Source organism: Paenibacillus sp. FSL P2-0089, assembly GCF_038595095.1.
GTDB classification, from domain to species: domain Bacteria; phylum Bacillota; class Bacilli; order Paenibacillales; family Paenibacillaceae; genus Paenibacillus_AQ; species Paenibacillus_AQ silagei.
Genome location: NZ_CP152006.1, coordinates 980417 through 1036810 on the forward strand (window position 1 = coordinate 980417; position 56394 = coordinate 1036810).

The 56394-nt window shown below is 53.8% G+C and carries 61 protein-coding genes (2 of these 61 only partly in view); 46 read left to right on the forward strand and 15 right to left on the reverse strand.

Features of this window, described 5'->3' with window-relative positions; all coding sequences use genetic code 11:
* Positions 1-83, forward strand: the end of a protein-coding gene (locus tag NST69_RS03925; RefSeq protein ID WP_209878805.1) for a GGDEF domain-containing protein. 769 nt of this gene lie to the left of the window's left edge; the window shows 83 of its 852 coding nt (coding positions 770-852); its start codon lies off the left edge, out of view; its stop codon occupies positions 81-83.
* An 87-nt stretch (positions 84-170) separates the two neighbouring features.
* On the opposite strand, the gene NST69_RS03930 is transcribed toward NST69_RS03925, so the two are convergent.
* On the reverse strand, positions 171-905 hold the full coding sequence (locus tag NST69_RS03930) for a glycerophosphodiester phosphodiesterase (protein WP_339254033.1): 735 nt from the start codon (positions 903-905) through the stop codon (positions 171-173).
* 236 nt (positions 906-1141) lie between these two features.
* Between NST69_RS03930 and NST69_RS03935 the strand changes: the two genes are divergently transcribed.
* Positions 1142-1633, forward strand: coding sequence for an NUDIX domain-containing protein (locus NST69_RS03935; protein ID WP_063830883.1), 492 nt, complete (start codon positions 1142-1144; stop codon positions 1631-1633).
* A gap of 28 nt (positions 1634-1661) precedes the next feature.
* On the opposite strand, the gene NST69_RS03940 is transcribed toward NST69_RS03935, so the two are convergent.
* Together NST69_RS03940 and NST69_RS03945 are read right to left on the reverse strand one after the other, a co-directional pair.
* A complete protein-coding gene (locus tag NST69_RS03940; protein ID WP_342548543.1) occupies positions 1662-2264 on the reverse strand; it encodes a hypothetical protein in 603 nt (200 codons plus the stop codon).
* Positions 2265-2375: 111 nt separating this feature from the next.
* The gene (locus tag NST69_RS03945; protein ID WP_342548544.1) at positions 2376-3047 is read right to left on the reverse strand and encodes a sensor domain-containing protein; all 672 of its coding nucleotides are present in this window, start codon (positions 3045-3047) and stop codon (positions 2376-2378) included.
* Between the two features lie 213 nt (positions 3048-3260).
* On the opposite strand from NST69_RS03945, the gene NST69_RS03950 reads away from it, so the two are divergent.
* Positions 3261-3956: a copper homeostasis protein CutC gene (locus NST69_RS03950; protein WP_342548545.1), complete on the forward strand. Its 696-nt coding sequence runs from the start codon at positions 3261-3263 to the stop codon at positions 3954-3956.
* Here NST69_RS03950 and NST69_RS03955 read toward each other — a convergent pair.
* On the reverse strand, positions 3953-5626 hold the full coding sequence (locus NST69_RS03955; RefSeq protein ID WP_342548546.1) for a helix-turn-helix domain-containing protein: 1674 nt from the start codon (positions 5624-5626) through the stop codon (positions 3953-3955). The two genes, NST69_RS03950 and NST69_RS03955, sit on opposite strands and share 4 nt — an antisense overlap.
* Positions 5627-5760: 134 nt before the next feature.
* Positions 5761-6744: an ABC transporter substrate-binding protein gene (locus tag NST69_RS03960; RefSeq protein ID WP_342548547.1), complete on the reverse strand. Its 984-nt coding sequence runs from the start codon at positions 6742-6744 to the stop codon at positions 5761-5763.
* A gap of 283 nt (positions 6745-7027) precedes the next feature.
* On the opposite strand from NST69_RS03960, the gene NST69_RS03965 reads away from it, so the two are divergent.
* Positions 7028-8083 carry an SPFH domain-containing protein gene (locus NST69_RS03965; protein WP_209878793.1) on the forward strand — a complete coding sequence of 352 codons (1056 nt, stop codon included), beginning with the start codon at positions 7028-7030 and terminating at the stop codon, positions 8081-8083.
* Positions 8080-9063, forward strand: a complete 984-nt coding sequence (locus NST69_RS03970) for a sugar kinase (protein ID WP_342548549.1) — start codon at positions 8080-8082, stop codon at positions 9061-9063. The genes NST69_RS03965 and NST69_RS03970 overlap by 4 nt, the downstream gene beginning before the upstream one ends.
* A gap of 136 nt (positions 9064-9199) precedes the next feature.
* On the opposite strand, the gene NST69_RS03975 is transcribed toward NST69_RS03970, so the two are convergent.
* Positions 9200-9757: a hypothetical protein gene (locus NST69_RS03975; protein WP_342548551.1), complete on the reverse strand. Its 558-nt coding sequence runs from the start codon at positions 9755-9757 to the stop codon at positions 9200-9202.
* A 257-nt stretch (positions 9758-10014) separates the two neighbouring features.
* Here NST69_RS03975 and NST69_RS03980 point away from each other — a divergent pair, with 257 nt between their 5' ends.
* The 9 genes from NST69_RS03980 to NST69_RS04020 all read left to right on the forward strand — a co-directional run bounded on the left by NST69_RS03980 (position 10015) and on the right by NST69_RS04020 (position 17154).
* Positions 10015-10920, forward strand: coding sequence for a L,D-transpeptidase family protein (locus tag NST69_RS03980; protein ID WP_342548552.1), 906 nt, complete (start codon positions 10015-10017; stop codon positions 10918-10920).
* Positions 10921-11068: 148 nt separating this feature from the next.
* Positions 11069-11647, forward strand: coding sequence for a hypothetical protein (locus NST69_RS03985; protein WP_342548553.1), 579 nt, complete (start codon positions 11069-11071; stop codon positions 11645-11647).
* A gap of 22 nt (positions 11648-11669) precedes the next feature.
* Positions 11670-11975 (forward strand): hypothetical protein, encoded by a 306-nt coding sequence (locus tag NST69_RS03990; protein ID WP_342548554.1) that lies wholly within the window; start codon positions 11670-11672, stop codon positions 11973-11975.
* A 33-nt stretch (positions 11976-12008) separates the two neighbouring features.
* Positions 12009-12578, forward strand: coding sequence for an RDD family protein (locus tag NST69_RS03995; protein WP_342548555.1), 570 nt, complete (start codon positions 12009-12011; stop codon positions 12576-12578).
* A gap of 120 nt (positions 12579-12698) precedes the next feature.
* Positions 12699-13451: a DUF4309 domain-containing protein gene (locus NST69_RS04000; protein ID WP_342548556.1), complete on the forward strand. Its 753-nt coding sequence runs from the start codon at positions 12699-12701 to the stop codon at positions 13449-13451.
* A gap of 219 nt (positions 13452-13670) precedes the next feature.
* Complete coding sequence (locus NST69_RS04005) at positions 13671-14825, forward strand: winged helix-turn-helix domain-containing protein (RefSeq protein ID WP_342548557.1); 1155 nt, start codon at positions 13671-13673, stop codon at positions 14823-14825.
* A gap of 82 nt (positions 14826-14907) precedes the next feature.
* Positions 14908-16191, forward strand: coding sequence for an MFS transporter (locus NST69_RS04010; RefSeq protein WP_342548559.1), 1284 nt, complete (start codon positions 14908-14910; stop codon positions 16189-16191).
* A gap of 48 nt (positions 16192-16239) precedes the next feature.
* Positions 16240-16806, forward strand: a complete 567-nt coding sequence (locus NST69_RS04015) for a histidine phosphatase family protein (protein ID WP_342548560.1) — start codon at positions 16240-16242, stop codon at positions 16804-16806.
* Positions 16807-16878: 72 nt separating this feature from the next.
* Positions 16879-17154 (forward strand): hypothetical protein, encoded by a 276-nt coding sequence (locus NST69_RS04020; RefSeq protein ID WP_342548561.1) that lies wholly within the window; start codon positions 16879-16881, stop codon positions 17152-17154.
* An 88-nt stretch (positions 17155-17242) separates the two neighbouring features.
* Here NST69_RS04020 and NST69_RS04025 read toward each other — a convergent pair whose 3' ends face one another.
* A complete protein-coding gene (locus NST69_RS04025) occupies positions 17243-17551 on the reverse strand; it encodes a Dabb family protein (protein ID WP_342548562.1) in 309 nt (102 codons plus the stop codon).
* A gap of 165 nt (positions 17552-17716) precedes the next feature.
* On the opposite strand from NST69_RS04025, the gene NST69_RS04030 reads away from it, so the two are divergent.
* Positions 17717-18574 carry a helix-turn-helix transcriptional regulator gene (locus NST69_RS04030; RefSeq protein ID WP_340955626.1) on the forward strand — a complete coding sequence of 286 codons (858 nt, stop codon included), beginning with the start codon at positions 17717-17719 and terminating at the stop codon, positions 18572-18574.
* A gap of 293 nt (positions 18575-18867) precedes the next feature.
* Here the strand turns inward: NST69_RS04030 and NST69_RS04035 are convergent, their stop codons facing one another.
* From NST69_RS04035 to NST69_RS04045, 3 genes are all read right to left on the reverse strand, one after another.
* Positions 18868-19647, reverse strand: a complete 780-nt coding sequence (locus NST69_RS04035) for a TatD family hydrolase (RefSeq protein WP_340955623.1) — start codon at positions 19645-19647, stop codon at positions 18868-18870.
* 27 nt (positions 19648-19674) lie between these two features.
* A complete protein-coding gene (locus tag NST69_RS04040) occupies positions 19675-20799 on the reverse strand; it encodes a stalk domain-containing protein (RefSeq protein ID WP_340955622.1) in 1125 nt (374 codons plus the stop codon).
* 185 nt (positions 20800-20984) lie between these two features.
* Complete coding sequence (locus NST69_RS04045) at positions 20985-21560, reverse strand: TetR/AcrR family transcriptional regulator (RefSeq protein WP_342548566.1); 576 nt, start codon at positions 21558-21560, stop codon at positions 20985-20987.
* Between the two features lie 152 nt (positions 21561-21712).
* Between NST69_RS04045 and NST69_RS04050 the strand changes: the two genes are divergently transcribed.
* The 10 genes from NST69_RS04050 to NST69_RS04095 all read left to right on the forward strand — a co-directional run bounded on the left by NST69_RS04050 (position 21713) and on the right by NST69_RS04095 (position 32650).
* Positions 21713-22933: an MFS transporter gene (locus tag NST69_RS04050; protein WP_342548567.1), complete on the forward strand. Its 1221-nt coding sequence runs from the start codon at positions 21713-21715 to the stop codon at positions 22931-22933.
* Between the two features lie 190 nt (positions 22934-23123).
* Positions 23124-23687 (forward strand): sigma-70 family RNA polymerase sigma factor, encoded by a 564-nt coding sequence (locus NST69_RS04055; protein WP_342548568.1) that lies wholly within the window; start codon positions 23124-23126, stop codon positions 23685-23687.
* Positions 23684-24592, forward strand: coding sequence for a DUF4367 domain-containing protein (locus tag NST69_RS04060; protein WP_340978732.1), 909 nt, complete (start codon positions 23684-23686; stop codon positions 24590-24592). Before NST69_RS04055 ends, NST69_RS04060 begins: the two co-directional genes overlap by 4 nt.
* A gap of 300 nt (positions 24593-24892) precedes the next feature.
* Positions 24893-25975: an outer membrane lipoprotein carrier protein LolA gene (locus NST69_RS04065; RefSeq protein WP_076079571.1), complete on the forward strand. Its 1083-nt coding sequence runs from the start codon at positions 24893-24895 to the stop codon at positions 25973-25975.
* Positions 25976-26155: 180 nt separating this feature from the next.
* Entirely contained in the window at positions 26156-27337 is a 1182-nt protein-coding gene (gene alr, locus NST69_RS04070) for an alanine racemase (protein ID WP_340978733.1), read from the forward strand.
* Between the two features lie 211 nt (positions 27338-27548).
* A complete protein-coding gene (locus tag NST69_RS04075) occupies positions 27549-27830 on the forward strand; it encodes a ribbon-helix-helix protein, CopG family (RefSeq protein WP_036697455.1) in 282 nt (93 codons plus the stop codon).
* A 3-nt stretch (positions 27831-27833) separates the two neighbouring features.
* Positions 27834-28184 carry a type II toxin-antitoxin system PemK/MazF family toxin gene (locus NST69_RS04080; RefSeq protein ID WP_036697332.1) on the forward strand — a complete coding sequence of 117 codons (351 nt, stop codon included), beginning with the start codon at positions 27834-27836 and terminating at the stop codon, positions 28182-28184.
* Positions 28185-28407: 223 nt separating this feature from the next.
* Positions 28408-28977 carry a TetR/AcrR family transcriptional regulator gene (locus tag NST69_RS04085; RefSeq protein ID WP_268748437.1) on the forward strand — a complete coding sequence of 190 codons (570 nt, stop codon included), beginning with the start codon at positions 28408-28410 and terminating at the stop codon, positions 28975-28977.
* Positions 28978-29044: 67 nt separating this feature from the next.
* On the forward strand, positions 29045-30256 hold the full coding sequence (locus NST69_RS04090) for an MFS transporter (RefSeq protein ID WP_342548570.1): 1212 nt from the start codon (positions 29045-29047) through the stop codon (positions 30254-30256).
* A 195-nt stretch (positions 30257-30451) separates the two neighbouring features.
* Positions 30452-32650 (forward strand): Tex family protein, encoded by a 2199-nt coding sequence (locus tag NST69_RS04095; protein ID WP_342550077.1) that lies wholly within the window; start codon positions 30452-30454, stop codon positions 32648-32650.
* Between the two features lie 541 nt (positions 32651-33191).
* Here the strand turns inward: NST69_RS04095 and NST69_RS04100 are convergent.
* Both NST69_RS04100 and NST69_RS04105 read right to left on the reverse strand, forming a co-directional pair.
* Positions 33192-34124, reverse strand: coding sequence for an IS3 family transposase (locus tag NST69_RS04100; protein WP_340957263.1), 933 nt, complete (start codon positions 34122-34124; stop codon positions 33192-33194).
* Between the two features lie 5 nt (positions 34125-34129).
* Positions 34130-34444, reverse strand: coding sequence for a helix-turn-helix domain-containing protein (locus NST69_RS04105; protein WP_339313306.1), 315 nt, complete (start codon positions 34442-34444; stop codon positions 34130-34132).
* Positions 34445-34804: 360 nt separating this feature from the next.
* On the opposite strand from NST69_RS04105, the gene NST69_RS04110 reads away from it, so the two are divergent.
* Positions 34805-35719, forward strand: a complete 915-nt coding sequence (locus tag NST69_RS04110) for a GNAT family N-acetyltransferase (RefSeq protein WP_342548571.1) — start codon at positions 34805-34807, stop codon at positions 35717-35719.
* Positions 35720-35896: 177 nt separating this feature from the next.
* Here NST69_RS04110 and NST69_RS04115 read toward each other — a convergent pair whose 3' ends face one another.
* Complete coding sequence (locus NST69_RS04115) at positions 35897-36868, reverse strand: S-layer homology domain-containing protein (RefSeq protein WP_209878753.1); 972 nt, start codon at positions 36866-36868, stop codon at positions 35897-35899.
* Between the two features lie 407 nt (positions 36869-37275).
* Between NST69_RS04115 and NST69_RS04120 the strand changes: the two genes are divergently transcribed.
* The 4 genes from NST69_RS04120 to NST69_RS04135 are packed head-to-tail and all read left to right on the forward strand — an operon-like array spanning position 37276 to position 41824.
* The gene (locus NST69_RS04120) at positions 37276-38910 is read left to right on the forward strand and encodes an extracellular solute-binding protein (protein WP_209878751.1); all 1635 of its coding nucleotides are present in this window, start codon (positions 37276-37278) and stop codon (positions 38908-38910) included.
* A gap of 28 nt (positions 38911-38938) precedes the next feature.
* Positions 38939-39892 (forward strand): ABC transporter permease subunit, encoded by a 954-nt coding sequence (locus tag NST69_RS04125; RefSeq protein WP_339254090.1) that lies wholly within the window; start codon positions 38939-38941, stop codon positions 39890-39892.
* Positions 39893-39904: 12 nt separating this feature from the next.
* A complete protein-coding gene (locus tag NST69_RS04130; RefSeq protein WP_340955605.1) occupies positions 39905-40834 on the forward strand; it encodes a carbohydrate ABC transporter permease in 930 nt (309 codons plus the stop codon).
* Between the two features lie 54 nt (positions 40835-40888).
* Positions 40889-41824: an AraC family transcriptional regulator gene (locus tag NST69_RS04135; RefSeq protein ID WP_340978738.1), complete on the forward strand. Its 936-nt coding sequence runs from the start codon at positions 40889-40891 to the stop codon at positions 41822-41824.
* A gap of 66 nt (positions 41825-41890) precedes the next feature.
* On the opposite strand, the gene NST69_RS04140 is transcribed toward NST69_RS04135, so the two are convergent.
* Entirely contained in the window at positions 41891-42886 is a 996-nt protein-coding gene (locus NST69_RS04140; RefSeq protein ID WP_342548572.1) for an S-layer homology domain-containing protein, read from the reverse strand.
* A gap of 77 nt (positions 42887-42963) precedes the next feature.
* Positions 42964-43803: an aldo/keto reductase gene (locus tag NST69_RS04145; protein ID WP_342548573.1), complete on the reverse strand. Its 840-nt coding sequence runs from the start codon at positions 43801-43803 to the stop codon at positions 42964-42966.
* 270 nt (positions 43804-44073) lie between these two features.
* Between NST69_RS04145 and NST69_RS04150 the strand changes: the two genes are divergently transcribed.
* From NST69_RS04150 to hemW (NST69_RS04225), 16 genes are all read left to right on the forward strand, one after another.
* Positions 44074-44661: a TetR/AcrR family transcriptional regulator gene (locus NST69_RS04150; protein WP_342548574.1), complete on the forward strand. Its 588-nt coding sequence runs from the start codon at positions 44074-44076 to the stop codon at positions 44659-44661.
* A gap of 109 nt (positions 44662-44770) precedes the next feature.
* Positions 44771-46000 (forward strand): MFS transporter, encoded by a 1230-nt coding sequence (locus NST69_RS04155; protein WP_036723276.1) that lies wholly within the window; start codon positions 44771-44773, stop codon positions 45998-46000.
* A gap of 140 nt (positions 46001-46140) precedes the next feature.
* Positions 46141-46890, forward strand: coding sequence for a winged helix-turn-helix domain-containing protein (locus tag NST69_RS04160; protein ID WP_342548575.1), 750 nt, complete (start codon positions 46141-46143; stop codon positions 46888-46890).
* Positions 46891-47063: 173 nt separating this feature from the next.
* Complete coding sequence (locus NST69_RS04165) at positions 47064-47519, forward strand: SRPBCC family protein (protein ID WP_342548576.1); 456 nt, start codon at positions 47064-47066, stop codon at positions 47517-47519.
* 8 nt (positions 47520-47527) lie between these two features.
* Positions 47528-48850 (forward strand): beta-ketoacyl-[acyl-carrier-protein] synthase family protein, encoded by a 1323-nt coding sequence (locus NST69_RS04170; RefSeq protein ID WP_342548577.1) that lies wholly within the window; start codon positions 47528-47530, stop codon positions 48848-48850.
* Complete coding sequence (locus NST69_RS04175; RefSeq protein WP_342548578.1) at positions 48847-50094, forward strand: beta-ketoacyl synthase N-terminal-like domain-containing protein; 1248 nt, start codon at positions 48847-48849, stop codon at positions 50092-50094. Before NST69_RS04170 ends, NST69_RS04175 begins: the two co-directional genes overlap by 4 nt.
* A gap of 74 nt (positions 50095-50168) precedes the next feature.
* The gene (locus tag NST69_RS04180) at positions 50169-50387 is read left to right on the forward strand and encodes a phosphopantetheine-binding protein (protein ID WP_036723283.1); all 219 of its coding nucleotides are present in this window, start codon (positions 50169-50171) and stop codon (positions 50385-50387) included.
* Complete coding sequence (acpS, locus tag NST69_RS04185; RefSeq protein ID WP_342548579.1) at positions 50384-50764, forward strand: holo-ACP synthase; 381 nt, start codon at positions 50384-50386, stop codon at positions 50762-50764. The genes NST69_RS04180 and acpS overlap by 4 nt, the downstream gene beginning before the upstream one ends.
* A gap of 20 nt (positions 50765-50784) precedes the next feature.
* Positions 50785-51984, forward strand: a complete 1200-nt coding sequence (locus NST69_RS04190; protein ID WP_342548580.1) for an MFS transporter — start codon at positions 50785-50787, stop codon at positions 51982-51984.
* A gap of 10 nt (positions 51985-51994) precedes the next feature.
* Positions 51995-52375: a cupin domain-containing protein gene (locus NST69_RS04195; RefSeq protein ID WP_036723287.1), complete on the forward strand. Its 381-nt coding sequence runs from the start codon at positions 51995-51997 to the stop codon at positions 52373-52375.
* Between the two features lie 50 nt (positions 52376-52425).
* A complete protein-coding gene (locus NST69_RS04200; protein ID WP_076079592.1) occupies positions 52426-53391 on the forward strand; it encodes an amidohydrolase family protein in 966 nt (321 codons plus the stop codon).
* A gap of 8 nt (positions 53392-53399) precedes the next feature.
* A complete protein-coding gene (locus NST69_RS04205; RefSeq protein WP_342548581.1) occupies positions 53400-54161 on the forward strand; it encodes a cyclase family protein in 762 nt (253 codons plus the stop codon).
* 53 nt (positions 54162-54214) lie between these two features.
* Entirely contained in the window at positions 54215-54523 is a 309-nt protein-coding gene (locus NST69_RS04210) for a TIGR04076 family protein (RefSeq protein ID WP_036723289.1), read from the forward strand.
* Positions 54524-54539: 16 nt separating this feature from the next.
* Positions 54540-55907, forward strand: a complete 1368-nt coding sequence (gene hemW, locus NST69_RS04215; RefSeq protein ID WP_342548582.1) for a radical SAM family heme chaperone HemW — start codon at positions 54540-54542, stop codon at positions 55905-55907.
* A gap of 14 nt (positions 55908-55921) precedes the next feature.
* Positions 55922-56239, forward strand: coding sequence for a carboxymuconolactone decarboxylase family protein (locus NST69_RS04220; RefSeq protein WP_209878720.1), 318 nt, complete (start codon positions 55922-55924; stop codon positions 56237-56239).
* Positions 56229-56394, forward strand: the 5' end (the start) of a protein-coding gene (gene hemW / locus NST69_RS04225; RefSeq protein WP_342548583.1) for a radical SAM family heme chaperone HemW. It continues 1217 nt past the right edge of the window; 166 of the gene's 1383 nt are visible here — the first part of the coding sequence; the start codon lies at positions 56229-56231; its stop codon lies off the right edge, out of view. Before NST69_RS04220 ends, hemW (NST69_RS04225) begins: the two co-directional genes overlap by 11 nt.

Consider the following 56394-nt stretch of genomic DNA (forward strand, 5'->3'; position numbering starts at 1 on the left):
TGGGAAGCGGGCGTTATGCCGTATACAAGCAGGAGAGCCGTATTCCTTCCGTGAAGCTGGTCAGCAGCTCAAGGGCACAATAAATATTTCGTCTAAAGCCCCACTTTGTGGGGCTTTTTTGACAATAGCGGCTGCGCCATCCTATGGACAGCGCAGCCGTGTTATATCAGTCAGACGCCTCTGGCAGCCAGCAGCCCGGCCAGAACATCCGGATGATCGGTAATGATTCCCGCCACCTCAGCATCGATTAGAGCCTGCATCCGCTCGGGATCATTAACCGTCCACGGATGATAGACAATGCCTTTCTCCGCAGCAGCATTCACGAACTCCGGCAGGACCGAGGAATGATGGGCGTGCAGCGCATCTGCCTGCAATGTAGCTGCGTAATTCCAAGGACGGTACAGCCCCTCTCCGTAGAGAATACCCGTACGGATCTCCGGTGCCAGCGACTTGCAGTACGCCAGGGAGTAATGGTTGAAGCTGGAGATTACCACCCGCTCACTCATACCCTGCTCCCGGACAGCGGCGATGACCTTCTCTTCCATGCCGGGATAGAGGAAGGTCCCGTTCTTCAGCTCTATATTCAGAATCGTTTCCCGCCCCTGCAGCAGATCCAGCAGCTCGTCCAGTGTCGGAATCCGTTCTCCTGCGAACTCAGGGCTGAACCATGAGCCTGCGTCCACCTCCAGCACCTCACGAAGCGTCTTATCCTTCACATAACCGCTGCCTGAAGTGGTGCGGTTAAGACTCTCATCATGGATCACTACTACTGCTCCGTCACTGGTCATTTGTACGTCGGTCTCAATGCCGGTTGCACCAAGCTCCAGACCCTTGCGGAAGGCCGCCATTGTGTTCTCCGGGGCGGCTGCGGATGCGCCGCGATGTGCGAAATTAATGATGTTCATGTCGAGTAGTTCCCTCCATCTCTATGATGTAATGCAGCCCGTAGTGTCCGGGCCCCTTATAGTATATTCCACATCACGTCAAGAAACCCTGTCCCCTGTTCTATAAAGGACGGGTTTCTTGAATTTTACCGTGGTACGTTCGGAAGCAATCGCTTAGAATAGACAACAACTATACTACCTACAGAAAGAAGCGATAAAGCTTGAAGTTTTGTCTGGAATGCGGAAGCCGCTTGGTAATGAAGGAATGCAATGGAGAAGGTGAGGTACCCTACTGTGATTCATGCGCCGTCTTCAGATTCCCTGTGTTCAGCACAGCGATGAGTACAGCCGTACTGAACCGGGGACTCGATAGAATCCTGCTCATCCAGCAGTATAAGCGCAAGGATTACATTCTGCTCGCCGGGTATGTGAATAAGGGAGAGAACGCCGAAGCGGCCCTGATCCGTGAAGTGAAGGAAGAAGCGGGGCTTGAGGTGATTGCTTATGAATATATGCGCAGCCAGTATTTCGCCCCGTCTAATACATTAATGCTCAATTACATTAGTGTGGCTGACACGGAGGACCTGAGTGCCATGAGCGACGAGCTGGACCACGCAGCCTGGTTCACACTGGATGAAGCTGCGGACGCCATATTACCAGGCAGCCTCGCGGAGAGCTTCCTGCTTACAATTATTGATAAGCTGAGACAAGGGAGGGCTCTGGAGGATTTTACAGCGGTTGTCCGGTAATTGTGAGTTCTGAAGGCTAAGGCTTCCCTTATGCAGAGACGATGTCGCGAATTCTCTCATGTACCTGCTGCGCCTCCAGGAAGGCTGCGGAATATTGAAGATCTGTTTTGCGGGCCGGCAGGCGCGCCGGGAGAAAAGGAATGGATACCACAGGCGTATCTGCGCTGCTAAAATAGATTCTGAGCGTCAGCTCGCGGATCTCTTCGGCAGGACTGCCGTCCGGGACAGGCGCTGTGAATTCATAGCTTGCGGCGGCACCTGCCCGTATTCTCGGTACACTGGTGGTAATCCGGCTGGTCTTGCTTACCTTGCTGAGAGTCAGAGCATTCTCGACAATCTCTGCTCCAAGGATGGCATCGAACGTATACAGGGTGGCTGTCGCCGGCTCCGGCTTCCCCGGATGCAGCAGCCCGATGGCGAGCGCCTGGCCTTCTTCGTCCAGGGCAATCAGATGGGATTCGTCTGGAGTTATGAACCGCTGGGGGAATTTCAGGCTGAAGGCGGACAGGGCATGGGTAGCCCCGCTATGGCCCGCAGCCCTGGGACGGGAGAGTCTGTACTGAAGAACCGCAGCCAACAGCAGGAGAGACACGCCAAGCACAGCAAACAGATACACCAGGATCATGAGCACTGAACCGCCTCCTCACAAGGTTGTGCGGGCTGCCCTTCCTGCAATCACTTCGGGCACAACCCGCTTCGTAAGCTTTGGCAAGTGAACTATTAATAGATATGCGGGAAGAGATCAGGTATGTATGGCTTCAAGCGGGGTACTGGTGGAATTCACAGGTGTTCCTGAAACTGCGTTGATCCAGGCCGCATACAGACGTCCAAGACCCACAAGCAGCAGCGGCAGAATCAGCAGCAGTACAAATCCGGTTCCGCATAGAATCCACGAGCGTTCATCTGAGGTTGTGCCGGACAGGAAGAAGAAGAACTCCGGGTCCAGCATATTCAGATCATAGGAGAATACCGATGAACTGATTCGCTGGGCCACAGGTGACACAAGAGCACTGAAGGCCACCGCAGGCAGAACCAGTGCTAGTGTGAACCCCAGAATACCTGCGGGCAGCTGGAGGAGACTGTACAGGATTCCCCGGTACGACTCCCTTTCGCGGAGCTGGTGTCCTAATGTCCGCAGCCCCTCCCAGCGGAAGGCGGGAGCATGATCTGCGGCAGCAGGCAGCCCTGTTCCACGTCGGCTGTTGCCGCTGGACCAGGCTTCAACTGTTTTGTGTTCACTGGACATCATGCTGCGGCACCATGCCAAGGTCAGGGCCAGCAGCGGCAGCCCCACCCATACAATAATCAAGGGCAGGCTTGCACATAGACCTGTAACAGCAATTACGAAGGCGATGATTCCTTTAGGCAGAGAGAGGATCAGCATTTTCCACGCGTGAAGACTTTGTCTTATCATTCAGGGCGCTCCATTCCGGATTTCTAAATTTCAACTTCTTCAGTATAGAGGCTTCATCCAGAGAACACACTCTCCCAAAGGCGGGAAAAATCCTGGTCGCAGGTCTAGTACTGACATAGTCAGGAATCTTCCTGCTATTTACAATGTTTATCTTTATACTAAGGGTAGAGCGGTTTATAAGGATTACGACTAAGAAGGGGAGTGTAGCAATTTATGCTGTTAGAGGTTATAGCAACTACAGTAAATGATGCGGTCATAGCGGAGCGTTATGGTGCTGACCGGATTGAACTGGTCACGGGGATACGGGAGGGCGGATTAACGCCCAGTCTGGGACTGATCGAAGCGGTCCGGGAGAAGGTCAGTATTCCTGTGAGAGTGATGGTCAGACCGCATGCACGCTCCTTCGTGTATGATACATCCGATGTGGAGACCATGCTGCGCGATATCCGCCATATAGCCGGGGTAGGCGGGCTGTCTTTGGTTATGGGCATGCTCCGCCAGGACCGGACAATAGATGAAGAACTGCTGAATCGGATGCTGGAGCGGGCAGGGGGGATGGAGGTTACCTTCCACCGTGCGTTCGACGAGGTGCAGGACCAGCTTGAAGCCCTTGAGGTCTTGAAGCGGTATCCGCAGATTACCGAGATCCTGACCTCCGGCGGGACTGCTGCGGCCAATACGCCTGGCGGTATGGTGAGACTAGCTGTACTGGAACGGCTGTCTGCCGGTTCTTCGCTCTCCATCCTGGCAGGCAGCGGCTTGAATGCTGCTGACCTGAAGGATTTCGTTACACGGACCGGTGTCCGCCGGGTACACTTTGGTTCGGCAGTCCGGGAAGACGGCGATCCGCTGAAGCCCATTGACCCGGAGCGGCTCCAAGCCATCCGTGCGCTTCTCAAGCCCTATTAGAGGCCCAGCAGTCTGGGCAGCAGCGTCAGCAGCCGCTCCCGGGTCAGCGCATCGCCGGAATTCCATTTGGCTCCATCCAGCATATAGGCATGGCCCTGCTCCACGGCAGGCAGACTGCTCCAGAGCTCCGTCTGGAGCAGCTGCTCCATGGCCTCCCGGGAGTCCTCCCGCTCTGGAATCAGCATGAAGACACGGTCCCCTGCGTAGCTGTGCAGCATCGCCGGGTCCACTTCGCGGAACCCCAGATCCTTGTCCAGAATGTCCTTGATCTCCGCTGTCGGCTGCAGGCCGCCAGGGGCATACAAGGCCGTGGACAAGCCGGTCATTCCCATGGCGTATAGATGGTTGCCATGGTCATAGAACAGCGCCGAAGCTGTTTCACCCTTCAAGAGTCCCCCGGCGTACAGATGCTGCCACATGGCTGCGTTCTTGGCATGATAGGCTTGCAGCCAGACCTCAGCTTCGCGCTGCTTCCCGAGCCACTCTCCAAGAATCCGCAGCCGCTGCTCCAGCGGTGCGAAGGAGTCGAAGGTGAGTGTTGGGGCGATGCCGGATACACCCCGGTAGATCTGTTCATCCGGGCTTGCGAGGATAATCAGGTCAGGCCGGATGGACCGGGTCAGCTGCGGGTCCAGCGGAAATCCGACATTGGCTAAGCGCTTGACCCGGTGGCTATAGACGCTGCCCCGGGCAAACGCCTCGTCACCGCCGACAGGCTTCACCCCCAGCGCCAGCACATCGCCCAGTGTCTCCCCGTGGTAGACAACACGCTTCGGACGCTCCGGGATGTCCACCGAATGTCCGGTCCAGTCCGTGACCGTAATCCGGCGCTGCTGCGACCGGGCATATTGCCCGGGAGTCATTCCCGTCTTCTGCCGGAAGCGGCGGCTGAAGTAGTATTCGTCGGAGAAGCCTACCCGCAGGGCAATCTCGCGCAGCGGCTCGGCGGCTTCAAGCAGATAAGTCTTCGAGTGCCCAATGCGCAGATCCGTCAGATAATCGAGTGGGCGCTGGCCGGTCAGTTTCTGGAAGATCGGAGTGTATTGCCAGGGGGAGACACCGGCCAGCTCCGCGAGCTGCTTCACCGTGATACTCTCCCTATAATGCTGCTGCATGAAGTGTATCGTACTCTCCACCGATTGCGCCGGACTTGGCAGCTGGCGGGTGGAGTAGTTCTGTTCAAGCAGCAGGAGCAGCAGCTCTTGGAATTGGAGCTGTTGTCTGACATGCTGGAGCTCATCCCTGCCGTTATGATCCGCAAGCAGCTCTTCCGCCAGCCGGATCACTCTGGTGAAGGGGTGGACAATCAGCTCTTTTTGCCCCGGGAGCAGTTCATCTACGTAGAACGCAGGGGAATCCCCTGTAGTCAAAGCGGCAAAAGTCAACACATAAAAATAAAGCGTCAGCTCCCGGTTATCCAGACTGTATGAGGTTCCGGGAGGCAGCAGACAGCACTTGTCCGCATGTACAGAGAGTGAGGTCTGCTCAGTGATTCCGAGTTCGCCGCGCCCGCCCGTAAACAGCAGGAGCGTATGCTGCTCCGCTGTCTGCACAGCCGATATAGTGTCAGCGCTCTGCATCACCAGTTCAATGCTCCTGAATTGAAACAGCAGGGAACGGAGAGGGGCGAACGGGAGTGCAGGCAGGTGGTCGTGGTCAGGCTCGCGCAAGGCAGGCACTCCTTTCAGACAGCTTAGAATTGAACTATATTGAGAACGATTATCAATAAACAATATTGTATATAAAATAAAGCAGCTTATCAACAGGCGTTGATAAGCTGCTTTTCAGTCTGTCTGCCCCGGAATTATTGCTTGCCCAGCATGGTAGGAATCTCGCCGAGCAGCCACTCTCTGGTGGTAGCATCACTGGAGGTCTTCATGATGTCCTGCGTGTAGACGTAGCCGTTCTTAACGGCAGGCAGGCTGTTCCACACTGCGCTCTTCAGCAGATTGCCGGTCGATTGCTTGGCTTCGTCTGCCACCGGAGTCAGCAGGAAGATACGATCTCCGGCGTATTCCCGGAGCACTTCCAGTGAGATTTCCTGGAAGCCCATATCGGCATCCAGCACCTTTTGAATAGCCGGGGTAGGCTTGAAGCCTTGCTCTCCGTACAGTACCTGCGAGAGGCCCGTTGTTGCCATTACGAACAGCCGGTCCCCCGGATAATAAGTGAAGACCGAAGCGGTCTCACCGTCCTTCATCCCCGAAGCCTTAAGCTGGGCCCACATCGCATCCTCCTTCGCCTGATACTGGGCCAGCCAAGCCTCCGCTTCCTGCTTCTTGCCTAAAATATCTCCAATATCCAGCATCCGCTCCTTCAGGGGGGCGAAGGTATCGAAGATAATCGTTGGAGCGATTTTGGAGAGAGCGTCGTAATCAGCTTCATCAATACCGGCGTAGATAATCAGATCGGGCTGAAGCTCCAGCGTCTTCTCCAGATTGATCGGGAACCCGACATCTGCAATTCCGGTCAGCTTGTCCTCGAAGACCTGGCCCTCCCCCATGGAGAGCGGATAGCCGATGGCTTGTACACCAAGTGCCAGCAGATCGCCATACGTTTCTCCGGAATAGATAATCCGTTGCGGATTCACTGGAATCTCTGCCGTATGGCCTTTGTAATCCGTGTGTGAACGGGTGGTAGCTGCAGCTTCAGCAGTGGCTTGCGCGTCAGGTGCGGTGGTTGCTGCACTACTCCCCTGATTATTCTTATTGCTGCTGCAGGCGAGCAGTAAAGTGCCCATCAGGAAGAGCATGCCCAGGATAGCGAAGGGTTGTCGAGTCTTGTTCATTGTATGTATGCCTCCCAAAGGTATTGTGATTACCAATAATGATAATCATTATCGTTTAGATCATCATAAATTATAGCCAGTTGTTACTCAATGGACAAAACACGAGGCAGCATTTGAATTTGTACAATATTTTTTTGCTCGTTTTGTTAATAACATATTGATAATATCAAAAAGGTCTGCTATGATGTTGTTAATAACAATTTAATAATAACAATTAATTAATAACTGAGTTTACCTTTGCTCAACAGATGACTCAGAATACAACCCCTAGGAGGTAATGATCATGTTTGGATTCCGGTTCGTGAAATTTCAGCCCAGTGATTATGTGCTCAAGGTGAAGAATGGCAAGGTAGTGCGTGAAGGGGTCGGGCTTTCTTTTCATTATTATGCGCCGACAACTTCGGTGGTTGTCGTGCCTGTCTCTTCGATCGATGTTCCATTCATGTTCGAGGAAATTACGGCGGACTATCAGACGGTAACCGTCCAGGGGCAGCTGACCTACCGGATTGTCGATTACCGCAAGACCACCCAGATCCTCAACTACACCTATAATCTCAAAAAGAACACCTATCTCTCCGACGATCCGCACAAGCTGGCCCAGCGGGTGATTAATATCGCCAAGGTCCTGACCAAGAAGCAGCTCGGGCAGCTCCCGCTGAAGGAGGCTATCCAGTCGAGTGAACGTCTTGCCAAGATGATTACCCATGAAATCGGCCAGAGTGCGGAGATTGAGAAGCTGGGTATTGAGCTGATGGGCTTGTCCATTCTGGCGATTGTACCGAATAAGGAGACGCTGCGGGCCCTGGAAGCGCAGGCCAGGGAGGAGATGCTCCGCAGCGCGGATAACGCGCTCTATGAGCGGCGTAACGCTTCGATTGAGCAGGAGCGGCGGGTGAAGGAGAATGAGCTGAATACGGAGATCGCCGTTCAGACGAAGAAGAGACAGATGCGTGAGGCGCTGCTTGATTCTGACCGGTCAGCGAAGCAGAAGCAGAATGAGATGAAGGAAGAGCAGCTGATTTTTGATACGGAGCTGGAGGAGAAGAAGCAGGCGCTGATTGAGCTGGCCATAGCGAATAAGAGAGCCGAAGCGGATGCCAAGGCTTACGAGCTGACGGCGGTAATGAATTCGCTGCAAAATGTATCGCCTAACGTCCTGCAGGCGCTGACAAATGTCGGCATGAACCCGGATAAGCTGATCGCCATCGCCTTCCAGGAGCTAGCGGTGAATGCCGGGAAGATCGGCCAGCTTAACATTACACCGGATCTGCTGCAAGGAATCATGGCCGGCTCGGCAGGAGGTGGAGCCGGAGCAGAAAGAGGAGGTAACGGACGATGAGCAGCCGGGGATCGGAGAACAGAATCATACTGATCAAGCGCAAGACACGCCTGGAGGAGCTGGTGGTCCGCTACAATACGATCCAGCAGGCCCAGTTCTATATTGAACGGCTGGGAGCCGATTTCAGCGACTACTTAAGCGAGGATTTTCAATACCGCAAGGCGGTGGAGACCACAGTGACCGAGCTCAGCGCCATCGGCCGGCTCCAGGTGCTGGAGCGGCAGCATGTGCCGAATTTCATCTTCGGGGCTGAGGATACCGTAGTGGTCCTGGGCCAGGACGGTCTGGTTGCCAATACGCTGAAATACCTTCAGGAGCAGCCGCTGATCGGAGTGAATCCTGATCCACTGCGCTGGGATGGCGTGCTGCTGCCCTTTAGAGTCAAGGAAGTTCGGCAAGTGGTGAGTGAGGTCCTACGCGCCCAGCGCCAGGTCCGTGAGGTTACTCTGGCCAAGGTGGAGCTGAATGACGGCCAGAGCCTGTACGGGGTGAACGATCTGTTCATCGGCCGCCGGACCCATGTCTCGGCCCGGTATCAGCTGGAGCTGAACGGGCAGCTGGAGCAGCAGTCCTCCAGCGGCATCATTGTCTCGACCGGCCTGGGCTCCACGGGCTGGCTCAAGAGTGTGCTCGCCGGAGCCGCAGGTATCGTCAGCCGTGCCGCACAAATGCAGCATGCAGCTGCTGAACAGACAGCCCAGGTGTCTGCGGAGATTGCCGCAGTCAGCGCGGGCAGCGGGCTAGCCTGGAATCATCCGGAGCTGTATTTCACTGTGCGGGAGCCTTTTCCAAGCCGGACGACTTCAGCAGAGCTGGTATTCGGGAGAATCAGCAGCAGTCTGCCGCTGCGCATCACTTCGCAGATGCCCGAGGACGGCGTGATCTTCAGCGATGGAGTGGAGAGCGATTATCTGGAGTTCAATTCCGGGGTGGAAGCGACGGTTGGGCTCGCGGAGAAGACCGGCAGGCTGGTAGTCTAGACGAGGCGCGGACCGTTCATGGCGTGGCGGGTACGCCAAAAGGGTTCTCTCAGCTTCCGCTGCTGCGGTCTGAGAGAACCCTTTTTAGCATACAAAACAGCCGTTCAAGCGAAGCTGCCTATGCTCCCCGCTCTTCCTACTGGAAGCTTCGTCCCTGGTTCATTGGAGCGTTATAGGAGGAGCCTGCGGACATCGGTGTCTGCATTGGCGTATGCATCGGCTGATGGTTAATCCCCGCGTTGATCGGGCTATGCAGTGAGTTCACCGGCTGGCTGTTTGAAGTGAAGGACGGGCTGAAGGAGGAGTTATACCCTCCCATTCCTGTATTGTGGCTCTGGGCCATTGGCTGGTTCTGTCCCATAGAATGCATTAGTCCCATCTGGTTCCCGGAATTGAAGCTTGGAATGCTTGTATGGGTATTGAAGCCGGAAGTCTGCGTGAACTGCTCCATCGATCTGACCGACTGCGAGATCTGCTGCAGCTGCTGCATCGCGGTCTGATGGCCCTGCAGCGCCTGCTGGATCATCTGAATGGACTTGCTGTTATGCTGGCTAAGCTCCTGGAGCTTGGCGGCATCCTGCTGCTCCTGCTGAAGAAGCTGCTGATAATTCTGCGTTCCCTGCTGGGTCTGTGCCATCAGCTGTTGAACGATTTGCTCGCATTCCCGGATCTGTGCAGATGAGTTGGTATTCAAAATAGTTGGCCTCCTTGAGATGGGTGTTTTGGTCATGCGGGCTTATTATCTCTGATGGCGCTGGCGAATATTCATGCTTCGGCGTGCAAGGGAGGCGCTTCCGCCCAGAACGGTTACAATATTGCAAACGTTGCGTCACTCCGGGCGGGACGAGTTGATAAGAATAGGTACAGGCTGCTCTGCAACTATTGCGGCAAATGAACGTCTATGTAGAAAAGACAATCCAGAATCATCCATAACCTGGAGGTGGGGCAACTATGAGTCAGCGTGAACAGGTAAGCCGGATTCAAACGTATTTTCCCAAAAGCATCGCACTAATACTGGTATTTGTAATGCTTTTGACCGCATGCTTCACAGGATCGGCTGCTGCGGCATCGTCTTCCTCAGATCTGATCATTGTGAACAAAAAAACGAACAAACTGGCCTATTACAGTGATGGCAAGCTGGTGAAGATTTTTCCGGTCGCTACCGGTAAAACGAAAAGCCTGACGCCTGAAGGTAGCTTCAAGATGGTGGTCAAAATCAAAAACAGACCCTACTACAAGGATAAGATTCCCGGAGGCGATCCGGCCAATCCGCTGGGGGACCGCTGGCTGGGGCTGGAGGTCAATGACACTTACGGCACCACCTACGCCATTCACGGTAACAACAATGAATCCTCCATCGGTAAATATGTCAGCGCCGGATGCATCCGCATGCACAATGACGATATTCACTGGCTGTATCCGAAGATTGCGAAGAATACCCGGGTCATCATTACAACCTCCGGGCTTGAGATGGCGGGCATTGCCGAGAAGAACGGCTACCGTCTGGGATCTACGATGATTGCGGGAGCTTTTGTCAAGGGCGGGGAGAAGCTGCCGGTGAAGAATTCCTTCCTGCTGGAGGATTCGCGGGTATACATTCCACTGAGTGAATCCGTGAAGCTGCTGGGCGGAAGCCTGATGCAGGAGGCGGGAACCGGAGCGCTCATTATCACAATAGGCAAGAAGACAGCAGTTCACAAGCCGCTTAGCACGAAGGCCAAAGTGAACGGCAAAACAGTAGAGATGCTAGCCTCCAAAAGTGTAGACGGCCGCCTGTACATTCCGCTGGGCAGCTTAACGCCGTTGTTCGGCCTGCCGTTCACCTGGAATGCTAAAGAGGGAGCAGTGAAGCTGTAAAGTAGTAGTGGCTGCACAAGGCCAGATTATCCAACCAAGATGCCGCCGTATACTGCGGCTCCAGAAGCCAGCCGATCGATTATTGATGGGCTGGCTTCAGTGTTTAACCGGGTGGAGTAGAGTGACAGGATACATAGAGAATAGTAATATGAGAGAGATTTGTTATATTTTTGATCTTCTAGGGGAGGGACTGAAGATTAGAGTACGTATTATAGGCGGCTGCGGGAGCGGGAAGACGTATATCGCCCGGAAATTAGCTCAAAGTTATGGAATCCCGTGCTATGAAACGGATAATTTTGTCTGGGATCGCAGGGACAACACCAAGAACTCCCCGGAGGTACGGGATGCCAAGCTCGCGGAAGCTATGGATGCGGAGTCGTGGATCATAGAGGGCGTACATTACCAGTGGGGAACAGAAAGCTTCCGGCAAGCGGATCTGATTTTTCTGATTCGGCCTAAGGCTTATGTACAGGATGCCCGGGTCATCAGTAGGTTCATGAAGACCAGGCTGGGGCTGGAGCAGGGAAATTATAAGCAGTCGTTCAAGTATCTCCGGGTGATGCTGCTGGAATGGAACCGCAGCTTCAGGAGAGAGGGTATTCCTGCGATCATGGCATTAACCGAACAGTATCAGGCTAAGCGGATCATCGTGCAGCAGAATCGTGAGATTTTGCAGCATGTGGGCAGGTATGTGCAGGGGAAGAGTGTGTTGGGAATGAGTGATTAATTCGATTATACGGGAGGACATCATGGGCAAATTGGCAACTTTTATTGTAGAGATGGTGCGTCTGGTGATTCTGCTCATTCTTACGCTGCTTGTGCTAGGAGGCGTGGAGCAGTGGATATTCAAAATGGCATATGGAAGGGAAGGCTTCCTGTACACTGCCTTACCTGGTAATTTGCTGGTGTTCTTTGTGATATACCGCAACTATTGGCAGTTCAAAGGCTGGTACCAATCAGAGAAGAACCACAAGCTTAACCCGGGTTTGACCCGGAGTCTCATTGCCGTTGCGCTGCTGCTGATTGTGCTGCCAGGGTTATGGGTATGGGCATGAATGATGGACTACTTTTGCGTAAGGGGTGAAAGTATGGAGCCGTGGATTGAGGAAGAACTTAATTTATACGAATTTGTAGGCTTTTGGAAAAGAGTGCTGATTAATATCATTGACTCACTTATTCTTATTCTTCCTACCTATTTACTGACCAGGATTTCAGTGCCGGCGGCAGAGTCGGCAGGTTCAGCGTTCCCGCTTTTTATACAGTTTGCACTGCTTATGGTGTTCAATATATTTATGGTTGTCCGATACGGCGGGACGCCGGGCAGGCTGCTTTTGGGGGCAAGAATCGTTGATGAGAATGGAAGATATCCGGTGCTCAGGCAGGCTTTGATCAGGGATAGTTTTATTATTGTTAACAGCTTCCTGGCAGTGGTTGTGAGTCTGAATACCGAGGCGTTGTCCTCCATCCCAAGCAGTCTCGTGAACTGGAGTCCGCTTGCAGCGGATTTGAATGCTTTTATTGGCTGGGTAGTGGTCGTGGATTGCCTATTCATCGCATTTACCCCGCGCAAGCGGGCGCTGCATGATCTGATGGCCCGAACTTATGTGGTGAACAAAACGGCGCTGGACCGTTATCAGACAGGGAAATTCATAGCATAAGGCAATGCGTATAATACCTGAAACAGGAGGTCTGCACCTGCAACCTTTGTTACAGCCCCTGCGTCATAGGGTACAGTTTAGACAAAAGAGGATGGTTCCCATAACGAAGGAGATGGCAGCATGACTACATTAATTAGAACAATCACAGGTATTCTTATCGTTGGGGCGATGCTCAGCCTTACAGCCTGTAATTCCGGCAAAACGGAACCATCGCTTAACAATACGGCTGCGGCTACAGCAACTGTACAGCCAGGGGATAGCGCTTCATCGGCAGCAGAAGGTGCGCAGGTGAGCGAATCTGGTACAGATGACGGCGCTGCTGCGGGCGCAGAGCCTGTAACTGCTGACTCTGAAGCCGCAGCGGGAGCCTCAACAGAGTCTACGGTTACTGAGGTTGCAGGGGCTGAAGCAGATACCGTAGCTCCCGCCACCCCGCAGGAACGGAGCAAGCAGCTGAAGGAGCTGCTGGAGCTTGCTAAGCAGGGCAAGGTGCCCGGCGTCGAATATGCTGCACACACCGGACTTATTGATGAGGTGGAAGCCGCGTGGGGAGAGCCGGACCTCAAGGAATCGGCAGGCAAGGGAGTCTATTCCACCTACTCCAAGAAGAGTGTGGTGTTTGGTTTTAACAAGGGTATGAAGATTTTTGATGTGCGCTCCAGCGCCCCGGACCTGCGTAACCTGACACTGGAGCAGATTGAAGAAGTACTCGGCAAGCCGGATGATACTACCGTGAATGGCGAGCATAACATCTATATTTATCAGGCCAACAAGCAGTATCAGCTCAAATTCATCATCCCGGAATCAACAGGAACGGTAGATCATATCTCGGTGTTCTCGGAGCAGGACTCCATTAATAATATGGCAGGCTAGCCTCGCGTCAACAGGTGGGCCGATTAGAGCGACTGTAGTCACATCAATATTGTAATGAGAAATCCCCTTACAGCGGCAACTGTAGGGGGATTTTTTGTGAATCGAATACAATAGGCCAGTGAGAGGGTGAGTGGGATATCGTGCAAGCAAGTTCAAGCTGATATAATCGACTTGTGGATTTATTAGCAGCAGAAGAAGAAGAAGAAAAGAGGCACCGCCATGCATCTGGAGTTGAACGGAAGTGAATATAAGGTATCCGCCGGAGGATTAACGGTAGAGCTGCTCCCCAAGGAGTTCGCGCTGCTGCAGTTTCTGTACCGCAACCGCGGGCGGACCTTCAGCCGGGAGCAGCTGCTGGATAAAGTGTGGCCGATGGAATATCCGGTGGAACGGACCGTTGACGATCATATCTACCGGCTGCGCAAGAAGCTGCGGTTACTGGGCGGGATTGACATTAAGACGATTCGCGGGTTCGGGTACAGTCTGGCAATTCCGGGCGGCCTTGCGGGCGTAGCGGTAAATCCGGCAACGAATGACCCGGAGCTGCGGGACACGATGCGTGAGGTGTTCATGAAGTTCCATGTCTATGGTCAGGGGAACTCCATGCTCACTCTTGCCCGCCAGCAGGACATCCTCGGCTACGAGCTGGACCCGCATTATTCTATGGTTGTTCATTTTGTGCAGGGAGATTTGGATTGGTTGGTCCACACGGACGAGATTCCGCTGAAGGACCGGCTCTTTTACCTCAATCTGTTCTACTTCTTCATTGGTGATCCCAGGGAGAAGGTGGCGTACGCCGAGCGCCTGATTGCGCGGAATCTGCTGAACCCGCCAGAACAAACCGAGCTTGAGATTCTGACGATGCTGGACATGTACACCCTTGCAGGTCAGCCGGAAAAAGCACTGGAACGTCTGAAGCGTTCCTACCAGGTGATCGCCGGACCCGGCTTCGAGAATTTCATCCCTGTCACGGTAATTACAGAGCTATTCATCCATCTCTCAGGGGGAGCTTGCGATGAAGAGCTGGAACGGATGGATGAAGCCGTCAGCCGGATTTTGCAGGACAAGCCCTTTTTGCGGGAGATTGGCAACTACAAGGTAGTGAAGGGACTCTGGAAGCTGCGCCGTGAACAGTGGGCAGAGGGGGAGCGGCTCATCAATGAGGGATTGCAGGTGCTGGATATGTCGGGATTCGTGCCGCTGCGCTTCTATGCACTGTACAAGATTCATCATTTTTGCCGGATGTTCCTGACTGGAAGTGCCTTGGACCGAAAGTATAGTAGCCTGTTTGCGGCCGAGCTTGAAGCTTGTGGCCTGGACAGACTAGGACACACTCTGGAGCGCATCCTGCTGCCGCTGCTGGAGACCCCATGATAATTCTCTGACAATTCTCCGTTACTTTAGATTCATAGATGGAGCTTCATCTACGATCTTAGGTAACCTGGAGGAGTGTCAGATGGAACGATCAACCAAGCAGGGAAACAGTCTGCTTCATAACAAAACGTATATGCGGGTGTACAGCGCTTTTGCCACGGCGAGCTTCGGTGACTGGTTCGATGCGCTGGCGATTCAGGTGCTGGTCGGTTACCGCTGGCAGGCCGGTCCGCTGATGCTGGCGCTCATTCCGGTAGCGCTGGCGCTGCCAAGTATTCTGCTCGGCTCGATTGCCGGGGTAGCCGCCGACCGGATGAACAAGCTGAAGCTGATGCGCATCTGCGACCTGCTGACAGCGCTCTTGACCCTGCTGGTGCTGTTCGCACCGAGCATGGTCTGGCTGCTGCCACTGCTGGCCCTGCGCTCCGCGCTGTCCACACTGAATATGCCGGCCCAGCAGTCATTGACCCGCAGTCTTGTGAGAGAGGACCAGTTGCTGCAAGCCTCGTCACTCAACGGACTGGTCAACCAAGGCTCCAAAATCGCCGGTCCGCTGCTCGGAGGTCTGGCGCTCGCTTTCCTTACGCCGCAGTGGTGCATCCTGCTCAATGCCTTGCTGCGCAGCTGTTCTTATCTGCTGCTGTTGTCCGTAAAAAACATCCATACGGAGGAAGAAGACAGCAAGCAGCCGGAAGCGCCGGCCAACAAGATACCGCTCCGCACCATGTGGCGGGAAGGCTGGAGCTTCATGCTCCGCAGCCGGCTGCTGCTGAATACGATGCTGTTCGGGCTTGCCGGGTCGCTGGTCATTCAAGTCGTCGACTTTCAATTCACCAGCCTGTTCCGGGTGTTCGCTCCAGACCGGGAAGCACTGCTCGGCTGGATGGTAGCTGCTACCGGAGCTGGAGCTGTGCTCATCATCCTAATCCTGAACAAGCTGAAATTGGAAGCCGGTTATGGCTGGAAGCTGGGATCTGGGTATGTGCTGATCGGCGGATCAATTGCGGCGCTGGGTCTGCTTCAGCCGGGGGCATCTATGATTTGGGTGCTGCTGATCGGGTTTGTGCTGGGGATCGGCAACGGGGTATTCATGATTACCTTCAATTACTGTCTGCAAAAAGAAACCCCGCCGCACATGACCGGCCGTATCTTCGGCATCCAGAACACAGTCCTCAGCACGGTACTCATTGTGGCACCTTTGCTGGGTGGTGTGCTTGTGCAATATGCAGGTCCGGCCCGTATTTTTGTCAACATTGGCTTACTGCAGCTGCTCCTGGGTCTGACGGGTGTGTTGTTCGGCCGGCAGCTCTGGCCGGTGGCGAGGTCTACAGCGGAAGCCGCTCATCCAGCAGTAGAGAGTAGCTAAGATGGGGAACGGATCACTAATTTCTGCATAGAGGATCAGGAGGAACGTATGACAACTTATATCTACATGGTGAGACACGGGGACTCGCTCCGTACCGGGGTGGATGAATGGACGCGTGGCCTGTCGCCCAAGGGGGAGGAGGATGCCCTGCAGGTCACGGAATGCCTGAAGGATGAAGGGATAGATGTGTTGTACAGCAGCCCGTATATCCGGGCGGTCGATACGATTGCGGATTTGGCGGATCAACTGGAGCAGGAAATCATTCTGATCGATGATCTTAGAGAAAAGGTCTGGATGGAGGGCAACCAGCAGCTATCCGACGAAGGCTTATACGATGAACTCCAGAAGATGTACACCGATCCCGATTATGCCCTGCCGGGCGGGGAATCGAACCGGGAGTGCCAGGCACGGGCAGTGAAGGCGCTGCAGAATATTCTGCGGACCCATGAAGGGAAAAGAGTGGCCATCGGAACCCACGGCATGGTGATGTCCTTGATGATGGGCCATTTTGCCCCGGGATACGGTCTGGACTTCTTACTACAGACGACCAAGCCGGATATTTATGTCATGGAGTTCAAAGAAAATGAAGTACTGGTCCGGCGGATGCCTTTTTAAACTAAGGGATAGAATAGTTATCGTTATTACAATAAAATGGTAAAATGAGGTGAGGAGTACAAGGAGGTTAGTATGAAAAATCCATTATTTCGAAGCTTAATTGTTGGACTAATATTTGCATGTGTTTATTATGCCATTCAGATTATCTGTGGGATGTATCTAACAAAGAACTATGTTCCAGACATTGCAGGTAGGTATACGACGGTGGATTATTTGCAACACAAAATCACATTCGGGTATGAATATAGTCCATTAGGGAGAGTAATTGAATTCTCTGGTTTAATGCTACTTGGAATAATGGTTTACTTTACTTGGAGATTTTTGAGAATAGTTATTACTAAAAAATGATAGTCATTACGCTAAAAGGAAACAATACCTCAATAATCCCAAGAAGGCAGCCGACCAATGTGGTGGCTGCCTCTTTAGCTTTTCGTGATCAACTGGTCGAAAACGGATAATCAATAACGATGATTCCATCAACAAATGGACCTAAGGATTGCAATAAATTTTGATGTAGCGGGTGTTGAATATATTCACGGCAAGCTTGCTGATTCTCAAAAGTAACTCTGATCCCCAGCGTAAACCCCTGGGTGTGCTCGATTTCCTCCGTCACGTTAATCCCCGCGCTAAGATCTACGATACCTGGAATTTCCCCCTTAAAGTTCTGCGCGCGCCTAACAGCGTCCTTTTGCTCTGCAATAGAAACATCAGGCTTGAATTTCAATAGCACCATATGCTCAAACATCTTAATCCCCCCAAAACTAATATCAACTTGTCCTAACCATTCTTGCTCTTCTCCTATGGAGGACATAGACTAGTGTACATGAGCCTAACGAGGTTAGGGAGATATCTGGTTATCGTAGGATTGGAAATCCTACGTTCAAGAATAGATAGGAGGCATGAGGAGATTATGGCGGACAGACTGGACCGTTACGGGGAATTGTCTCGTTTTTTGCGCTTACGCCGTGAACGAATGACTCCTAAGCAAGCGGGTTTGCCGGAAACCGGACGCAGACGTACACCTGGACTTCGCCGAAGCGAGGTAGCCCAGCTGGCAGATGTAGGATTGGACTGGTACACCTATTTGGAACAAGGGCGTCCTATTAACGTATCCGCTGAGGTACTTGACCAAATATCAGAAGTGCTTCGGTTCGATGAAGCAGAACGCAGGCATCTGTACCATCTGGCTCGAAAGCAATTTCCCTTGATCAATACTCATCAACCCTCCAAGGTAACAGCGGAACTTCAACGTTTTTTGGATAGCCAAACCCTGTCACCTTCGAATGTCATGGATGCGCATATGAATATCATTGCCTGGAATGAAGCCTACTGTGCAATGAATGGGGATCTCGCGGCTATGTCGGAGAGTGAACGGAATTTTGTCTGGATGACGTTTACTTCTGCCCGTTTCCGCTACGTTAAGGGAGAGCAATGGGAAATGCATGCCAGGCGAATCGTTGCTACTTTCCATGCCGGGTATGCCCGTCACGGCGAAGACCCTTGGTGGTCTGAGCAGTTCGAGGCACTGTCCAAGGTTAGCAGTGAGTTTCGTGAATTTTGGGACTCTCATGAGATTCTCGATGCCATAGATGCTCCGAAGACGCTGCATTGTCCGAATCTCGGGAAATTGAATTTCGATCTTGTATCGTTTCAGTATTTGAACGACTCAAATTTGACCGTATCCATCCATGTTCCTCATCAAGACGGCACGGTGGAAAAAATGCAGCAGCTGTTAATTGATTATCGGGACCAGCGTTACGGGCCCTAAGGGCAATTGGATTAGTTTGGTCGAAGCTAACATTCAGGGCTAGTTGTATTATGTGCATTTAAAAACAGTCAAAAGGAAGGAGTAGCTCTTCTAACTGTAGTTTGTACAACTAAATTTGCCTGAGTGGGCGAGATCCCCGATAATGAGCTATTTTAAATGTATGAAATACAACTAAACGTATATTTGGCAGTGAATCAAACGTTTTAATTGTACGGAATGCACTTAAGTATATAGCTTAGTTTGTACCTTAACAGATTTAAGTCTGGTGCTGTATTTAAGTGGAACTGCTAACCCTATAGCCCATAGAATCGTTTTGTGTTGGCCGTCAGCAGGGCCTGGGCCTCTGGAACGGAATATCCATGCAGCGCCCCCCAGGCGGCAGCAACGTCATGGACCATAGCCGGATGGGTGGTGCGCCCGGCGTACGGTCCTTCAAACGGCCACGGGCCGTCCGTCTCTGCCATGACCAGCTCCGGCGGATAGCGGCGTGCCAGCTCCTGAATCTCCGGTTCGTAGAGGATGTCGGGAGTGAAGGAAATGTAGTAACCGCGGCTAATCATCCGGTCAACGGTAGCAGCGGGGCCCTTGAACCAGTGGAAATGGGCCTGCGTAAGGCCATGCTGCTCCAGCAGATCGCATACGGTCCACGCATCCTCATAGACGGCATGTAGTACTACAGGCTTGCCCAAACGTGCAGCCAGTCCAAGAAGTCTGTCCAGAAGCTGAATATAGGGTGCCATATCCCAAGCTTCGCCACGCTCCACAGCCTCGGTCCGGGAGTAGTAGGGAAGGCCGATTTCACCAATAGCGGCCATACTTCCAGCATGGTCTGTAATCCATTTCAGTAGCACGTTCAGTTCTTTCTCCGCAGGCAGCGCCTGCTCTGGATGGAAGCCATACGCAGGCTTCACGAGGCCCGGATAGCTGGCTGCTAACTCCAGAGTTCGCTTGCTCGAAGCGAGATTCATCGAGACGGCTATCAGCGACTCTATGCCCTGCTCTGGCAGTCCCTCCAGCAGCGAGGACACTACGTGATCCTCATATTGGTCTAGATGAATATGGGCATCAATCATGGCTAAGCTCCTTCCCCGGCAACCTTCTTATTTCTCCAAAATGGCTTCACCGCGTTCATCCGGCTCAAAAGCAATAGACCCCAGCTCCATCCCCGTCTTGCCTGCCTTATATTCCAGCTTCAGGGTACCGACACTCTCGGTCATGCCGACCATTAAGCTGGTGTCCGCAAGCAGTTTGTTATTCTCTACTGAATAGTAGGTTACTGCGCCAATGGCCGCTTTGCTGCCGAAATACTTCAGGCCGTCCTCAGCACGGTCCTGTAGTCTGAGCGTCATCTTGGACGGCTTGAGTCCTGTAAGCTCAAGCTTCAGCAGGACGTCCTTTTGATCCAGCACAATACTGGATGAGACTGCTGCGCGGGCGGCCTCGTCCGCAGCAGGCACGGAGAGCTCCTTCCCCTGCTCCGGCTTCACGACATGAACCTCCTGTGCAACCAGCGAGGTTCCGGTTCCCAGGGTGAACACAACCGTAGCCTCCGGTTTGCCGTCAGAATCTACATCAGCATAGAAGAGCTGAGGCGGATGCGAGTAGTCTCTGGATACCGTCCAGTTGAAGTGTTGCTTTTTCCCGTTCACTTCAAGGATGAATCCTTTGTAGGTATCGCCGTCCTTAAGCGCGGCGTACAGCTTCACCTTGGAATTATTCTCTGCAACGGCAAGGGGGGCAGCGGGTACTCTGACGGTTGTGCTAAGACTGCCTGGGGTAATATTAACCCGGCTTCCTCCCGGATTCAGCTCTGTAACAGCTCCCGTAAGGGAATCCAGAGCAGCTGCCGCGATGTATACACGGCCTGCCTTCAGCAGCACAGGGGCGTCCAGATCCTCTTGGTATCCTCCGTCCGTTTGCGTATAAGTCACTTGCATGGAAGCGCTGCCGGGCGTAAGAATAGTCTTGTCCCAGCTTGTGGACAGGGTTAGTTGCTTGAGGGTGTTATTCCATTGCAGCTCTATCGGGAAGTATTCCAGCAGCGCGCGGGCAGGTACGTATAATGTGCCGCCGGAGTGGAAGGGGGGAGCCCCGGGGAGAACGGCTTGTCCGTCCACAACAAGGGATAGAGGAGCAGCAGCAGAATGGGCAATATCTATGGATGAACCCGCCGCATGGCCTGCGAGGAGCAGGGCAATAGCGGCAGCGGTAATTAATTTTTTCATAAGATAACCTCCGGAGTCTGGAAATTCCAATCTCTTGTATTATAAATGAAAAACTCCGCCTGCGGGTCACGTTCTGTTAACAAAGATAAGACAAGCCTGTTACAGCCCTAGCTTATACTGCCCATACTGCATTGTGCCTGGACAAATGCAATTTGCCATATCCTAATAGAAGACTTGCAGAAACCTCAAGCTTCAAGCGCCTGAAGGGCAAGTAACACAAGGGCTCTGACAGAGTCTTCGCTCAGCTCTCCCCCGGTCAGCAGCAGACGGTAGAAGATGGGGCCATAGACGAGATCAATACAACTCCCGATATCGAGTCCCTGCTTCAGTTCGCCCTGGGCAATCCCCCGTTCAAACAGCTTCCGGGCTTCCTCGCGGCGCGGGCCGAAATATCTGCTCCGGTACGCCTCCGCCAGTCCGGCATCGGATTGCCCTTCACCGATCAGCTCCGTAATGACTTTACCTTCCCGGCTGGTGAGGAACTGCGCGAGCGTCCCCGCATGAATAAGAATGTCCTCCTTGGCGGAACCTGTATCCGGGATTGGCAGTCTGGCGTTAGCGGCGTACAAATATCCATCCATGACCACGGCCGCTTTATTCGGCCACCATTTATAGATCGTTGCCTTACTGACCTGGGCATGCTCCGCGATCTTCTCTACGGTAACTGCGCCGAAGCCCGTCTCCAGCAATAATTCATATGAAGCGTTCAGAATAGCGTTCTTGGCCTCGGTATTGCGCGGGCGGCCTCTTTTTTTCTCCATGGTGATTCCTCCTGACAGTGCTAGTTCAACTATAATTGGAGTATACCATAAAACTGCCTATTTACAATACTGAACGTTTAGTATATTATTTGGTCATGGTTAATTAATGTACTTGACGTTCACTATTTAAAAATTGGAAGGTGGCGCTTCAAATGAAAGATGGAATTCCTGCGCAACAACAAACAGTATCCCTTGTTACTCAAAAGGCTGTCCCCGGCTGGATCACTTTTCTGCTCGCTGTATCCTGCGGACTGATCGTGGCGAATCTCTATTATACCCAGACACTGGTTGGGCCCATCGGGCAGGCCATTCATCTGTCCGCCGGAGCGACAGGGCTAATCGTTACCCTGACGCAGATCGGTTACGTAGCCGGACTGCTGTTCATTGTCCCGCTCAGTGATATTATCGAGAACCGCCGGCTGACTGTGATGTCGCTGATTCTGGTGGTGGCCGCCCTGGCGCTGTCCGTCCTGGCTCCGAATGCACCGCTGTTCCTGGCCGCCTCCTTGCTGATCGGGCTGGGCTCGGTAGCCGCACAGGTCCTGGTGCCGTATGCCTCCTATCTGGCCACAGAGGAAGATCGCGGCCGCGTCGTCGGCAATGTGATGAGCGGCCTCTTGCTGGGCATTATGTTCGCCCGCCCGGTTGCCAGCTTCATGGCCGGACTCTGGGGCTGGCAGTCCATCTTCATCGTCTCGGCTGTCGTAACTGCGCTGCTGACGCTGCTACTAGCCCGTATCCTGCCCGCCCGGAAGCCCGCTCCCGGCTTGAGATACGGACAATTGCTCCGCTCTCTGGGAACATTGCTCATGCATACGCCGGTGCTGCGGCGCCGCGCCTTATACCAGGCCAGCCTGTTCGGTGCCTTCAGTCTGTTCTGGACGACTGTTCCGCTGCACTTGTCCAGTGAGTATCACCTGTCCCAGCAAGGAATCGCCCTGTTTGCCCTGGCAGGTGTGGGCGGAGCCGTAGCTGCGCCGATTGCGGGCAGATTGGCTGACAAGGGCTGGACCCGGTTATTGACTGGTCTTGGCATTTCACTGGCCGTTCTCTCCTTTATCCTGGCTTACCTGCTGCGGGATACCTCCAATCTTACACTAGGCCTGCTGGTGCTGACGGCGATTTTGCTCGATATGAGCGTGTCCGGTAATCTGGTGCTGGGGCAGCGTGCGATCTATTCACTGGGCAATGAGACCCGGGGGCGGCTGAACGGCTTGTTCATGGCGATCTTCTTCATTGGAGGAGCCGTGGGATCATCACTCGGGGGCTGGGCGTATGCTTACGGCGGTTGGAGTCTGACAACTCTAATCGGGCTGGCACTGCCAGTGCTGGCGCTGATCTACTTTTTGACCGAGAAGAAGGAGCACGCTTGAGAAAAGCAGACATGGCGTTCAGCAATAATCCGCATAGCCAGTCATTCCTAAAAAAACTACAGTAGGCAGAGGAGCTTCGATCCTCTGTCTTTTTTCGTCTGCATATGTAATGGATTCGATAGATAGAGCGTATTAGCTCATGTAAATTACTTGGCCAAGTAAATTCAGCCTGGAAGGGAGGGCTTAAGGAATGCAAGAGCGCGCATTGCTGCCTTTGATACATGACAGGGTTTCATCCCATATAGAGACAGAGCTGGAGTTTTCAGCCGTTTTCGAAGTCTATTATAAACGGATATTCAACTATATCGCATACCGGGTGAGCTGCCGTTACACCGCCGAGGATCTGGCCAGCCAGGTGTTCGAGAAGACGCTATCCAAGCTGCCCGCCTACTCCCCGGAGAAAGCGCCGCTGGAAGTGTGGCTGTTCGCCATTGCCCGCAACGTAGTGAATGATTATTACCGGAGCCGCGCGCGGCAGCGCTTCTTCTCACTGGACAGTATCCGGGAGCTGGTGTCGGGCAAAAAAGAGCCGGAGACGCTCATCCTCGGCAGAGAGCGCAGCGATAGGCTACAGGTGGCGCTGGAGACGCTCAGCCCGAAGGAACGTAACCTCATCGCTCTGAAATTCGGGGCGGATCTGAAGAATACCGAGATTGCCCGGATTACCGGAATCTCGGAGAGCAATGTCGGAGTCATTCTCTATCGCAGCATGCGAAAACTGAAATCTGAAATAGGGAGTGTGGAAGAGCTATGAATAACAAGAAGAGCGCCGTACAGGCAGATGAGCTTGAGCTTCAGGAGCTGGGGGACTATCTGGCCCGCCAGGACTTCTCACGGGAATCCGATCCGGCGGAGGTTCTCCGCCAGGTGAGGAACCGCTCCATTCAGAAACAACAGGAGGATGATAGAATGAAGAACAAACAACGAATCAGACGTCCGGTGATGATTGCAGCTTCTCTGCTGATGGCAGCCGTGGTGAGCGTGTCTTTCGTCAGACCCTCGTTCGCACAGGAAATGCTGGAGCGTGTGCTGAATTCAGTCCATCTGGGACATATTGAGGTCGCTCAGATGGACGGGAGTCACCCTAAGGAGTTCCCGGATGCCTGGAAGGGCAAGATATTTGACCAGGAGGGGAATCCCGTCACTTCGTTTAACCCCATGCCGGAAGCCATCTTCAATGCTGCCGGGGAGGCCATCGTCAATTTCGACGGGGATAAGCTGATTACCCTAAGCGAGCAGGAGCAGCTTGACAAGGAAGCTTCAGAGCAGAAGTTTACCGTCAAGGAGGCAGTTAAGCTGGATCAATACGCTCTCTTCAAGGTGAAGCTGCCGGAATACCTGCCAGAGGGCTTTGCCTTTGACCACGGGGAGTTCTATAAGGACGAGGCGGGTGTAAGCGGGCAGATTGTTGAACTGTTCTTCGCTAGCAAAGATAAGGATAAGCGAATCTGGATGCAGCTGCGCTTGGCCAATGAGGAGAATGCCTTTTCAATGGCAACGGATGATAAGGTGGAGCAGGTGAAGATTAAGGGGACGGATGCGGCTCTGGTCAGTGACAGAAGCCTGGACTGGGAAGCAAATGGCGTGTTGTACGTTCTCAGCACCCGCGGCCTTGACCGTGCAGAGGTCCTGAAGATTGCAGAATCCATTAACTGGTAAGCTGCTGAGCAGCGGATAAGGGAACAGGTACGAGGCATAGGAAGAATCAGAGCACCAGACTGCAACCCCGGAGCGTGGCGGGGATCGCGGGCTGGTGCTTTTTGCAATAGTGTTTCTACTATATAGAAGGAAATAAGAGGAACCATACATAGATTGTTAGATGCCCGGGTGGCGGGAGCGGATTCGCGGCTGGAATAACACTTCTCTTCATGCTTGTCATGCCCGTCTGCATATTGAGGCCAAGTCCTTCATAGACATGTACTAATCAATGCATTCAAAACAGGTTAAGGGGATGATGTCATGCGCCGGATAACATGGGTACTCGCGATCATTATGAGCGTGGCCTTAGTATTGGCGGGGTGCGGGAAGAAGGATGCCGCCTCTGTGGTCAAGGATCTGAATCAAGTGTCTGACAAGCTGGAGAGTAAGCAGGGAGCTTATCAGGGCTCAGGCACGATGACCTTGTACACTGGGGAGCAGCCGCAGGATTACAAGGTGGAGGTATGGTATAAGAATCCTTCGTATTACCGGATCAGCCTGTCGAACGTCCAGAAGGATGTGAAGCAGATTGTGCTGCGCAATGATGAGGGCGTATTCGTCCTGACCCCAAGCCTTGGCAAAAGCTTCCGCTTCCAGAGCGACTGGCCGGACAGCCAGGGTCAGGTGTATCTGTACCAGACGCTGCTGAAGGGAATTGTCTCCGACAACAACCGGCAGTTCGTGGAGGACGGGGATAATTATGTGTTCGAGGTCGCTGCGAACTATCAGAGCAGTGCGCTGGTCCGCCAGAAGATCTGGCTGAATAAAAAGACCTATGAGCCGAAGCAGGTGCAGGTATCGGATTCCGAAGCCAAGGTTGTGGTGAATGTGACCTTCGACAGCTTCAAGTTCGATCCGGAATTCACAGCAGATTCCTTCGATATGCAGAAGAATATGGCGGCCGGCAGCCCTTCCGAGAACACGATGGCGGAAGTGGACCAAGAAGGTAATCCGGTGGTCTCTGAAGATGGTGAACAGGCCGGTGAGCCGGTTACGGCCGAGCTGGGCGACTTCGGGATCATTGAGCCGGCTTACATTCCGGCCGGTGTGAAGCTGAAGGACACGAACAAAATTGAAGGCAGCAAGGACCATGCGGTGCTGATCCGCTATGACGGCGTCTACCAGTATACTATTATGGAAGCCCGTCCGCTGGACCGTGCGGTGTCGCTGGCTCCCGGAACATTGGTCGATCTGGGCTTCACGGCAGGCCTGCTTAGCGGGGATGAGCAGCAGACGCTGACCTGGATGAGCGAGGGTGTAGAGTACCGGATAACAAGCGCAAATCTGCCAGTTACGGAAATGATGCAAATAGCCGCTTCTATGGAGGAACAATCGGGTAAATAAAAAACAGTGGGCGGATACTGCGCAAGGTGGGAATCATTCCTCTACCCGCGGTATCCGTTTTTTGTCTACATCTGCTCACATTGACAGCGGCCTTCACGAGCATTACCATTGGCAGTAAGACTTCTGATCTGTGCGAATAAGGCAGAGATGTTTTACTACAATGTAAGAAGGTGACCTGAAGTGAAGGCAAGCTATCGGCCGACAGCAGCCGAGATTAACCTGGATGATTTGCGTGCCAACTACGAAGCTTTTCGCGGCGTATTGCCGCAGGAGACCAAGTTCATGGGATGCGTCAAAGGAAATGCGTATGGACATGGAGCAGTGGAAGTGACGCGGGAGCTGGAGCGGCTTGGAGCGGACTACGTCAGTGTTGCTTTTCTCGATGAGGCATTGGAGCTGCGTCAGGCGGGAATACTACTTCCTATCCTGGTGCTGGGCTATACTTCACCGGAAGGCATTGCCGTAGCCTGGGAGAACAATATTACCGTTACACTGTTCACACCGGAGGTACTGGAAGCGGTTAGCGCCCTTCCTGTAGAGAAGGAGCACCGGCTGAAGGTACACATCAAGATTGACAGCGGAATGGGCAGACTGGGATTATTGCCGGAGGATGCACCTGCATTCATCGCTGAGGTCCATGCGATTGCACAGGTGGAGCTTGAAGGCATGTTCACCCATTTTGCCAGAGCAGACGAACACAATAAAAGCTATACACTAATGCAGCACCGACGTTTCATGAGCGTGGCGGAAGCGCTTCGGGACATGAACATTACCATCCCGATCATACATACGGGCAATAGCGCTACGGCCATTGATACACCTCTACTATCCATTAACATGGTGCGTGTAGGCATAAGCTTGTACGGATTCTACCCCTCGGCTGAGGTGAACCGTGAGCTGGTGGCCTTGCACCCGGTAATGACGCTGAAGACGCAGGCTGTATTTGTCAAAAACCTGCCGCCTGACTCAGGCATCAGCTACGGCACCCGGTACTTCACGGCAGGCGATGAGGTTATCGCTACGCTCCCCGTGGGGTACGCTGACGGATATTCCCGCATGCTAACAGGCAAAGCGGAGGTGCTAATACGCGGACGCCGCGTTCCTGTCGTCGGAACGATCTGCATGGACCAGTGTATGGTATCACTGAAATCTTTCGCTCTAGAAGCGGAACAAATCAAAGCAGGCGAAGAGGTTGTACTCATCGGCCGCCAGGGCACCGAGTCGATCACGGCAGATGAACTGGCGCTCCATTTAGGGACGATCCACTACGAAGTAATCTGTATGCTGGCTCACCGGGTACCGCGCGTGTATGTACGCCAAGGTATGCTACCCAACCTCGTCAATCCCTTGCTGCAAGCCTAATACCCTGACCAGATACCTAGTACAGGAACTGAATATAAGGAACGTACCGTATAGAGCTTGTGACTTATAGTCTATACGAACCGCCATTTCTAGTTTATAATGGGATGCAGCATACTTGATATACTGGCGGCATATATTCCTTGTATAAAATTCCTTGTATATTGTAACACTGGAACACAAGGGCAGAAGGTTTGTGGGGGTGGAAGAGAAGGTGGCCAATTTGCAGAACACCAAAAGAATCATGATCAGCTTGCCCGATCATCTCTTGCAGGAAGTAGATGGGATCGTTCAACTGGAGAACTCTAACCGTAGTGAATTGATCAGGCAGGCCATGAAGCTGTACTTGAGCGATCGGAGGAAACGCACCATCCGCGAGTCCATGCAGCGGGGCTATATGGAAATGGCTAAGATTAATTTGACCATGGCATGCGAGGCCTTTCTCGCTGAGGAAGATGCAGACAGTACTCTTGGCCGCTTAGTAAGCGGGGTGTAACTATTGATTGTTAAACGCGGCGACGTTTTTTTTGCCGACCTTTCACCGGTTGTGGGTTCTGAGCAAGGTGGAGTAAGGCCGGTACTGATTATTCAGAACGATATTGGCAATCGTTTCAGCCCGACTGTGATTGTGGCAGCTATCACTGCCCAGATCCAGAAGGCCAAGCTGCCGACTCATGTGGAGATTGATGCGGCTGCACATGGCTTTGACCGGGATTCCGTGATTCTGCTGGAGCAGGTTCGTACCATTGACAAGCAACGCTTAACGGATAAAATCACCCACCTGGACGATGAGACCATGAAGCTGGTGGATGATTCGCTGCAAATCAGCCTGGGGCTGATTGATTTCTGAACCCTGCGGGGATATAACATCAATCATCGTAACAAACGTAACAAAAGGCAGGCCGGATCAACTCCGGTGCTGCCTTTTTTGATATACCCGAGGATAGATGAGTGTTGATGATGGGGGTTGTGCGAGGGCATAACTGCGTGTTATAATTGGACCGATCGGTCGGTCTAGAGGAGGGTTAACCATTAAGGGACGTTCAGATGGAGAAGAAACGAAGAGCCGGATTCTGGAGCATGCCACCAGTTTATTTGCGCAAAAGGGCTACGGCGCTGTAAGCATGAACGAGGTCTGCACAGCCGCGAAGGTCAGCAAGGGCAGTCTGTATCACCATTTTCCGGGCAAGGATGAATTGTTCCTGTACGTGGTGGAGGTGGATACCCAGAATTGGCTGAATGAGTGGGAGGAGCTGCGGAGCGGGATTAGCGGAACGGAGGCCCGTCTATACGCGCTGGGGGATCACTATGCAAAAGATATCCAGAATCCGCTGATTCATGCCCTGGAGGAATACGGCAGATCCCATACACTGTCGAAGGAGATCAGCGAGCGCCTTTCACATATTTTCGAATCGGTTACAGAGGCATGCCGTGTGCTGCTGCAGGAGGGGATGGATTCCGGTTACTTGATCCGTGGTGACCTGGATAACTATGTGATCACGCTTAGCGCTATGCTGGAGGGAATCAGCCGGGTCCATGAGATCACAGGTAAGACCGATACCCCGGAGACGATCAGGGCATACTACCGTGCGGGAATTCAGATCCTGCTTCAGGGGATTGGGTCCGGGAAGATTGAGCAATGAATAGAGATAACTGATGAATTGCAACTAGAGCATATAGCAAGGCTCTGGATATACGGAGGGAAACACCATGTCATTACTGTTAAAAAACCGGGGAGCGATGCTGCTCCTGATGTTGAATATCTTTTTGGCGTTCACGGGGATTGGTCTGGTTGTCCCTATTATGCCTACCTATATGAACGAGCTGGGCATTGGCGGGAGTGTGGTCGGAATGCTGGTGGCAGCCTTCTCGCTGACGCAGCTGCTGGTCTCGCCCTTCGCCGGAAGACTGTCGGATAAGATGGGCCGCAAAAAAATCATCGTCGGCGGGCTGGCTGTATTCGCCTTCTCGGAGCTTCTGTTTGGTCTCGCTGACGCCTCCTGGGTGCTGTTCGTATCGAGAATGCTTGGCGGTGTTGGCGCCGCGATGATTATGCCTGCGGTTATGGCTTATGTGGCAGATACCACCTCCTCAGAGGAGCGGGCCCAAGGCATGGGCTTCATCAACGCAGCCATTACCACCGGCTTCATCATCGGTCCGGGAATCGGCGGCTACCTTGCGGAGCTTGGCATCCGCGTCCCTTTCTTCGTTGCAGCGGGGGCGGCCGCCATTGTTGCGGTTATTACCTTGCTGGTCCTGCCGGAATCGCGTTCGGCGGAGCTGCGGGAAGAAGCGAGAATGATGAAAGGCAATAAGGATAGTCTAATCATGCAGCTCATGCGCTCGTATCGTGAGCCTTATTTCTTCGGATTAATCATTGTATTCGTGCTGTCCTTCGGACTGGCCAACTATGAGACGGTATTCGGACTATTCGTAGATCATAAATTCGCGTTCACCCCTAAGGATATTGCGTTTGTTCTGACCTTCGGCTCCATTGCCGGGGCGGTGGTGCAGATTACCGCTTTCAGCTGGATTCTGAACAAATTCGGGGAGAGCCGGGTCATTTCCGCCTGTCTGCTGATCGCGGGCCTGTCGATTCTCCTGACCCTGTTCGTGCATGGCTTCGTGGCGATTGTTTCTGTGACCTTTGTTGTTTTTCTGGCTATGGATATTCTTCGCCCGGCGGTCGGCACCCAGCTCTCCAAGATGGCAGATGATTCGCAGCAAGGTCTGGTGATGGGAATGAATTCCGCGTATACGAGCCTTGGCAACATTGCCGGCCCGATTGTGGCGGGGGTCCTGTTCGACCTGGATATCAATTTCCCTTATGCGGTGGCTGCGCTGGTCTTGTTCATCAGCTTCATGTTGTCGGTTGGCTATGCGCGGCGGAGAAGAAGCAAGCAGGCTACTGGGGTGCGCTAGCATCCGGGGCATGAATATGATTATGATTGCGGCTGCGCTATCCCGGAGGGGACGGTGCGGCCGCTTCTTCTTTTGTATGGGGCAAACTTTGGTCCTGCGGCAAACTGTGATAATATTTCAGTAGAGAGCTATGAACTCAGACTGTGTATAGAAAGAGGGATCTACTTGAGCGTTGATACGAATCAGGCGGCGAAGGTGGCGGAAGATGCCGCTGCCCGTCAGGAGCAGGAACTGATACTTGCAGCTATTGCGAAGGAGCTGAGCATCAGTCTGAAGCAGGTAAGAACTACGGTGGGGCTGCTAGATGAGGGCAACACCATTCCGTTCATCGCCAGATACCGCAAGGAAATGACCGGGGAGCTGGACGAGAATGTCCTCCGCGATGTCGAAGAACGGCTCGGATATCTGCGTAACCTCGGTGACCGCAAGAAGGATGTAATCCGCAGCATCGAGGAGCAGGGCAAGCTAACTCCTGAGCTGCAGGCGAGCATCATGAAGGCGGTGAAGCTGCAGGAAGTGGAGGATCTGTACCGTCCGTTCAAGCAGAAGCGTAAGACACGGGCCAGTGTCGCCAAGGAACGGGGACTTGAACCGCTGGCGGATTGGGTGATGGAGCAGAGACGCCAAGGGGTTCCGCTGGAAGAGGCTGCGAAGTATGTCGATGCGGACCGGGGTGTGGAGAGTGCCGAGCTGGCGCTGCAAGGGGCGATGGACATCATTGCCGAGAATATTGCCGATGACCCGGCCATCCGTTCCTGGGTACGCCAGTATACAGCGAGTCAGGGGATTCTGGTCTCCGAAGCCAAGGATGCCCAGCAGGAAAGTGTGTACGAGAATTATTATGCGTACCGGGAGCCTGTGCACCGGATCCCGCCGCACCGTATTCTCGCGATCAACCGCGGGGAGCGGGAGAATATCCTCAAGGTCGGCATCGAGGTGGTGCCGGACAAGATTCATGCTTTCATCATCCGCAAGCTGGTGAAGGGGCCTTCACCGGTCAAGGAACTGCTGGAAGCGGTGACCGAGGATGCCTACAAGCGGCTGATTGCCCCTTCCGTTGAGCGCGAGGTGCGCGGGGAGATGACAGAGAAGGGGGAGACGCAGGCGATCTCCATCTTCTCGGGTAATCTGCGCAGCCTGCTGCTGCAGCCGCCGGTGAAGGGACGCCATGTTCTGGGCGTCGACCCGGCCTACCGCACCGGCTGCAAGCTGGCCGTAGTGGACGATACCGGCAAGCTGCTGGAGGTAGCGGTCACGTATCCGACGCCGCCGAACAACAAGAAGCGTGAGGCGGCGGCCAAGTTCAAGGAGCTGATCGCCAAATATGGCATCCAGCTCATCGTGATCGGCAACGGCACCGGCTCGCGGGAGACGGAGCAGTTCACGGCCGAGGTGATTGCCGAGGTCGGTGACCCTGACCTGGCCTACCTGATCGTTAACGAGGCAGGGGCCAGTGTGTATTCGGCCTCCAAGCTGGCGCAGGAGGAGTTCCCCGATCTGGATGTGGCGGAGCGCAGCGCCGCCTCCATCGCCCGCCGCGTGCAGGACCCGCTCGCGGAGCTGGTCAAGATTGATCCGAAGGCCATCGGTGTCGGGCAGTACCAGCATGATGTGTCGCAGAAGCATCTCGAAGAGAGCCTGAGGGGCGTCGTGGAGTCGGCGGTTAACCATGTCGGCGTCGACGTGAATACCGCTTCGGCCTCGCTGCTCTCCTATGTCGCAGGAGTGAATACGACGATTGCCAAGAATATTGTGAAGTTCCGCGAGGAGAACGGCAAGTTCACTACGCGCAAGGCACTGCAGAAGGTGCCGCGCCTGGGCGCGAAATCCTACGAGCAGTGCATCGGGTTCCTGCGTATCCCGGGAGGCGACAATACGCTGGACCGCACGCCGATCCACCCGGAATCCTACGCGGTGGTCGACAAGTTGTTCCGCGAGCTGGGGCTGGATGTGAAGCAGCTCGGCAGCAAGGAGGTTGCAGAGCAGCTAAGCGCTCAGGATGCGGAGGAGCTGGCGGTGAAGCTTGCGGTGGGCGTGCCTACGCTGCGCGATATCCTGGAGAGTCTTCAGCGTCCGGGCCGCGACCCGCGCGAGGAGCTGCCGCTGCCCATCTTCCGCAAGGATGTGCTGAAGATGGAAGACCTGCTGCCCGGCATGGAGATGCAGGGCACGGTGCGCAACGTAATCGACTTCGGCGCCTTCGTCGACATCGGGATCAAGAACGACGGGCTGGTCCATATCTCCCAGCTTAGCGGCAGCTATGTGAAGCATCCGATGGACGTGGTCTCCGTCGGCGACAATGTCACCGTATGGGTACTCGGCGTGGATGTGAAGAAGGGCCGCGTCAGCCTGACGATGCGCCAGCCGCGCGAGGCGGCGGGCAGCGGGGAGTAGAGGTAGAGGACGTTTCGGACTCAGAGCACCTTATTTCGCTGAAATCGGCGTTGTGCTGATCGTTTGCGGACTCAGGAGCCGTTAATACAGGCTTCGGAGCCTGTAATTAGGCTTGGCAGCCTCATTAGCGTCTTCTGAGTCCGTTTAGGGTGACGAAAGAGGCATTTTATTGCAAATAACGGCCTCCTGGTCCGCAAAGAACCGGAGAATGCAAATAAGCTGTGCTTTCCTTCAACAGGATTGCACAGTTTTTTTATTGTATAGGAAACTATAGTATCCTGCTGCTGTGGAAAAGGTGAGTGTAAATTGCTTGAAATCGTATACAATTGGCTGGTACAGCGGCATATGGACCAAATGTATATGAAAAACAGTAATGTGTTTGCACGCAGGCCACGGCCTGAATGTATGCGAAAAACAGCATACATTGTGCTCACAAGCAGGCGCATGGCCCGAATGTATGTGAAAAACAGCATACATTCGGTGCGACCCCCTTATCCCGGAGTCCTCCGTATAAAATCAGCACTTGTCGTAGATATGCTCTTTATTTCGCTTTTTCTCTCGGCCAGAAGAAGCGGGAGCGGTCTTCTAGGGTCAAGACCCATTCCGCAAAGGTAGCTGGCGGCATGTTCCGAAGGCTTGTATGCATTCTGCGATTGTTGTAGAAGTCCATGTACCGGTCCACGGCTTCATAGGCCTCTTCGAACGTCTCGAAGGCCTCTTTGCGGAACAAATCCCGATCGATATTACTGTGGAACGATTCAATAAAAGCATTTAAATCCGGCGTTCGAGGCGGAATGCGTTCATGGGTCATTTCCCAGCTTTCACACATGTCGCCAAACAGATGGCTGACGAACTGTGGACCATTGTCGGTGCGGATCACCGGGCGTGCGCTGTCAGGGGCGCAGTGTTGCTCCATGGCGCGTCCCAGCGTCTGGCAGGCGTGCTTGGCTTCACACGACGATCCGCGGTGGTAGCCGACGATGACACGGGTAAAGACATCGATAATACTCAGGACAAAGAAATGCCTGCCCTGGCCCGCCACGTAACCGTACTTAATGTCCATCTGCCAGAGCTGACCCGCCCCTGTAATGACCCGGTTCTCCGGCAGCTTCCGAGGATGCTTAAAACGCTTGTGACGCTGCGGCTGTAGGATATCCAGCGCCTGACACAGCCGGTAGCTTTTCTTGTGATTGAGCCTCAGCCCGTGCTGGTTCCACAAGCACTTGGCCAGCAGTTTGTACCCGTACACGTGCTCCTCTCCAGCGATTAATTCCAGCAGCCATTCCTGGATTTCCTCGTCGCTAATCTTCTCTCCAGACTCGGTCAGGGAATAGCCGGGTACGGGTCTTCCGCGCCCCTGGGGTACGGCCTGTACATCCTGCTTCTTGCGTTTCTTACGGTCGTAATACGTAGACTCTGCTAGCCCCACGAGACGTAGTACCAACGCTGCGGTATTCCCCTGCTTAATGAACATGTCGGCTACCTCGATTTTTTCGGATAAGCAGGGGTTGGCTTTTTTAGCAGTTCACGCAGAATCTCGATCTCTAACTCCTTTTCGCCGAGGATCTTGACGGCCTTCTCGTATTTCTGCTCCACGTCCAGGAGGCGCTTCAGTTCCTCCACCTGCTCCTGGGGATACGGATGATCTTGTTCCCCATGGGCCTCTCGGTAGTCCCTCACCCACTGATTCACCGTCGATGGGGTCACCCCATACTTGCGGGCAACCACCGCTGCCTTAATGCCAGACAACACCTCTTGCGCTGCCTTCTCTCTTGTTCCTGTTAAGTGTCCCATACCGTTCATCCTCCTCCTATATCTAGTCTACATTTTTGTGGGGGAGGACTCCAACTTCTTTAGGGGGCTGTGGAGCATTGTGCTCGCAAGTAGGCACACGACCCGAATGTATGTGGGAAACAGCATACATTGTGCTCACATGCAGGCGCATGGTCCCAATGTATGTGGAAAACAGCATACATCTGCTGGCGCGCAGGTAATCTCATTCACCCGTAAGGGTGATTTTGTTCTAGGATGGGTCTTATGAATTTGAGCTGGAGATTCAGTTCGCCAGTATAAAACAACTATAGTTATTCAAGAACGGAAGCCCTCTGCCAGGTGGTGTTATGATGGACAGAAACAGAAGGTGGCGGTTGGGAATTGAGTAACAGAGTGATCCGGCAGTTTGAAGAGAGAGATATGGCGGCGCTTGGCGCGATGTACGAGCAGGTGTCGGTGCAGGAGGATGTGCTGTTCTGGTGGGTGGGGGATGCGGACAATTGGGAGAATGTCTTCTGCGCTTTTGAAGAGGAACAGATGGTGGCCAAGGGCCAGCTGCAGATATTTAACGTGGTGCCTCCGGGACGCGCAGCGGAGAGTAAACACAAGATTTTCGTGAATCTGAAGACATGGCCCGGACGGGAAAAGGATCTGGAGCTGCGTGACAGCGTCTACGCCCTTCTGCTGGAACGGGCCCAGGTGCTGAAGCGTACGCTGCCCCCGGAATATGGAACCCTCCTGTGCACAGGCAATTATGCGCCGGAGGAGAGCTGCCATGCTTATTTCGCAGAGCATCTTGGTTACCTGCCGGATAGCTGCTTGTATACGCTCCAGCGCGACCTTCGTGAACCCGTCCATGCGGTAGAGCTGGAGGAAGGCCTTGAATTGACCAATGCGCCTATGGATTCGCCGGAGCAGCGGGCGGCTTACCTGGATCTGGAGGCGGAGATCTGGCCGGAGACCCCGCTCGGAATGGAGCGTCTGCTGGAATATCAGGAGCATCCGCTCTGGACATGGATGGTTGTGCGGGATGCAGGCCGGGTGGCGGGCAGTCTGATGGTCTGGCAGGAAGAGGAGCTTGGCATCATTGAAGATGTATTTGTCTGCAAGCCCTGGAGAAGAAGGGGCATTGCCAAGGCGCTGCTGAATCATGCGTTAATGTATCTTCAGGAGAAAGGGCTGGAGCAGGTGCAGCTGGTCGCACTGACCACGAATGATTCCGCGCTGTCTCTGTACCGGTCAGCCGGGTTCCAGACCGGGCGTCAGGAGATCCGGTACTATAAGGAGCTGGACTAAGCGCTAACCAGCCAGCCGCAGGCCGCGCTAACCAGCCGATCCAGAGTGTGAGATCTTCAGTCCGCAACGGGTGGACTTACTGGTTCATGGATATTGTGAAATCAAGCACCACAAAGAGCGCACCGGCCGGGTATCCGGCGGTGCGCTCTTTGTGATGATCTAGTTAGGTGGAGGCTGTTACTTTGTCACTCTGGAAGCAGCCGAGGTTGCCGAGCCTGGTGTAGCTTGGGCTACTGCGGTATAGCCTTCCGGCAGATAGGTGACGGCGGTGCCTGCCGAGATGACCTGCGGGTTCATGGAACCGGGCTTCGGTGAGGTGACCTTGAAGTAGATCACTGCGGTTTTGTCAGCACCGAACTCAATCCGTTCAATGACCAGGCCATACCCCGGGTTCGGCAGATTGGATACAGTCACCGTAGCTTTGTTCACACCAGCGGCGGCTTTGTCCAGCGTAACGGCGGCATCGTATGTGGTGGACGGGGCCGAAATGTTCTCATCCATCATAATCACTTCCTTCACGAATTTGGCGGCATCGTAGACCAGGACGGCAGCTTCTGCACGGGTAACCGCCTCATTCGGACGGAAGGTGTTATTCTTCTCCAGCGTGACCAGTCCGGTGTTGATCAGAATCTGCAGGCTGTTCATCTCCGCAGGGGATAGCTTGCCGCCGTCTGTAATGTTGGCATACATCTCCGTATAGGCGAAGTCCCCTTTGTTCTGAAGCGCCTGAAGCAGCAATTGTGCGAACTGTACCCGTGTCATCACAGCATTAGGGTCAACCGAGCGCTCCAGCGACAAGCCGCTTTCTTTGGCCTTCAGGAATGCGGAGGCATACCAGGCGGTATTTTTTACGTTGTCAAAATAATCGCTGGCCTTCTTGCCAGAGGGTTGCTGCGGAGCAAGCTTCAGGCCGCTCACCATGAACTGCACGCCTTGCGCATACGTAAGGCTGGACTTCGGCGCGAACTTGTCGCTGGTCACTCCGTTAAGGATGCCCTCCTGATGAAGGGCATTGATTTTGGCTTCGGCTGCATGGCCCTTCAGATCTGAGAAAGCGGAAGCCGGTGCCCCGATAGCTAAGGTTGCCGCCAGAATGCTACAGGCCAGCGAGATTTTGGCCGTGCGCATCCGGGTTAATGTATTCTTCATTGTACATCACCTCGTATCCTCTTAGATGGGATTTAGGAGCAAAAGGTTGCAGCCCGTCACTCCATAGATGGAATTATTATTCTCTAACCCCGCAGCACTGATTCTCCACACTCGAAAAAAATTCATCATGTGTCAATTTTCACCTACCGAAAGTCGAATCTTCGCCTGAATTCAGCTACTTTTGCAGCCAAAAAGGTCAATATACGATGATTAAAAGGTAATATACGGTGAGACAGGGTGCGGAAGAAAAATTATAATAATGATAACGCTTTCGTGAATAATGCGAAGCAGGAATAGCTTGTATTACCTGAGTGTTTTGTGACCTAATAGTTCCGAGTCTCCCGGCTAACAGAGCTTCGCTCTTAAGCATAGATCATTTATGAATTCCTACTAAGGGGGTAAGTCAAATGAGAAAAAAGAGTATTCTTGCCTTGATGCTGGCAGGCGCTTTGGCAGGACTATCACTCACAGGCTGCAGCAGTAAGGGGAACAGCCCGGATGCGGGGAACGACGGCAGCAACACGCCGGAGGGGAAGACGAAGCTGAAGGCGATTATCGTGAAGCATTCACTAACCAAAGATGTCACGCAAATGAAATGGCTCGCTGAAATAGAAGAGAAGGCGAATGTCGAAATTGAATGGCAGCAAATCTCTGCGGACTGGGATCAGAAGAAAAGTGCCCTGTTTGCCAGCGGTGAAATTCCGGATTTGCTGTTCAATGCGACCTCTAACTCCGATTTTGTACAATTCAACGGGTTGTTCGAGGATCTGGGCCCGCTGATTGAGAAGGACGCTCCTAATATTCAAAAGATGTTCAGCGAGCACCCGGAATTGAAAACGCTTGCTACTCAAATTGACGGGAAGCTCTACGGCACTCCGCGTTATAAGGGGATCTGGCCCGGCTCCACCGCCTCAATGTTCATTAACAAAACCTGGCTCGACAATCTCGGCCTTCAGGTGCCTACGACTTGGGATGAGTTAGAGACTGTGCTGCTTGCTTTCCGCGAGGGAGACCCGAATCAGAACGGGGATAAGACGGATGAGATTCCGATGGACTTCAACCCGATCGGCTGGGATTTCACACCGAAGCTGCTGCTGGGCAGCCTTGGGCTGCCTCTGTCCAACGGGGCGAGCGACGGCTACTTCACCGAAGGGGCCCAGGTTAAGAATTTCTATGTAGATGAGCGGTTCAAGACACTCATGCAATTCCTGCAGAAGCTGTACAGCCAGAACCTGATCAGCAAGGAAGTGGTCACGCAGGATTACTCCAAATACCAGTCCGTTGCCCGCGGGAATGGAACTACAGCCAAGGTCGGATTCACCTGGGGCTGGGAGACAGGAGACCGCTTCGGCAATGAGCTGAAGGATCAATATGTTACCCTGCCGCAGCTGAAGCAGCATGCAGACTCTACGAATGAGCTGTACTGGAGCAATGACTACTACTACCAGAATTACGGCTCCAATGCGGTGTCGGTCAGTGCCCGCTCCAAGAACAAGGAAGCCGCGATGCGGTTCATTGATGCTTTTTATGAGCCGGAGGTTAGTCTGCAGGTCCTGTTCGGCGGGATGAATGACACAGATAAGGGAATCAAAGATAACGGGGACGGCACGTATGCGATTCTTCCTCCGGCGGATGCATCCCTCGACCCGGGCTCGTGGAAATGGACGAATTCGTTCGCGGATAATGGTCCGATGTACATTGCCGATGCGCTGAAGGACAAGGTGACGCTTGGCTCGGATATGCAGAATGTGCTGAAGGAGAAGGCTGTCTATGATGAGCTGTTGAATAAGGCAGACGAGAAGAGCAATGTCTACCCGCAGAACTTCATGAAGTACAGCACGGAGGACACCAACACCCTGGCAATGAATCAGGCGAACGTCAATAATATCACGGATCAAAAGTGGGCCAACTGGCTGACCACCAAGGTTGATATTGAGAAGGAGTGGGCTGCGTATGTCGCCTCCGTCAATAGCTCCGGCCTGGAGCAGAATCTGCAAATCCGCCAAAAGGCTTATGACGAATACCTCTCGACCTTGAAATAGTGGACTTGAATGGAAGGGGCGCTCCCAAATGAAACCAGCACAGACCACGGTGCCGCATCAGACGCTGCGCGGGAACGGATGGCTTCGTAAGCAGGCCGGGCATTACCAGCTATGGCTGATGGTGCTTCCTGCGGTCATTTACATCGCCATTTTCTGTTATGGTCCGATGTATGGTATCCAGCTTGCTTTTCGTGAATTTGATTTCAGTAAAGGACTGACGGGCGGGGAATGGGCCGGGTTCAAATATTTCGAGCAGTATTTCAACAGCCCGATGTTCTGGCCTACGCTGCGAAATACGTTTATCATTGCGTTTTTCTCCATCCTGCTAGGCTTCCCGATGCCGATTCTGCTGGCGCTGGTGGTTAACTCGATCCGCAGCAACAGACGCAAGCGTATCCTGCAGACTACGGTGTATATGCCTTACTTCATTTCTACCGTTGTTCTGGTTGCGTTGCTGCAGATTATGCTGTCTCCTACCACCGGACTGATCGACGGCTTCCTGAAGGCCTTGCACCTGATCCCTGCGGATACGAATCTCATAGGTGACCCTGGGGCCTTCGTTCCGGTGTATGTCATCTCTGCCATCTGGCAGGCCTGCGGCTGGAACAGCATTATCTTCATCGCCGCCCTGTCCTCGGTGGATGCGCAGCAGTATGACGCCGCCCGGATTGACGGGGCTAACCGCTGGCAGACCGTCTGGCACGTGGAGCTTCCGGCCATCCTGCCGACGATTATTATTTTATTGATTATGAATATGGGCAGCATACTCAGTGTGGGCTTCGAGAAGACTTTTCTTATGCAAAATAGTCTTAACAAGCCCGTCTCGGAGGTCATCTCCACGTATGTCTTCAATGTGGGCGTGAAATCCAACCAGTTCAGCTTCGGTTCAGCGGTCGGACTATTCAATACCCTGATCAACTTCACGTTCCTGATGCTGGCGAATGCACTGGCCAAAAAAACTTCAAAAATCAGTCTGATGTGAGGAGGAAATGGGATGTCAAACAGTCACGCCGCTCATTCGCAAAAGATACAGCATTCGGGCGGTATCGCAGACAGGCTGTATACGCTGGTGGTTGCGGTTATAAGCATCGCCGCGTTCATCATGGTCGCGTACCCGCTGTATTTCATCATCATAGCTTCCGTCAGCAACTCCACCATGGTGAACCAGGGACAGGTTATTCTATGGCCTAAGGACATTAACCTGTACGGCTATGAGCAGATATTCAAGGACACCCGGATCTGGCAGGGGTATAAAAATACGATTATTTACACGGTACTGGGCACGCTGCTCAATCTGCTGGTCACGCTCCCTGCGGCGTATGCCTTGTCCCAGCGGAAATTCCGGGCACGCAGGTTCATTATGCCGCTGTTTGTGATCACGATGTATTTTGGCGGGGGGATGATTCCTACCTATCTGCTTATCCGTGACCTGAATCTGCTGAATACACCTTGGGTAATGATTGTGAACGGCGCCATTAGTGTATACAATCTGATTATTACAAGAACCTTCTTCGAGACTTCTATACCGGAGGAGCTGCACGAAGCGGCTACCCTGGATGGCTGCTCGCACTTCCGCTACTTCATCTCGGTGGTGGTTCCGCTGTCCAAGGCGGTGATCTCCGTCATCACGCTCTATTATATGGTGGGTCACTGGAACGACTTCTTCAACGCCTTGCTCTATATCAACACGGATAGCTTACAGCCGCTGCAGATCGTCCTGCGCAATATTCTATTATCCAATCAGGCGTTCGCGGGCGGAGCCGGATCAGGTGCCGGGGCCGGTGCGGGCAGCTATGCCCAGCAGTTCGCGGATCAGATCAAATATGCGGTCATTATCGTATCGACGGTGCCGGTGCTGATTATCTATCCGTTTATCCAGAAGTACTTCGAGAAGGGCGTAATGATCGGTGCGGTGAAGGGCTGAGCGTATAGCTGACGCTGCGTGCAGCATCCAGTGGGCCGGGAGGAGGGAACCTCAGTGAAAAAAAGTCTTGAACTGCTCGATTCCATCGGCGAACCCGTATCTCAGGATATGAAGGAAAAGCTTATGCATGGCAGCAGACAATTCCGCATGAGTGTGCATGTAACCAAGCTATCCTCGCTCAATAATCTGGTGCTGTATTCCCACTGGCATGAAGAGCTGGAGCTGCTGTTCATGATCAAGGGCACGGCCAAATTCCATGTGGGGCAGGAGAAATTGGTCGTCCAGAGCGGAGAGGCGGTTTTCATTCAGCCCAATATGCTGCATTCGGCGATCCGGGTGGATCAGGAGGAGATTATTTTCTGCGCGGTGCTGGTGCACTTCAATTTCCTCTCCAGCCTGGAGAGAGACCAGATTCAGCAGCAGTTTGTTTCCCCGCTTTTCCTCGACAACCGGCGTTATCCGCTGCTGATCGGGCGGGAGCTGGAGGAGAAGCTGCGGCTGATTCCACTGCTGGAGGAGGTGCGGGATCTCTATCAGCAAGAGGCGCACGGCTATGAGATGCTGATTAAGGCCAGGCTGTTCGAGGTGCTGTACCGGCTGGAAAAGTGTGCGGCTGAGCATCCGCGGGCAGGACTGCCCGGGCAGTCCCGGGGCGGCAACAGCTCCATGCTGGCCAAAAAAACGCTGGCCTACGTCCAGCAGAACTACAGTAAGCGTATCACGCTCTCCGACATGGCGCAGCAGGTCAACATGAGCCCGTCTTACTTTTGCCGGTTCATGAAGAAGCAGTTCGATCTGTCCCCGATGGACTTCCTGAACGAATACCGGATCTCGGAGGCGGTCAGCCTGCTGGAGACCACGGATAAGAAGATCATGGAGATCTCCGGCATGACCGGCTTCAGCAATGTGAACCGGTTCACGGAGATGTTCAAGAAGACCTACGGCTGCCGCCCGATGGATTACCGGAACCGGCTGCGGTTGAGTAAGTAGGCGTAAAACAAGAAAAAGCAGTTCCCTATACGGGAACTGCTTTTATCTATCTATAGATAGAGAAGCTTACTTCGCTGGAGCCGATGGATCAAGCCAGCGCGAACCCATTACAGGCTCAGCCGTTGCAGTGTAGCCTGCGGGCAGGTATGTGGATACCGAGCCTTTGGTGATCACTTGCGGATACATTTTATCCGGGTCAGGCAAGGTGACTTTGAAGTAGATTACCGCCTTAGTGGCGCTGGTGAACTCGATACGCTCTACCGCGAGACCGTAACCGGGATTCGGCAGATTGTCAACGGTGAGTGTAGCTTTGTTAACGCCTTCAGCGACTTTGTCCAGGACTACATCAGAGACGTAATTGTTAGCCGGAACCGGCTCCGGCTCAGAAGGCTCATTGCCCGGATTGTTCGGCGTAATCACCCGGTCGGCGAATTCAGCGGCATCATGGATCATGACCGCAGCTTCAGCGCGGGTAATCGCATCGGACGGACGGAATTTCCCGTTATCCAGCGTGAGCACCTTCGTGTTCAGCAGCACCTGCAGGCTGTAATTAACCTCTGGAGTAAGTTTATCGCCATCCTCAATCATGAAGAACATCTTGGTTACCGGGAAATTGCCCTTGCTCTGCAAGGCTTGGGTCAATAGATGGGCGAATTCTGCACGGGTCATCGGTGCATTCGGGTTGATATCCTTTGCCAGTGTCAGGCCGCTCTGCTTCGCAAGGGCGAAGGAGGAGGCGTACCAGGCATTATCTTTTACATTGTCAAAGAGCTGGCTGGCCTTAGTACTGCTGTCGGAACCGGCTTTCGGTGCAAGCGCCAATCCTTTTACCAGGAACTGTACGGCTTGCGCATTCGTCACTTTGGCATTGGGAGCAAACAGGTCGTTCGTAATTCCGTTAATTACACCAGCGCTATGCAGTGTATTGATCTTGGTTTCGGCTGAATTTCCCTTGAGGTCCGAAAAGGCAAATGCGGACGCTCCGAAGGATAAGCTGGCAGCCAGGATTCCGCACGCGATGCTCATTTTTTTTGCGTGCTTCGTTAGATTAGTTGGTTTCATTGTGCATCACCTCTATATACTCAGATGGTTCTTTACGGCGAAAGGTTGCAGTTGTCCGGAAAATAATACGAAAAAACTTAGGACAACGGGGTAAACCGGGTGGTCCACAGGTAAAATTTATTTTGCGGATCGGTAAATCCTCTTTTATTCTGATCCAGGGCTGCGATTCTCTTCATCTCTTCGTCCGACAAGGAGAAATCAAACAGCTCCAGATTCTGTTTCAGCCTTGCAGGAGTAACGGACTTCGGAATCACAGCGATATCCCGCTCAAGGTTCCATCTCAGGATGACTTGCGCCGCTGTTTTATCATACCTCTCTGCCATTTCGGTGAGTACAGGGTGCGCAAGCATCTCCAGGTTACCGTGTCCAAAAGGGCTCCACGCAACATGCTGGATACCGTGCTTGCTCATATAATCATGAAGCGACCCTTGCTGGAGCAGCGGGTTCGTCTGAATTTGATTCACTGCGGGGACAATCGTCCCCTGCTTCATGACCTTGTCCAGATGCTCCGGCTCAAAATTGGACACCCCGATCGCCCGGATCTTCCCCTCCTTGTATAAAGACTCCAGGACATGCCAGCTTTCCAGATAGTGCTTGGCGGGCCAGTGGATCAGGTAGAGATCGACATAATCCGTTTGGAGTTTTTGAAGACTGGCTTCAAAGGCTTTACGGGTCTTTCGCCCCAGGTCCGTGCTCCATACTTTGGTCGTAATAAAGAGCTCGCTTCGAGGTACACCCGATTTCTGAATAGCCCTGGCTATCAGCTCCTCGTTGCGGTAAGCTGCCGCCGTATCCAGATGCCGGTACCCGTTCTGAAGCGCCCATACTAGAGCGTCTTCATTATTGTCTTTGATGTTATACACACCCAGACCCACCTTCGGCATCTGGACTCCGTTATTCAAAACGAAATGTTCCATTTCGCATCTTCCTTTCCGTTTGAGTTCGTATAACCAGCCCTCTTGGTCAACGATTATAGCATAAGAAGGCAACGAATCATCATTGGGAAAGAAAATCGAGACGGATGCACTTCGTAGGATTTTTATGAGAAAAGCAAGAAATTAATGCGGAGATAGCATGGGTTATGCTCTTTTCTCCGCTGTCGCACTCCGTATAATAATCATGCTTGCATTCTCAAATATGAATCCATATAATTAAACCGAACAGTCGGTTTTTTTAGGAGGGATGAAATGAGTACACCAAAAGGTTCGGTAAAGCGGAGTATGATCCTAGACCAGGCGTTGGAGCTTTTTGTGCAGAAGGGATATGCCGCCACCTCGATGGAGGATATCGTCAAGCACACCGGGGTCAGCAAGGGCAGCATTTATTACCACTTTTCCAGCAAAGATGATTTGTTTGTGAGTATGGTCGAAAAAATCAACCGCGAATGGGTGGAGGAGTGGTCGGAGATTCGCCGCCAATTTCCGGAGGTCGGAAGCAGACTGATGGGAGCAAGCTTGCATTTTGTGAACAGCTTCCAGAGTCCTCTGACGAAGGTGGCTGAAGAGTTCTCGATGAATATGCAGGAGGGTTACCAGGAGATACATCAGCGGCTGATTGAGATCTCAATGGTGCAGATTGAAGTATTTACCGAGATCTTCCGGGAGGGGATGGAGCAGCAGGTTTTTACTAAGGCGGACTCGAGCCGACTGGCTGTGTTATTCACCAGTATGTTAAGCGGCTTGACGCTGTACCCCCAAGTGTTCCCCAAAGACGGGATGCACCAGCATACGCAAGAAGCGGTGGCTGTGTTATTGGAGGGAATTAAGAAGAAATGAATGAAGCGCAGCCTGTTCGAGTCGTTGAACCGCACTACTCGGGCAGGCACGCTTTATTTGAGAATTATTAAACCGAACGGTCAGTTTTATTGAAAAAGGAGGTAATACGATGAAAGAATTGTTGCGAAATCGGGTATTTCTGCTGGTGATGGCCTCGGATGTGCTGCAGCAGGTGGGGATTTGGGTGCGAAATATGGCTTTGCTCTATTATGTGGTGCAGCAGACGCAGGGTGACCCGGTGGCTGTGTCCTTGCTTACGGTGGTGGAATACGCGCCGATTTTCTTATTTTCCCTGGTGGGCGGTGTGCTGGCTGACCGTTGGCGCCCCAAGCGCACCATGATCTGGGGCGATGTTCTAAGCTTTCTCTCCATTGTGCCAATTTTATTTGTGGTGGCATGGGGATACTGGCAGGCGGTTTTTATTGTGACGATGATCTCCGCGATTGTGTCGCAGTTCTCCCAGCCATCCTCGGCCAAATTGCTTAAAACCCATGTTCCTGAACAAGAGTTGACGGCTGCCATGGCGATGACCCAGATGGTCGGCTCGCTGTTTATCATTCTGGGCCCCATCCTCGGCACCTTTGTTTACTACACCTTCGGAGTTATGGTTTCCTTGAGCAGCCTGCTGGTAATCTTTGCGCTTTCCGCTTGTTTTTTGCTCTTCCTGCCGGATTCGCCGCGCTCCATGGAAAGGTTGTCAGTGCAGGCTGTGGTCAGGGATTTACGCGGCGGACTGCTCTACCTGCGGGAACATGCCAACTTGAAAGTGTTGATGGTGATGTTTGGCGTCCTTGCTCTGGGAGCTGGTCTGACCGCTCCGCTTGACATCTTTCTGGTTACGGAGCGGCTGGGATTGGCAGAAGCAGACTTGCAGTGGTTTACCGCCTTGTCCGGCTTGGGCCTCCTGATCGGGGCAATAATCGCCGCCAGCCTGTCCGGTCGCCTGAAGGGCAAAGGGGTGGTTTTCGCCGGTTTGATTTTGCTCGGGGCGGGGACGATGATTGAAGTATGGTCGGTCTGGCCCATTCTAACAGGCGGGATGCGGCTGATTACCGGTCTGTTCCTGGCTTTAACGCAGACTGTAATTGGCACGTATATGCTGACTTTGGTTCGAGCTGAATATATCGGACGGATTAATGGCCTCATCACTCCAATTTTTATCGGGTGTACGCTGATCGGGACAGGACTTTCTGGTATGCTGGTGGCGCAAAGCTCGCTTATCTTTGTCTATATGCTATCCGGTTTGATTTTGATGCTGGCGGCCTTGGTAGCGCTTCGTCTACGCTTCGACTACCCTGTAGCTAAGCAGGCAGAGGGGGGAGAAACAGCGGGTAAGTAATGCAGATAGAGGGTTGTCCGTAAAACAGAGGACCGTAGCGAAAATGCGCGGCCTTTTTTTGTTCATTTTTCAAGTAAGAAGCTATGATATTTTTCCTTTTATATCCCAAAAAATACTATATTATAGAAAATGTAATCTTTGTGAAACCGGTAGTATTTGAGAAGAATGGGATTGGAGAGAAGTTCATGCGTGTTGCGCTGGTGTGTTGTGCAGATTCCACAGAGCCTTGTGAGGATTGCAGGTTTAAGAATGTTCATTCTTTTTTTGCACAGGTGTACGGTTGTAAGGTATTGCATTTCAAGGAGCTTGAGGCGCTCGTCGATATTGTGAAGGAAGGCTTACAGCTGGATGGTGTAGTGATCAGCACCCCTGATTTCAACCCGGGCTTCATTCACACGATGCAGTATCTGCAACAGATGCTTACGCTGAGAATATTCTTCATTGTAGAAGAGATCAGCGCGCAGGGTACCCCTGTCCCTTTTCCTTCCAATCATATGTACATCAGCAGCTTCGAGCGCAACGGCTTCCAGGAGGAATTGTTCAGCCGGTTGCGCTGCTGGTTCGACGAAGGACTGGCCCCTCACACACACCACACCAGACAAATCAAGGATATCGCCCTTCATCTGCACTCCAAATCCCTGAAGGTCGGAGAATTCGTCATTGAGCTTACCTGTAAAGAGTTCGAACTCCTGGAGCTGCTGCTGGAATGCCAGGGCCAGTACATCCCCACCGAGCAGATTCTGCACCAGCTATGGGACAGGTATACATCCCCTGAGATTGTGAGGCAGTACGTATACAAGCTGAGGCACAAAATTGAGATCATCTCCGGACGAAGCGACATCATCCTGTTTCGCCGGGGGATCGGATATTCGGTGAACCCATTGATCTGACAGAGTTCTGTCAGGTCTTTTTTTGTGCCCGGGAAACACATAGATTGTAATCTTCCGTCTCCTCCCATAAATCAACAATAACTGTAAATTAACGCAAGCTTAACAGCCGGGTTATGTCCCCTTCCGGGCTTAGGCGTTACGATGTCATTAATACGAATGGGGAGGCATATGGAGTGGCAACGATTCAGAACAGTATCTGGATTCACGCAGACCGGATCACCGTATTTGAGCGTACGAATGATATTGCGCACTGGACAGATTTATTCACGGAATATAAGGAAACGCGGGTGCTGGAGCAAGGGGAGGCCTACATCCGGTTTGAGCTGACGACACATCCCGAGGGGAACCGGCCTTCACGCACATGGGAATCGGAACGCTGGCTGGACCGGCCGAACTTCCGGATTACGGCCAGACGCCTGGCCCCGCTGCTGCCGTTCAAGCATATGAATCTCGAATGGCTCTATGAGGAGCAGGACGAAGGGACGTATATGACCTGGATTCAGGAATTCGAGGTGGATCCGGCAAGCGGGCTGACCGAGGAGCAGGTGGAAGCGCATCTGAACCGCACGACCAAGGAGCAGATGACGGCGATCAAGCACAATATCGAGAAGCAAACGGTTCGGAGCTGAGGGCTTATATGGAGAATGTGACAAAAAAAAGAGTCGTGATCACTGGCATGGGGCTGCTTACCCCGCTGGGGAATACGCTGGAGCAGTTCTGGAGGAACAGCCTGCAGGGCAAGGTGGGATATGACCGCTTGCAGGGCTATGAGCATATGCCGTTGAAAAGCCGCGTTACCGGCACAATACCGCAGTTCGAGCATTTGGGCCGGACGGCTGATGAAGCGCAGCGGGCAGGCATGGGGCGGCCGGGTATTCTGGCGGTCAACGCCGCGATAAGGGCGGTTGCCGATGCGGGGCTTGTGTTCACGAAGGAGCTGCGGGAGCGTTCCGGGGTCTGCATCGCCAATGCGATTGCCGATACTCCGTTCTCGGAGCAGACCTTCCTGCGGATGACGGAGGGCGGGCAGGGGCCGATTGATCATGGACTCTGTCAGGAGGATTTGTACCGCAAGGGCATGTTCTCTTATATTGCTTTCGAAGTGGCGCATGAGTTCGGGCTTCAGGGAGAGGCGCTGGTCATGTCCACGGGCTGCACGGGCGGCATTGATGCTGTCGGATATGGCTATGAGTCGATTATAGCCGGGGAACATGACGTCATGATCTGCGGCGCAGCGGAAGCACCGGTCAGCTCCATGACCATTTCCTCCTTCGATGCCATCGGTGCGTTGACCTCCAGGTTCAACGATGACCCGCAGCGGGCTTCGAGACCTTTTGAGAAGAACCGCAGCGGCTTCGTTCTCAGCGAGGGGTGTGCCGTCGTTGTGCTGGAGGAGCTGGAGCATGCGCTCCGGCGGCAGGCGCCGATCTATGGCGAGGTGACCGGATTCGCCAGTACGAATAACGCTTTTCATATGACCGATCTGCCACAGGATGGGGATGCGCTCAGTCTGACGATGAACGAGGCGCTGGGCAACGCGGGCCTGACAGCGGAGGACATTCAATATATCAACGCACATGGCAGCTCGACTCCGCAGAATGATGCTTTTGAGACCGCCGCTTATAAAAGAACGTTCGGAGAGCTCGCCTACTCCATCCCGATCAGCTCCACGAAATCCATGGTAGGTCATCCGCTCTCGGCAGCGAGTGCCATTGAAATTGTGCATTGCCTGCTGGCCTTGAACGAGGGCTATATCCCGCCAACCGCCAATCTGGACGAGCCGGACCCGGCCTGTGATTTGAATTATGTACCGAAGCAAGCGATTCAGCGCGACCTGTACCATATTCTGACCAATGCCAGCGGATTCTCCGGGATTCACTCCGCGATGATTCTGGCAGCGAACGAATACAGCAATCGGGTAGGCAAGCTTCAGACTGAACAATGGATGTGCAGCCTATGAAGAATACAGTATTCGTAACCGGAGTAGGGATGGTGGGGCCGTGCGGGAATAGTGCCGGGGCCTTCTGGGAGGGACTCCTGAGCGGCCGTAATTATATGACTCCGCTCCAGCTTGAGGGTACGACCGGAGCTGCGCCTCCCTTCGCCGGACAAGTCAGCGGGATGGAGCCGGAGCGGGTCATCTCGAAGCGTCTGCTCAAGAAATGCTCCCGCTTCTCAGTCATGTCGATCCTGGCCGCGAAGGATGCCATGGATGATGCGCACTGGGAGCTTGATCAGATGAGCCGTGAGCGGATCGGCATCTTCGTCGGCAATAACTCGGGAGGCTGGGAGAGTGCGCGGAATGGCTTGCGTGTTTTGCATACCGAAGGGGCGCCCTTCATTGACCCGAACCTGGCGAGCAACTGGTTCCCGGCGGCGGCACAAGGGCATATGTCCCTGGCCTTCGACATCAAGGGCTACAGCAAGACTGTGATCGCCGACCGGAGCAGCGGGCTGCTCGCCATTGCGTATGCGGCCAGAGCCATCCGCAGCGGGATTATCGATGCAGCTATCGTGGGTGGAGCCGAGACACCGCTCGATCCGTGGGCGCTCTCCTTCTATAACACGGAGGGGCTGCTGAATCTGAGTGCGGACCGCCCGCAGACGGCATACCGGCCGTTCGTGGAGGGTCGCAGCGGGCTGGCCCTGGCTGAAGGAGCAGCGTTCCTTTGCCTCGAATCGGAGCGCAGCCTCCAGAAGCGCGAGGCGTCCCGCCGGGTGCGGGCGAGCATCCAGGGCTTCGGCTTCACGAATGACGGCCAGACCGCTGCCCCGCCTGAGGAGAGTGTAGCGCAGTGTGCCCGGGCAATCCGGCTGGCCATTGGGCATTCGGAGACACAGCCGGAGCAGATCGGCTATCTGTCGCTGGATGGTGCAGCTTCCGCCCGCGAAGACGGAATTGAATGCTCGGCCATTCAGGAGGTATTCGGCAGTAGTGCAGAAGCCAAGTGGGCGGGCTGCCCCAAGACCGTCTTCGGTAACACGATTGGAGCGGCAGGGGCGTTCGATGTGGCACTGAGCGTGCTGGCTATGAATCACGGGGAGCTGCCCGGCCTTCCATATCTGGCAGAATCGGTTCAGGACAATGGCTTGAACTTCGTCCCGGGGATCAGCCGCCGGACCGCTGTGGAGTCTTCGCTGATTCTGTCCAGAGGGAGGGGTGGTGTCTCTTCAGCACTGGTTGTGAACAAGGAAGAGCTGTGAATCGTGAGCTGTAAATCGTGAATTGTAAAGCAAGAAGCGTAAGGCCCATTAACTCTAACAGGAGGGTGTATCTAATGGTATTCGAGAAGGTAAAAGCAATCATTGAGGATATTGGCATTGAGGATGAGATTATCGAATCATCGCGGCTCTATGACGATTTGGCCCTGGATTCAACAGAGCTGGCGCTGGTTTCTACAGCACTTGCGAAGGCGTTTGGCATCTTCATTGAGAGCCGGGTGCTCAAGACGTATTCTGTAGCCCAAGTGATCGAAGCCGTTGCCTTGAAGGCATGATTAGAGGGATCGGCATGGATCTGGTCAGTATCAGCTTTGTCGAGCAGATGCTGGAGAAATGCGGTGAACTGTTCGTACAGCAGTATTATTCCATGGAAGAGAGGGAGCTGTTCTCCTGTAAAAAAAGACATGCCGAACACTTCCTGGCCGGCAGATTCGCCGCCAAAGAAGCGCTGCTGAAGGCCATCGGCACCGGAATGAACTGTGAGCTGGACTGGAATGAGCTGGAGTTCCTTAACCATCCCGGCGGCCAGCCCTATCTGGTCCGCAGCCGCAGCCTGGAGCCTTATGTACAGCAGCAGGATTCCATCCATGTAAGCATCAGTCATCACGGTGATTATGCTGCTGCATTCATCATTATTGAGAGCAGTCAATGACTGTGAGGAGGACGAGTCACATGAGCAACAACAAAATATTCACACTTTTGGCCATCAACATTCTACTCGTATTTTCAATTATGGTCAGCATCTTCCCCATCGCACCCCTGATCAGCAGTGATCTCGGCATGACCTCCGGTGAGATTGGAACCATAGCGGGGATTGCCTCGCTGGTGATGACCTTTCTGTCGATTCCCTCCGGCGTGTTCGCGGACCGCTACGGGCGGAAGAAGATTATTATCGCTTCCATGGCCCTGTCGGCCGTGGCTGTATTCATGGTAGCTGCTTCCCACGGAGTCCTGCTGTTCACGGCGGGGTGGCTGCTGTTCGGCTTCGCCAGAGGCTTCGTGTCCACACCGATCTTCGCGGTGGTGATGGATGTGTGCAAGCCCGAGGAGCGGGGCAGAGCGATGGGCATTGTGTCCGGGGCCATCGGTGCCGGGTCGGTGCTGGGGTATGTGCTTAGCGGCCTGCTGAGCAATTATTTCGGCTGGCATACCTCCTTCGCGGTGCTGGGTTCACTGCTGCTGCTGTCCACGCTGGTTACCACGGTGCTGCTGAGGGAGACCGGGGTCAAGAATACAAGCAGAAGCATCGGGCAAGCCTTCAAAAGCTCCTTCAAATGGCTGGGCGTCCGCGAAATTCTGCTGGCGGGTATTGTCGGAACCCTGTGCTTCATGGTGGGGGTCTTCACCACCTTCCTGGTGCCGTTCGCGGCTAAGGAACAGGATATCTCCCTGGTGCTGCTCAGTCTGCTCTTCATTCCGTATGAAGCAGTAGCCTCGTTCGGAGCAGTCTTCGTTGGCTGGATCTCAGACAAGGTAGGCAGACATGCACCGCTGATCTGGGCCCAGTCGATCTGTGTAGGAGCGCTTGTGCTGCTGTATGCACTTGACTTCAATCCTTGGCTGCTAACCTTCGGATATGCCCTGATCGGACTTACGGAAGGGCCAATTATTACCCTGGTCAATACGATTATTACGGATAAGGTCATTAAGATTAATCCGATGGAGATGGGCGCGGCCTTGGGAACCTTCCGGACCCTTCAGGGGGTCGGGATTGCGCTGGGGTCCACGCTTGGCGGATTCTTCTACAGCAGAATCGGAACGCATCCCAGCTATCTGGTGGCCGCCGGGCTGATGGTGCTGACGCTGCTGATCTCACTGAGCCTTGGCAAGAAGGAAAAAGCTGGCGTCACCGAATATAAATCTGCGGGATAAGGGGTGCAGTATGAACCAGGTCTACACGAAAACAGTGGTCCATATGGATGAAGTGCCGGTGGTTCATTCCAGAGGAGGACAGATGCGCGTACTGGCGAGTCCGGCGACAGTCGGGTCCACCCAGCTGATCATGGGCCATGTCCTGCTCCAGCCGGGAGAAGAGATCAAGGAGCATCTTCATGATTACGGCGAAGAGAATGTCTACGTCGTCCGGGGCCGGGGAACGGCGTTCATTGAGGATATTCCGCATGCCATCCGGGAGAATAGCCTGTTCATTGCGCGGAGGGGTGAGCGGCACCGGGTAGTCAATGAGGGTCCGGGCGAGCTGGAGCTGGTCTTCGCTACAGCGCCGCTGGCCCCCAGGCCGGAGATCGGGCACAGAGAGGTCTGACCTCCCTTCTAGGCAATACCAATTCTAAGCAAAGTGGTGAGAAGACAAACGTGAAGAGTGATCTTGTGATTGTAGATACCCATGCCCATTTCGCCGTCAAGGAGAATAAGAGCCTGGAGCTTAGCCTGGCCGCGGCCGGGACCGTCCCGGATTACAAGAAGCAGAAGGGCTTCGATGACCTGCAATATCTGAAAAAGATGGTGGGCGCTGGCGGAGACGGCTTCGTGGACGAGAACAATATGCTGGAGGATTACCTTGCTTGTATGGACGAGAATCAGATCGCCATGAGCTGGGTTCATCAGCTGAGCTTCGAGGATGTCTACGGCTATGAGGTGCTGTCCAATGAGAAAATCGCCGAGGCGGTCCGCGCCCACCCCGACAAGCTGCGCGGCTTCGCCAGCGTCAATCCCTATAAGGGGAAGGAGGCGCTGGCGGAGCTGGATTATGCCATTAAGACGCTGGGCATGCAGGGCTTCAAGCTGAACCCCAATGATTACGGGGGCTTCGTCCTGAATGACCGGGATTTGCTGTATCCGCTGTATGAGCGGTGCAGCGAGCTGGGCGTTCCGGTCAGCGTGCATACCGGGATTACGCCGGGCAGTATTTTTCGGATGAAGCATAACTACCCGATACTGCTCGATGATGTTGCTGTGGATTTTCCCGACCTGACCCTGATTGTGGAGCATATGGGCCATCCCTGGAATGACCTGTGCTATTACATGGTCGGCAGACACGACAATATGTATGTGACGATCACGGCGGTAGCCAATATCCTGATTCACAATAATCCGAAGGTGTTCCGCATGGAGCTGGCCAAGATGATCTCGGTCTGCGGCAGCCACAAGATCCTCTGGGGCTCGGACTGGACGGTTACCCCGAACATCGCCGAGGTGCTGAATTACATGCAGAAGGTAGTGATCCCGCTGCCCATGAAGCTGATGATGGGGGTGAAGGAGATCAAGCGGGAGGATGTCCAGAACATCCTGGGACGCAACGCACTCAGAATTATGAAGTAGGTGAGGACATGGCAGTTCAGTTCATTGATTTAAGTGTGCCTATGGAGCAGAATCCGGGCGAGCTGGCCCCGTATGGGTTCGAGCAGACCGGCCATCAGGAGGGGGCGGACCGCTTCGCTCGCCAATTCGACGGGAGCCGGAAGGACTTCCCGGGCGAAGAGTTCCTGAATATGGAGATGATCACCGCGTCCACTCATACCGGAACCCACTTCGATGCCCCCCTGCACTTCGGCTCCAGGAGTGAGGGAGCGCCGGCAGCATCCATTGATGAGGTGCCGCTGGAGTGGTGCTTCGGCGACGGGGTGGTGCTGGATTTCACCCATATCCAGGCGGGAGGGGCGATTGAGAAGCAGGATGTGGAGCAGGCGCTTGAGCGGATCGGTTACCAGCTGAAGCCGCTGGATATTGTGCTGATCCGTACAGGTGCGGACCGGCACTGGGGGACCTCCAAGTATCTCACGGATTACCCGGGCATGAGCAGGGAGGCTACGGCATTCCTGACCGGCCAAGGCATTAGGCTGATGGGCATCGACAGCTACGGGTTCGACCGTCCGTTCAAGCATATGATCAGTGATTATAAGCGGACCGGGGATAACGCCTATCTGTTCCCCGCTCACTTCTGGGGCAGAGAACAGACGTATTGCCACATGGAGCGCCTGGCGAATCTGGAGCAGATTCCGGTACCGTACGGGTTCAAGGTGGCTTGCTTTCCGATCAAGATCAGGCAGGCCGGTGCGGCCTGGGTACGGGCAGTAGCGATTATCGAGTAGCGCATTTCATTGCAAGTGAAACGAATCACATATTATATGAGGAGGAATTAGGGATGAATTATGAATTTGAGCTTAAGGTTACGGGTGTTAAGGGGCATTGCCGGGCAGGACATAAGGAAGGGGATATCATGAAGGTCTCCCCGCTGAACGCAGGCAATCTCTGCGGAACGGCCTTTCATGCGGTCTTCCCGATGCTGCTGGCGCTGAACATGGATGCGAAGCTGCCGTGGGACCCGGAGGGCAATATTGTACACTCGGCTTGCCCGGATATGCGCAACCAGATGACTATGGAAATCCGCCGCATCCCGGTGGAGCCGTCCGAAGATTCTCCATATGCAGGCCGGATGCTGCAATCCAAATGAAGGGAGACCGCTCCATATGAATAATGCGAAGCCATACGTTGAAATGTTCAAGGAGAGAGATTCGATCTGCGTCTCGCATTATCCGGTGCCTGTCTCACAGCACACAGAGCCTGAGGTCCGGTCGCTGATGGAGCTGGATCAGGTGAATACCAAGGATACGCCGGTGGCGCTGTATCTGCATATTCCCTTTTGCGATGCGACCTGCTCGTTCTGCCCGTTCAACCGTTATCTGAAGCGGCAGGATCAGGTGGACCGCTACCTGGCCGCTGTCCGGCAGGAGATGGACAGCTATGCGGCTACGCCGTTCGGCAGCAGTATTACGGTCTCCTCCATTAATCTGGGCGGCGGGACACCCTCCTGCCTGTCCTCGGAGGAGCTGACCGGACTCCTGCAATACATGAAGCAGTCCTTCCGCGTCGAAGAGGAGGCCATGATCTTCATTGAAGGCAACCCCCGGAACTTCACCGCTGACAAGTTGGAGACGCTGGCCTTGCAGGGTCTTAACCGGATCAGCGTGGGGGTGCAGACCTTCCAGGAGGAGCTTGCCGGAATACTGGGACTGTATCACAGTGTCGAGGATTCGTTCGCGTTAGTGAAGAATGCGCGTAACAGCGGCATTGAGAATGTGGGTATTGATCTGATGTACAATCTGCCGGGTCAGACGCTGGATCAATGGCGGGCGGATATTCTCACCTCCATCGAGCAGGAGATTGACCATATCTGTGTGATTTCCTTCTGTGTGGTGCCGCATACGCAGATTGCTTCGCGTATAGCGGAAGGGAAGATTCCGGGGATCGGGGATGTCTACCGGGAGATCGAGCTGTATACCATCGCCAAGGAGATGCTGCTGGAAGCCGGGTATGAGCAGTACAGCGTCATTGATTTCGCCAAGCCGGGCAAGACGGACCGGCACGCCACCCTGTACTTCTCGGAGCAGGCGCATATGATCGGGATCGGCGCGGCTGCTTTTGGCATCATCAACGGCTACATGTATATCAACAGCGGCAATCTGAATGAATATATGACCCGCGTGCAGGACGGGCTGCTGCCGGTCAATTGCGGGGAGAAGGCGGACGAGCGGGAGCTGGCGCACGGGGCTATGGCTAAGGGACTGCGGATGCTGTCCGTTAACCGTGCGGAGTTCGTGAAGATGTTCGGGCAGGAGCCGGAGCAGCTGTTCCCGGAGACGATACAGCGTCTGGTGCAGGACGGGCTGTTGATTCAGGATGCCGAAGGGATTCGGCTGACAGACGACGGCATTATATGGGGCAACAATGTGAGTAAGCAATTTTTCTCCGCGAAATATGCGGATTACGGGCTGCAGCACCGGATGAAGCTGGCTAAGGGACGCCCGGTGCAATCGGTACAATCGGTTCAATCATAAGGAGGGTATAGCTGATGAGCGATATGTTGATGAGAGTTAATCCGCAGGTAGGGGCCGCTTTTGATAGCATGTGCAAGTCGATTGAGGATACGGGGACGCTTGAGCCTAAGGTGCGGGAATTGATCCGGCTGGCTTGCGTAGTTACAGACCGTTCTACCTACGGCATCCGGTTGCATGCGCTGAAGGCTTATGAGCTGGGTGCGAGCGCGGAGGAAGTGACAGAGACCGTGATGAATTGTCTGCCGGTGGCAGGGATTGAGGCGGTCTCCTCGGGCCTTGCTGCGGCATTGTCGGCTGTGGAAGCCAAGCGGGGTGTTCATCATGGCAGTTAAGACCACAACCCGTGAATCCTTCTACAATGTCTATCCCCATAGAGATCCTATCTGTGTGTCCCACTATCCCAATCCTGTGACCGAGGTTACCCCGGCTGATATTTACGGAACAATGGGCCTTGGTGACCAGCCGCCGGCGCATAATGTTGGCGCAG

What these genes read in the sequence shown, in the direction of transcription:
- NST69_RS03930 (WP_339254033.1), bottom strand. Translation starts at nt 905, where the DNA reads ATGAACATCATTAATTTCGCACATCGCGGCGCATCCGCAGCCGCCCCG.
- NST69_RS03935 (WP_063830883.1), top strand. Translation starts at nt 1,142, where the DNA reads ATGAAGGAATGCAATGGAGAAGGTGAGGTACCCTACTGTGATTCATGC.
- NST69_RS03945 (WP_342548544.1), bottom strand. Translation starts at nt 3,047, where the DNA reads ATGATAAGACAAAGTCTTCACGCGTGGAAAATGCTGATCCTCTCTCTG.
- NST69_RS03950 (WP_342548545.1), top strand. Translation starts at nt 3,261, where the DNA reads ATGCTGTTAGAGGTTATAGCAACTACAGTAAATGATGCGGTCATAGCG.
- NST69_RS03960 (WP_342548547.1), bottom strand. Translation starts at nt 6,744, where the DNA reads ATGAACAAGACTCGACAACCCTTCGCTATCCTGGGCATGCTCTTCCTG.
- NST69_RS03965 (WP_209878793.1), top strand. Translation starts at nt 7,028, where the DNA reads ATGTTTGGATTCCGGTTCGTGAAATTTCAGCCCAGTGATTATGTGCTC.
- NST69_RS03970 (WP_342548549.1), top strand. Translation starts at nt 8,080, where the DNA reads ATGAGCAGCCGGGGATCGGAGAACAGAATCATACTGATCAAGCGCAAG.
- NST69_RS03980 (WP_342548552.1), top strand. Translation starts at nt 10,015, where the DNA reads ATGAGTCAGCGTGAACAGGTAAGCCGGATTCAAACGTATTTTCCCAAA.
- NST69_RS03985 (WP_342548553.1), top strand. Translation starts at nt 11,069, where the DNA reads ATGAGAGAGATTTGTTATATTTTTGATCTTCTAGGGGAGGGACTGAAG.
- NST69_RS03990 (WP_342548554.1), top strand. Translation starts at nt 11,670, where the DNA reads ATGGGCAAATTGGCAACTTTTATTGTAGAGATGGTGCGTCTGGTGATT.
- NST69_RS03995 (WP_342548555.1), top strand. Translation starts at nt 12,009, where the DNA reads ATGGAGCCGTGGATTGAGGAAGAACTTAATTTATACGAATTTGTAGGC.
- NST69_RS04000 (WP_342548556.1), top strand. Translation starts at nt 12,699, where the DNA reads ATGACTACATTAATTAGAACAATCACAGGTATTCTTATCGTTGGGGCG.
- NST69_RS04005 (WP_342548557.1), top strand. Translation starts at nt 13,671, where the DNA reads ATGCATCTGGAGTTGAACGGAAGTGAATATAAGGTATCCGCCGGAGGA.
- NST69_RS04010 (WP_342548559.1), top strand. Translation starts at nt 14,908, where the DNA reads ATGGAACGATCAACCAAGCAGGGAAACAGTCTGCTTCATAACAAAACG.
- NST69_RS04015 (WP_342548560.1), top strand. Translation starts at nt 16,240, where the DNA reads ATGACAACTTATATCTACATGGTGAGACACGGGGACTCGCTCCGTACC.
- NST69_RS04020 (WP_342548561.1), top strand. Translation starts at nt 16,879, where the DNA reads ATGAAAAATCCATTATTTCGAAGCTTAATTGTTGGACTAATATTTGCA.
- NST69_RS04025 (WP_342548562.1), bottom strand. Translation starts at nt 17,551, where the DNA reads ATGTTTGAGCATATGGTGCTATTGAAATTCAAGCCTGATGTTTCTATT.
- NST69_RS04030 (WP_340955626.1), top strand. Translation starts at nt 17,717, where the DNA reads ATGGCGGACAGACTGGACCGTTACGGGGAATTGTCTCGTTTTTTGCGC.
- NST69_RS04035 (WP_340955623.1), bottom strand. Translation starts at nt 19,647, where the DNA reads ATGATTGATGCCCATATTCATCTAGACCAATATGAGGATCACGTAGTG.
- NST69_RS04040 (WP_340955622.1), bottom strand. Translation starts at nt 20,799, where the DNA reads ATGAAAAAATTAATTACCGCTGCCGCTATTGCCCTGCTCCTCGCAGGC.
- NST69_RS04045 (WP_342548566.1), bottom strand. Translation starts at nt 21,560, where the DNA reads ATGGAGAAAAAAAGAGGCCGCCCGCGCAATACCGAGGCCAAGAACGCT.
- NST69_RS04050 (WP_342548567.1), top strand. Translation starts at nt 21,713, where the DNA reads ATGAAAGATGGAATTCCTGCGCAACAACAAACAGTATCCCTTGTTACT.
- NST69_RS04055 (WP_342548568.1), top strand. Translation starts at nt 23,124, where the DNA reads ATGCAAGAGCGCGCATTGCTGCCTTTGATACATGACAGGGTTTCATCC.
- NST69_RS04060 (WP_340978732.1), top strand. Translation starts at nt 23,684, where the DNA reads ATGAATAACAAGAAGAGCGCCGTACAGGCAGATGAGCTTGAGCTTCAG.
- NST69_RS04065 (WP_076079571.1), top strand. Translation starts at nt 24,893, where the DNA reads ATGCGCCGGATAACATGGGTACTCGCGATCATTATGAGCGTGGCCTTA.
- NST69_RS04090 (WP_342548570.1), top strand. Translation starts at nt 29,045, where the DNA reads ATGTCATTACTGTTAAAAAACCGGGGAGCGATGCTGCTCCTGATGTTG.
- NST69_RS04100 (WP_340957263.1), bottom strand. Translation starts at nt 34,124, where the DNA reads ATGTTCATTAAGCAGGGGAATACCGCAGCGTTGGTACTACGTCTCGTG.
- NST69_RS04105 (WP_339313306.1), bottom strand. Translation starts at nt 34,444, where the DNA reads ATGGGACACTTAACAGGAACAAGAGAGAAGGCAGCGCAAGAGGTGTTG.
- NST69_RS04115 (WP_209878753.1), bottom strand. Translation starts at nt 36,868, where the DNA reads ATGAAGAATACATTAACCCGGATGCGCACGGCCAAAATCTCGCTGGCC.
- NST69_RS04120 (WP_209878751.1), top strand. Translation starts at nt 37,276, where the DNA reads ATGAGAAAAAAGAGTATTCTTGCCTTGATGCTGGCAGGCGCTTTGGCA.
- NST69_RS04125 (WP_339254090.1), top strand. Translation starts at nt 38,939, where the DNA reads ATGAAACCAGCACAGACCACGGTGCCGCATCAGACGCTGCGCGGGAAC.
- NST69_RS04130 (WP_340955605.1), top strand. Translation starts at nt 39,905, where the DNA reads ATGTCAAACAGTCACGCCGCTCATTCGCAAAAGATACAGCATTCGGGC.
- NST69_RS04140 (WP_342548572.1), bottom strand. Translation starts at nt 42,886, where the DNA reads ATGAAACCAACTAATCTAACGAAGCACGCAAAAAAAATGAGCATCGCG.
- NST69_RS04145 (WP_342548573.1), bottom strand. Translation starts at nt 43,803, where the DNA reads ATGGAACATTTCGTTTTGAATAACGGAGTCCAGATGCCGAAGGTGGGT.
- NST69_RS04150 (WP_342548574.1), top strand. Translation starts at nt 44,074, where the DNA reads ATGAGTACACCAAAAGGTTCGGTAAAGCGGAGTATGATCCTAGACCAG.
- NST69_RS04155 (WP_036723276.1), top strand. Translation starts at nt 44,771, where the DNA reads ATGAAAGAATTGTTGCGAAATCGGGTATTTCTGCTGGTGATGGCCTCG.
- NST69_RS04170 (WP_342548577.1), top strand. Translation starts at nt 47,528, where the DNA reads ATGGAGAATGTGACAAAAAAAAGAGTCGTGATCACTGGCATGGGGCTG.
- NST69_RS04175 (WP_342548578.1), top strand. Translation starts at nt 48,847, where the DNA reads ATGAAGAATACAGTATTCGTAACCGGAGTAGGGATGGTGGGGCCGTGC.
- NST69_RS04180 (WP_036723283.1), top strand. Translation starts at nt 50,169, where the DNA reads ATGGTATTCGAGAAGGTAAAAGCAATCATTGAGGATATTGGCATTGAG.
- acpS (WP_342548579.1), top strand. Translation starts at nt 50,384, where the DNA reads ATGATTAGAGGGATCGGCATGGATCTGGTCAGTATCAGCTTTGTCGAG.
- NST69_RS04190 (WP_342548580.1), top strand. Translation starts at nt 50,785, where the DNA reads ATGAGCAACAACAAAATATTCACACTTTTGGCCATCAACATTCTACTC.
- NST69_RS04195 (WP_036723287.1), top strand. Translation starts at nt 51,995, where the DNA reads ATGAACCAGGTCTACACGAAAACAGTGGTCCATATGGATGAAGTGCCG.
- NST69_RS04205 (WP_342548581.1), top strand. Translation starts at nt 53,400, where the DNA reads ATGGCAGTTCAGTTCATTGATTTAAGTGTGCCTATGGAGCAGAATCCG.
- NST69_RS04210 (WP_036723289.1), top strand. Translation starts at nt 54,215, where the DNA reads ATGAATTATGAATTTGAGCTTAAGGTTACGGGTGTTAAGGGGCATTGC.
- hemW (WP_342548582.1), top strand. Translation starts at nt 54,540, where the DNA reads ATGAATAATGCGAAGCCATACGTTGAAATGTTCAAGGAGAGAGATTCG.
- NST69_RS04220 (WP_209878720.1), top strand. Translation starts at nt 55,922, where the DNA reads ATGAGCGATATGTTGATGAGAGTTAATCCGCAGGTAGGGGCCGCTTTT.